Here is a 57671-nt window from a genome sequence, read left to right as displayed (position 1 = left end):
CGCACGCAGCGACGCGCCGAGCTCGTCGGCTCTGTACGTCGTGATGTTCACGGTCGGTTCGCCCACCCCTCGCCGCGGGCGCCTGGTCCACCGGTAACCGGATACGTGCGTCGATACGTGAGCGTGCCGCTCATGAGCCCCCCTCTTCCCCCAGAGGGCTCAAAGGTCGCGAAACAGTACGCAGCCTGTCAAGAGCCCTTCGACTACTTCGGACACGCAACCGGAGGCTGTCGCCTAAGAGTTGAGACGCACGTGGACGTGCATGTCGTGCCAGCCGTCCGTGTGCAGCGCCGAGCTGCGCCGGATGCCCTCCAGCGCGTAGCCGGACTTGAGCGCCACGCGGCACGAGGGCTCGTTGCGGGTGGAGTGCTGGAGGTCGAGGCGGTGGAAACCCTGGGCGAACGCCCAGTCCGTGAGCACGTCCAGGGCCCTGGGCGCCACTCCTGCCCCACGGGCCACGGGGAGCACCCAGTAGGCGACCTCGGCGACGCCGTCCAGAAAGTTCATCTCGCGCAGCGCCATCCGGCCGAGCGGGGCGTCGTCGGAGGCCCGCGCCACCATCCACTGGGCCGACTTCTCCTCACGCCAGCCCGTGTGGGTGCCCTCGATCCAGCCGCGCGCCTCGTCCAGGGAGTCCATGCCGCGGATGTGCCAGTAGCGCAGGACCGGGTCCTGGAAGGCGTCGTGGACGGCCTGCGCGTCGTCGAACACCGGGGTGCGCAGGACGAGTTCACCGTCGGCCGAGCGGAGCGTCGGCTGCGGGGCCGACGCCAGGGCGCCCGGCTTGATGACGGGCTCGGTGTCGAAAGGCATGATCCGCATCATGGCCGGGTCCCGCCGCCCGCGCACCTGGATTCCGGTCGGCCGCGTCAGTCTCCCCGGGTTTCCCCTTGGGTGCGGACCGGCGCCGTCTCCGGCAGCCGCCACACGCACAGCGCGCTGGCGAGACCGGCGAGGGCCATGTACCCGGCCAGGTACCAGGGGCGGTCGCCGCCCGCGTCGACGAGCAGCGTCGCCACGAAGGGCGAGGTGCCCGCGAAGATCACGCCGTTGATCTCGCGGACGAAGACGAGACCGCTGTAGCGGACCTCGGTCGGCAGCGACTCGGCGTAGAACGTGCCGGTGACCGCGAAGATCGAGTTCAGCATCAGGGCGAAGGCGACGGTGATCGCCAGGTAGATGAGCCACGGCTCACGCGTGTCCACCAGCCAGAAGAAGGGGTAGGCGAAGAGCGTGATCGCCACCGCGCCGCCGATCATCACCGGCTTGCGGCCGACCCGGTCGGACAGCGCGCCCGCCAGCGGAATGGTCAGGATCGAGACCGCGGAGGCGATGGTGATGCCGAGGACCGAGGTGCCGGAGGACAGGCCCAGCTGGTTGGTGAGGTAGCTGGGCAGGTAGCCCTGGATCGCGTACGAGGCGATGGCGGTGGCGCAGCCGGAGCCGATGAGCAGGGCGATCGCCTTGGGGCGGGTCTTGATCGCGGCGAGCACGGGGAGCTTCTCGCGCTTGCCGCTGTCCCGGGCCTGCTCGAACTGCTCGGTCTCGGGCGCGGCGTTGCGGATCAGCAGGGCGATGACGACGACGAAGGCGCTGGCCAGGAACGGGATGCGCCAGCCCCAGCTCAGGAAGTCGTCCTCGGGCAGCGTGGAGACGGCGGCCACCGCGCCGGAGGCGATGACGACGCCGATGAACTCACCCGCGCCGGGCAGCGAACCGTAGAACCCGCGCTTGCCCTCCTCGGCCGCCTCCGTCGACATGACGTACGCGCCGCCGAGCTCGGCGCCGACACCGAAGCCCTGCATCATCCGGCAGAGCACCAGCAGCACCGGGGCCCAGATGCCGATCGAGTGGTACGTGGGCAGGAAGCCGATGGCCAGGGTGCCGACGCCCATCAGGAGCACGGTGAGGATCAGCACCGGGCGGCGGCCGATGCGGTCGCCGAGGTGGGCCAGGACGAGGCCGCCGATGGGGCGCACGGCGAAGCCGAGTCCGAAGGTCGCGAACGAGGCGAGGGTCGCCGCGAACGGCGAGACGTCCGGGAAGAAGACCTTGTTGAAGACGAGCGCGGCCGACGCGCCGAAGAGGAAGAAGTCGTACCACTCGAGGATCGATCCGACGACGCTGGCCGCCGCCGTGCGGCGCTGGCGGGTGCGCGCGCTCATCGTCGCCCCGGGGGCGGACTCCTTGTGGGTGGATGCGCTCGTCGTCGGGCTCATCTCACTCCCTTTCACGCTCATTCACGCTGATTCGACGGGGTTCACAGCCCTCGTGTTGCAACATATGCACGCCTGTTGCGCAAGGGCTGCTAATGTTCTTCACGGCCCCAGCGGGATGTCAATGGAGGGACGGCGAATGTCCGGTAAGGCTGTCTGCCTCGGCGAGACGATGGCGCAGGTCACGCCCGCCGACGGCGAGGGACTGGAGCGGAGCCGGGAGCTGCGGCTCGCGATCGCGGGCGCCGAGTCGACCGTCGCCCAGTACCTGGCCGATCTCGGGCACGAGGCGGCCTGGGTGAGCCGGGTCGGCGACGATCCGTTCGGCCGGCGGATCGTCGCGGCGGTCGCCTCGCGCGGCGTCCGCGTGGACGGGGTGCTCGCCGATCCGGCCGCCCCCACCGGCGTGTACTTCAAGGATCCGGGGCCCGACGGCACGCGCGTGCACTACTACCGGGCGGGCTCGGCCGCGTCCCGGATGACACCCGCCGACGCGGACCGCGTCGGCCTGACCGGCGTACGGCTGCTGCACCTCACCGGGATCACCCCGGCCCTGTCGGACGGCTGCGCCGAGCTCGTGGACGCCCTCATGAAGCGCGCGGCGGACAGCGGGACACTCGTGTCGTTCGACGTCAACCACCGCCCGGCGCTGTGGAGTTCACGCGAGGCGGCGGCCGAAGCGCTGCGCGCCCTCGCCCGCCGCGCCGACGTCGTACTCGTCGGCCGCGACGAGGCCGAGACGCTGTGGGGCACCGCCACCGCCGAGGACGTGCGGGACCACCTCGCGCCGCGCGGCACGCTCGTGGTCAAGGACGGCGACGTCGGCGCGACCGAATTCACCGCTGCCGGTGCCGAGTTCGTGGCCGCGCCCGCCGTCGACGTCGTCGAGGCCGTCGGCGCGGGGGACGCCTTCGCCGCCGGATATCTGAGCGGACTGCTGGGCGGCGCCGCGCCCGCCGAGCGGCTCGCGCTCGGCCACCGGCTCGCCGGCCGCACACTGCGCAGCATCGAGGACTACGTGCCCGCCACCGGCGAGGACCTGCCCGGCGCGGGCGAAGTCGACGGCGAAGGACACTGATCCCATGTCACAGACCGTCCGTCGCGCCATCGACATCCTCGAGTTCGTCGCCCGCCGCCCCCGCACCCAGACCGAGGTCGGCGAGCACCTGGGCGTGCACCGCTCGACCGCGCTGCGCATCCTGGAGTCCCTCACCGACGGCGGCCTCGCACGCCGCCTGCCCGACGGGCGGTACGCCGTCGGGCACCGGCTCGCCGGACTCGCCCACCTCGCCCTGGAACAGTTCGGGCTCAAGGACGTCGCGGGCGAACACCTGCGGCTGCTCGGCGAGCGCTGCGGGCACACCGTGCACCTCGCCGCCCTGGAGGGCGAGCGGATCGTCTACGTCGACAAGGTCGACCCCGTCGACGGCGTGCGGCTCTACTCGCAGATCGGCCGCCCGGTCACCCTGCACACCGCCGGTGTCGCCAAGGCGATCCTCGCCCACGTACCGCGCGAGCGGGCCGACGCGCTGCTCGCCGACTGCGACTTCGCGCCGCACACCGCCACGACGATCACCTCCCCCGACGCCTACCGCAAGGCCCTCGCCGAGACGCGGGCGCGCGGCTGGGCCGTCGACGACGGCGAGTACGAGGACTTCGTGAACTGCGTCGCCGTCCCCGTACGGGACAGCAGCGGCGAGGTCGTCGCCGCCGCGTCCGTGACCGCGCTCAAGGCCAAGGCGGACCTGGGAGCGCTCGAATCCGAGGTGCTGCCCGACCTCATGACCACTGCCGACACGATCTCCAAGGAGCTGGGATGGCGTCCGTGAACACCGACAGGCCCACCACGTTCGATGAGCTGTTCGCCGGGGTGCCGGTGATGGCGATCCTGCGCGGCATGCCCGCCGACAAGTCCGTCGAACTCGCCGTACGCGCCTGGGACCTGGGCATCGAGTGCGTCGAGGTGCCCGTGCAGACGGAAGAGGCGGCGCAGGTGCTCCGTGCCGTCGTCGCCGCCGGGGCCGAGCGAGGAAAGCCGGTCGGCGCGGGCACGGTCACCACGGCCGAGCGGCTCGGGTGGGCGGTGGACGCGGGAGCCGCGTTCACGGTGGCGCCCGGACTGAACGTGGAGGTGGCGCGGGCCAGTGTCGTGGCGGGCCTTCCGCACCTGCCCGGCGTGGCCACCGCCACGGACGTGCAGGCCGCGCGGGGCATCGGGCTGACCTGGCTGAAGGCGTTCCCGGCGAGCGTGCTCGGGGTGGAGTGGTTCCGGGCGATGCGGGGGCCGTTCCCGGAGGTGCCGTTCGTGGCCACGGGCGGGATGGACGCGGGGAACGCGTCCGCTTATCTGGCGGCCGGGGCGAGGGTCGTCGCTGTTGGTTCTGCCCTGGAGGATCCGGCACAACTTTCTTTGCTGGCCGAACTGTTGCGCCCACAGGGGTGAACGACTCGGGGCTCGGCCCCGGACCCCGCTGCTCAATCGCCGCAAGGGCTCAATAACAAGGAGTTACGCCATGAAGATCACCTCGCTGACCACCTACCTCGTCGCTCCCCGTTGGCTGTTTCTCAAGGTGGAGACCGATGAGGGGATCACCGGATGGGGAGAGCCCGTCGTCGAGGGGCGGGCGCATACCGTCGCCGCCGCCGTCGACGAACTGGGCGACTACCTCGTCGGCAAGGATCCGCTCCGGATCGAGGACCACTGGCAGGTCCTGACGAAGGGCGGGTTCTACCGGGGCGGGCCCGTGCTGTCGTCCGCCGTGTCCGGCATCGACCAGGCCCTGTGGGACATCAAGGGCAAGCACCACGGCGTTCCGGTGCACGATCTGCTGGGCGGCGCCGTGCGCGACCGGATGCGGATGTACTCGTGGATCGGCGGCGACGACCCGAGCGAGGCCGCCGAGCACGCGACGCAGCGCCTCGAACAGGGCTACCGCGCCGTGAAGATGAACGTCGGCGGCCGGATGCGGCACCTGGAGACCTCGCGCGAGATCGACGCGGTCGTCGAACGCGTTGCCTCCGTGCGGGACGTGATGGGCCCGGACGGCGGCGTCGCCGTCGACTTCCACGGCCGCACCTCGCCCGCTCTCGCCAAGCAGCTCGCCAAGGCCCTGGAACCGCTGCGCCCGATGTTCATCGAGGAGCCCCTCCTCCCCGAACTCACCTCTCAGTACGCCGATTTCACCGCGTCCACGTCCGTTCCCGTGGCCACCGGCGAACGCCTCTACTCCCGCTGGGACTTCGACCCGGTGCTGCGTTCCGGCATCGCGCTCGCCCAGCCCGACCTCAGCCACGCGGGCGGCATCTCGGAGACCCGGCGGATCGCGGCGCAGGCCGAGGTGCAGGGTGTGGGCCTCGCCCCGCACTGTCCGCTCGGGCCGATCGCGCTCGCGGCGTGCCTCCAGGTCGACTTCGCGTCCCCGAACGCGTTCATCCAGGAGACCAGCCTCGGCATCCACTACAACGTGGGCTCCGACCTGGGCGACTACCTCGTCGACACGTCCGTCTTCGCCTTCGACTCCACGGACGGCCACATGGCCCGGCTCACCGCACCCGGCCTCGGCATCGAGGTGGACGAACAGGCGGTGATCAAGGCCGCCGCCTCCGGCCACCGCTGGCACAACCCGATCTGGCGCCACGAGGACGGCTCATTCGCCGAGTGGTAGTAATTAAGCCCCTGCGGCGATTGAGCAGCGGGGTCCGGGGCAGAGCCCCGAGGCGTAGGAACGGCCTACCGCAACTCCTCCGGGCACGGCGTCCCCCGGGGAAGCTGATAAGGCGCCGCGAGGCGATACGTTCCGGACTTCGGCGCGAGCAACACGGTCCACGCGTCACCCGCCTCGTCCTTCTCCGTGTCCATGAGGCACCCGTGCACGTTCGCGAACCGCTTCGGCAGACTGTCGTTCGCCTCGCGCGCCCGCTTGGACGCCCCGGTCTCCTTGGGCGCGCCGAGGCTCTTGCCCTTGGCGTCGACGACCGACAGCCACGGCGAGTAAGGGACGCGGATCTGCACCCGGCCCGGCCGGGTCACCTCGATGGTCAGCTCGCCCTGCTCGGCGGCGTCGACGACGGCGTGCGGCTCGGCGAGCGGGGTCGGGTCCGTGACGGCGAACAGCTGCCAGTTGGCGTCGCCCCACACCTGCTTGAGGTACGGCAGTCCGCGCTGCACCAGCTGCCGCTCGCGCTCGGCGCCCTTGCCGTCCGGCTCGTCCTTGGGCAGCACCACGTAGTGCACGGCCCAGCGCCGCAGCCACTCGCGGTAGTTCGCCGAGTTGAGGGTGTCGTCGTAGAAGAGCGGGTTGCGCTCCATGTCGGCCTGCCGGTTCCAGCCGCGCGCCAGGTTCACGTACGGGGCGAGCGCCGAGGCCTCGCGGTGCGAGCGGGCGGGCACGACCTCGACGCGGCCGTGCTCGGCCTTGACCTCCTGCAACTCGTTCACGAGCGGGGCCAGTTCGCGTGCCCAGGAGGCGGCCGGGGTGGTGCGCACGACGTCGTCGACCGTCTTGAAGCCGATCCACACGTTGAAGGCGACGAACGTGACCACGAGGACGTACCACTTGCGTGAGCGCTTCACCGTGAACGGGAGCGCGGCGAGCAGCGCGACGCCCGCGAACAGCATGGGGAGCCGGGTGATGTTGGAGCCGATCTGCGAACTGATCAGCCACACCAGGAGCACCGACAGGGCGTAGACGGCGGACGTGATCCGGACCGTCACCCAGCCCTTGGGCACGAGGACGCACACGAGGACGCCGTACACCATCGGCAGCAGCGCCGATCCGAAGGACATCGGCTGCGTGCCGGAGAACGGGAACAGCCACGCCGACAGCGCGACGACGGCCGCCGGTGCGAGCCCGAGCGCGTACGCACCGGGCCGGCGCTTCTGCAGGAACAGCGCCACGGCGACGAGTCCGACGAAGAGCCCCGCCACCGGCGAACAGGCGGTCGCGATACCCGCGAGGGGCGCCGCCACGGCCGCCTTCGCCCAGCGCTTGTAGCGCCAGCGGTACGGCCAGCAGAACACGGCGGCCGTCGCCGCGAGGCCGAACATCATGCCGAGGCCGAAGGTGACGCGGCCCGACGCGGCGTTGCAGAGCAGGGCGAAGACGCCGGCGAGCGCGGGCCACAGCGGCCGCGCCACCACCCGCGTACGGATCAGGATCATGGTGAGCAGCGCCGCCGACAGCGTGCCCGCGCCCATCATCGTGGTGCGCACGCCGAACACCGACATCAGATACGGCGAGACCACGCTGTACGACACCGGGTGCATGCCGCCGTACCAGGCGAGGTTGTACGCGGAGTCGGGGTGCCGGCCGACGAACTCGGCCCAGGCGTCCTGCGCGGCGAGGTCACCGCCACTGTTCGCGAACGTGAAGAACCAGATGAGGTGGAGGAGCGCGGCGACGGCCGTGACGAGGGTGACGGGGTGCAGGGCGAGACGCTTCAGACGCGCACCGCCGCCCAGTACGTTCGCCACCACGTCGGCCTCGGTGGGGCCTGCGGACTGCTCGGGGAGCGGTATCCGGGGGCGGTCCCCGCCCGACCCGGGCTTCGCGTCGTCGGCGCGCGTCGGCCTCGTTGTGGCCACTGCTGACACTCCCGTATACCCGTGTGCCGTTGTGAATGAACGGGTGGGCGTCCCCCGCCTGCCCGGTCTCGCGACGCTAGCACGGCGGCCGCGGACGGGCGCCGTGGGAGGCCGACGGGCTTCGGCCTCCCACGAGCGGCCCTGAGGGGTGATCAGCCGACGCGGGTCAGCTTCGCGCCGAATCCGGGCTCGGTGAGGTCCTTCTGCAGGGCCACCGGCACCTCGACGGCGCCGCCCTCACCGTCGCCGACCGCGAGCACGCCGACGTCGTCACCGGCCTTGCCGGTGTGCGGGACGGGCTTGCCGTCCTGCTCGGCGAGTTGCAGGCGGACGGTCTTGCCGGCCCAGCCGACGGCCTTCACGTCGCGCGTGACCGTGACCGGGGTGTGCCCGCCGAGCTCGTCGTCCACGTACCCGACGACGTCGCCCTTCTTGAGGATCGTCGACGAGGTGACCGCGTCCTGGGCGGCGAGCATCGCGGTCTTGCTGACCGCGTTGACCGTGTCGATGATCGGCGCCTTGTGCTGGCCGAGGACCGCGCCGACGACGGTGACGGTCGAGCCGCCCGCGTCCTTGGTGGCGGCGAACAGCAGGTTGCCGCCCGCCTTGGTCGTCGTACCGGTCTTGATGCCGACGGCGCCGTCGTACGGCACGAGGCGGTTGTAGTTGGTCCACTTCTTGCCGGACGGGTCGGTCCAGGTGGGCAGCTTGGTGATGTCGGTCAGCGCCGGGATCTGCACCAGCTCGTTGCCGAGCTTCACCTGGTCCTCGGCGGTGGAGACGGTGCTCTCCTTGAGGCCGGAGGGGTCGGTGTACTTGGTGTTCTTCATGCCGAGCTTCTTGGCGGTGGCGTTCATCTTCTTGACGAACGCCTCCTCGGAACCGGCGTCCCAACGGGCCAGGAGCCGCGCGATGTTGTTCGCGGACGGGATCATGACCGCCGAGAGCGCGTCCTTCTCGGAGAGCTTGTCGCCCTCCTTGACCGTGTTCAGCGTCGACTCGTTCTGCCCGTCGGCGTCGTAGCCGCCCTCCTTCTCGGCGGTGGCGTCGACGTCGATGGACGGGCCGTCCGCGCCCTTCTTCAACGGGTGGTCCTTGAGCACGATGTACGCGGTCATGGACTTGGCGACCGAACCGATCGGCACGGGCGTCTGCTTGCCGAAGTGGTCCATCGTGCCGATGCCCTGGACGTCCATCCAGCCCTGGCCCTCGCCGGGCCACGGCAGGGACGCCTTATCACCGTCGAAGGTGTACGTGGCGTCGGTGGTGAGCGAGAGGGTGGGCGTGGGCAACGGCCGGACGGCCTGCACGACCGCGAACACGATGACCAGCAGAATGACGATCGGCGTCCACACCTTGACCCGGCGCACCACGGTGCGGACGCGGGTCTCCGCGGGCGGCGGGGTGTTGGTCAGCTCGGCGAGCAGGTCGAGCGGCGGCTTCGGCGGCAGCGGCTGCTGCGTCGTCCGCTCCGCGGGTTCGACGGCGGGCTCGGCCTTGGCCTCCGGCGGCAACTCCTTGCCCGCGGCGCTCTCGTCGAGCGACTTGAGCGGCACGAACTTGCTGCTCTTGGCGGTACCGGCCGCCTTGAGCGTGGTGGTCGGCTGATCAACAGGCTGCGGAACGGCCTTGAACACAGCGGTGGGCTGATCGACAGCGGCCCCCGCCTTACCACCGGACGCGCCATCGGCCCTGTCGCCGGACTTGCCACCAGACGCGCCACCGGACTTCGCGTCCGACTTGGCGGCGGACGTGCCGTCGGCCTCGTCGCCGGACTTCACGTCCGAGCCGGCGCCGCCCGCAGCGCCGGACTTCGCGTCCGGCTTGGCGGCAGGGGTGCCGTCGGCCTTGTCGCCGGACTTCGCGCCCGAGCCGGCGCCGCCCGCGGCGCCGGACTTGGAGCTGGACCTCACGTCCGACGTGGCACCGGACGTGCCGTCGGCCTCGTCGCCGGAATTCGCGTCCGACTTGGCGCCAGGCGTGCCGTCGGCCTTGTCGCCAGGCTTGGCGTCCGACTTGGCGCCAGGAGTGGCGGCGGGCTTGCCGCCCGACTTGTCGTCGGACTCGGCGTCCGCCTTACCGCCCGGCTTGGCGCCCGACTTGGAGCCGGACTTCGCGTCGCCCTTGGCGTCAGGCGTGGCGCCGGACTTGGTGTCGGCCGTACCGCTGGGCTTGGCGTCGGACTCCGTGCCGGATCCGGCGTCCGACTTGGCGTCGGACTTGCCACCGGGCGTGGAGCCAGGCTTCGCACCGGACTTCGCGTCGCCCGTGGCACCGGACTCGGCGCCCGACTTGGCGTCACCGCCGTCGCTGGGCACGGCGCCGCTCGTGGCACCGGGCCCGGCGCTGAACTCAGCGCCCGGCTTGGCGTCGTTCTGCACGCCCGACTCGGCACTGGGTTCGGCGCCGGAGTTGGCGTCGTCCTTCGCCCCGAACTCGGCACCCGACCCGGCGCCGAGCTGACCGCCGGACTCGGCGCCCGACTCGGCACCGGCCTGACCGCCGGTCGACTCGGCATCGCCCTTGGCGCTGGACCCACCAGCGGGTTCAGCACCGGCCTTGGCACTGGACCCGGTGCCGGCCTTGGCACCGGACTCGGCACCGGCCTGGCCGCCGGGCTCGGCGCCCGGCTCGGCGCCCGGCTTGGCGTCGGGCTTCGCGTCAGCACCGGTGCCGACCGTGGCACCGGGTTCGGCGTCGTTCTTCGCGCCGGGCTCGGCAACCGAATCGGGGTCGGCCTGACCGCCGGGCTCGGCGTCGCTCTCGGCGCCGGACTTGCCGCTGGGCTCGGCGTCGGACTCGGCGTCCGACCCGGCGTTCGACCCGGCGTCGGACTTGGAGCTGGACTTCGCGTCGGCACCGGCGCCGACCATGGCGCTGGTCTCGGCGTCGTTCTTCGCGCCGGACTCGGCGCCCGACTTGGTGTCGCCTATGGCGCCGGACTTGGAGTCGGCACCAGCGCCCGACTTGGCGTCGTCCTTCGCGTCGGGCTTGCCGCTGGGCGCGGTGCCCGGAGCGGTCTTGCCGTTCGGCTTGGCGGTGGGCCCGTCCGGGGACTCACCGTCCGCGTCGGCACCGTTTGAATTTGCAGTTGCAGACGAATCGGCGGAGGTTTCCGGGGCGTCGCCCGCCACCCAGGCCGCCACGGCCGCCCGCAGGCGCTCGTCACCGGCGTCCTCGGGCGCCGAAGACGCCGAAGACGCCGACGCCGTATCCGGATCCTCGCCGGAGGCGCCCGCCTCGCGCGACACCGCGAGCCGCGGATCCTCCGGAGCCGGACCTCCCGACGCCTTGTGCTCTCCCGACTTGTCGGGGGTCCCCGCCACCGATGCCTCCTCGACCGAATGAACCACTCAACCACTTGTCGCCGGACAGACCAGCCCTGTCCGAACCATGTACCAGTGTCCTGTGTGGGGGCTTAACCCACGTGGTAGACGAGAACGACATACCTACAGGTTCCCGTCCAAACCCCCCACGCACTCTCGACAGACCAATGTGAGAGGGGTCACCCTGTCATTCATCCACGCGGGGAGGCATGGATGGGCAGGAGCCGCAGAACACTTCCGGAGGAGCTTCTGCTGCTCGCTCTGGACCCGGCCACGGGTACCACAGCGCAGCCGCAGTCGCTCGACCTAGGTCTGGCCGGAGCACAGCTAGTAGAGCTGGCGCTGGCCGGACGGATAGCCCCAGACGGGGATCGTATCGCCGTGGTGGCACCACGGCCGACCGGAGATCCGACACTGGACTGCGCGTTGGAGTTGCTGCGAAGGCGTGGCGCTCCCGTACGGGCGGTCCACTGGATTGGCGGGCCACGTCTAGGGCTGCGCCAGACCTACCTCTCGCACCTGGAGCGGTGCGGCATGGTCCATGCCGTCGCCGGCCAGATGTGCGGGGTGCTGCCGACGACTCGCTACCAGGCGACGGACACGGCGATCAGCCGGGAGATCAGGTCCCGGCTGGATTCAGCGATCCGTACCGGCGTTCCGCCGGACCCACGGACCGCGGCGCTCGCCGCGCTGGCCCATGCGGTCGGACTCGGCAAGCACCTGTATCCGGGCAACGAGGGCAGGTCCTCGCGCTCCCGGCTGCGGGACCTGATCAGGCACGACCCGATGGGCGGCCTCGTGGCGCACGCCGTGATGGACGTCCAGAACGGTGTGGCGGCCCAGCCACGCCGCTCACCGGCCCCCTCGGCGGGCCGGGCCGCACCGGAGCCCGCACGCGGCGTTCCGATGCAGCCACGCCGCGGTTCCATGGCTCGCGCCGTGGCCCATTAGCCGGGACCGGCACCACCAGCACCACCCGTAGCACCACAGCGCCGCACCGTAGTCCCCAAGAACCGGTTCGGGAGCCGCTGTACCGCGCGGGGTGACGCGCCGGGCGTGAGGACGACGCCCCGGCCCGTCGCCCCGCGCGGTCGCGTTTGCGCTGCACAGGAGGCACGTGCGCCCTGCATGTGCGTCCCGTGGACATCCGTCGTTTCCCAGCGCTGGGGCGCCTCGGAGTGGCAATCTGCTGAGCAGTAGATACGCAACGTATGCAGAACGCAGAGCAGAACAAAGAAATGCACGTAGCCGGAGGTGCACGTCCGTGGCGTCCAACGTCAATCCCACCGTCAGGCGACGCCGGTTGGGCCAGGAGCTGCGCCGGCTCCGCGAACTCAAGGGCATGACCGCAGAAGAGGTCGCCGAGCGCCTGCTGGTGTCGCAGTCGAAAATCAGCCGCCTGGAGAACGGGCGGCGCAGCATCAGCCAGCGCGACGTACGCGACCTGTGCGGGGTGTACGAGGTCGAGGACCACCGCGTCATCGACTCGCTGATGCAAATGGCCAAGGATTCGCGCCAGCAGGGCTGGTGGCACTCCTTCGGCGACATCCCGTACAGCGTCTACATCGGTCTGGAGACCGACGCGGCGTCCCTGCGCGTGTACGAGTCGCAGTGCATCCCCGGTCTGCTGCAGACCCGCGGTTACGCGGAGGCGCTGATCCAGGGCGCGATGCCCGAGGCCTCGCTCACGGACGTCGAGAAGCGGGTGCAGGTGCGCATCCGCCGCCAGGAGCGGATCAACGACGAGGCCAATTCGCTGCGCCTGTGGGTGGTCCTGGACGAGGCGGCGCTGCGTCGTACCGTCGGCGGGTCCGTCGTGATGCGCGAGCAGCTGGAGCATCTCGCGGAGGTGTCCGGGCTCCCCCACATCACCGTGCAGGTGCTGCCCTTCGAGATGGGTGCGCACCCGGGGATCACGGGACAGTACGCGATCCTCGAGTTCCCCGACGCGGCGGACTCCAGCGTCGTGTACATCGAGGGGGTCACCAGTGACCTGTACCTGGAGAAGACGCAGGACGTACAGAAGTACAGCGTCATGTACGAGCACCTGCGCGCGCAGGCGCTGAACGTGGAGCAGTCGCGGCAGTTCATCCTGGAAGCCGCCAAGCGGCACACGCGCTGACAGCCGCACCGAGAGCCAACTGACATCACGGACCGCTGAGTTCAGGCCTCCGTTCCGGGCCCCGCCCGTGGGAAAGTGCCGCACGGTACACCTTTCCCACGGGCTCATGGAAGACCCCCTTGGAATATGCCATCCGGTTGAGTGAATGGCCCCACCGCCGCCCCGAGTCGGCGAGTAGCGTCGATCACGCCAACAACAGACAGGGTGTTGGCGCAAAGCCACGGCAAGTCCGCGGCCCAGCAAGGGAAATACTGGCCAGACCGGAGCAGATCATGGCAATCATCAAGGGCGCTCAGTCCACCTGGATCAAGTCCTCGTACTCCGCAGGGAACGGCGCGTGTGTGGAGATCAAGTCTCCTGCCGCGCACGCCGTGGCCGTCCGCGACTCCAAGGACCCGCAGGGTCCGAACCTGGCGTTCGCACCGGCTTCGTGGAGTGCCTTCGTCACGGAGATGAGCCGGGTCGACCACTGACCCCCCAGCACGCTCAGTGAGACAACCGAACAAGCAATACCGCACCACTGACAGAGCCCTCTCGACTGGTCCGCCGTCCTGGCCGAGGGGGCTCGGCGCTGCCCGGATCAGCGGAGCTGGTCGACGTACGTATTGGTGCCCGGCACCGTCGGGACGAAGGGGGCCACCAGTTCCACCCGGCCGAGGCCCGAGGCCGCCACCGCCTCCCCCAGGCCCGTGAAGTGGTCCTGCCAGGCCTCGCGCGGGTCGGCCTGGAGGAACCAGAGCAGGGTGAGCCGGGTGTCGACGCCCTCGACCTGCTTCACGTACGTCATCCTGTCCCCCGGCAGCGGCGTCGGCCGGAAGACCGTGACCATCGCGGCGGGCGAGCCCGCGAGCCGCTGCGGCAGGTGCTCGGTGCGCAGCCAGTCAAGCAGTTCGGCGCGCCGCTCCGGCCCCTCGGCGTCGATCACCTCGACGACCAGGCCCTGGTACGGGTGGTCGAGCGCGTGGAAGTCGCGCGGCCCCTCGTCCCCGTCCCGGTACACCGTCGCCTCGTGGTCCTGGAACGACGTGAAGACGTGGGTGCGGTCCTGGTGGACGCGGTCGTCCCGGTTGAGCCGCTTGTTGATGCCGACGGTCCACTTCATGTGGTCGGCGTAGCGGCCCTCGGTGATCCAGTACGTGGAGATGTAGCAGCCCGCCGTGACGGGCTCGGCGACCGCCGACTTCTCGGGGTAGCGCAGGAGCTGGAGGTCGCGGGTGGCGACCCAGCGGCGCCCCGCGTACATCCACGGCATGGCCATGGCGCCGGCGTAGTAGTGGTCGTCCTCGTACCAGCGGTTGTACGCGTGCTCATGGCCCGGGTGGGGTTCGACCATGGTGATCAGGGCGTGCCCCGGATGCACCCCGTAGGGCCCGACGGCGGCCAGTTCCGCGTAGGTCTCGCTGTGCGTGTCCTCGTGCGTGTCCTCCATGCCGCTCACCTTCCGGCCTCCCTCGCAAGCCTTCCATCTCCCGTTCGACGCACATACTCTGACGCCCCGTCAGACAAAGCGCCAGAGCCGGGAGGCGAACCGATGGTGAATGCGGAACTGCTTGCGGGGAAGACCGTGATCGTCTCCGGCGTGGGCGCGGGGCTCGGCCGGCAAGTGGTGGAGGCCGTGCTGCGCGACGGCGGGAACGCGGTGCTCGGGGCCCGCACCGAATCCCATCTCGCCTCCTGCGCGCAGGAATTGGACCCTGAGGGCAAGCGGACCGCGTACCGCTCGACCGACATCGGCGACGAGGCGCAGTGCGAGGCGCTCGCGGACCTGGCGTGCGAGCGGTTCGGGGGCGTGGACGCGATCGTCCACGTCGCGGCCTGGGACAGCTACTTCGGCGGCCTGGAGGACGCCGACTTCGAGACCTGGAGCAAGGTCGTCGACGTGAACCTGCTCGGCACGCTGCGGATGACCCGCGCCTGCCTGCCCGCCCTCAAGGAGCGCGGCGGCTCCGTCGTCTTCATCGGCACGCAGTCCGCCATCGCCGCGCCCTCGCAGGTGCGGCAGGCGGCGTACGCGGCGTCGAAGGGCGCCCTGACGAGCGCGATGTACTCGCTGGCACGGGAGGTCGGCCCGCACCGGATCCGGGTGAACACGGTGCTGCCGGGCTGGATGTGGGGCCCGCCCGTGCAGGCCTTCGTCCAGATCACCGCGCAGACCGAGGGCGTGCCCGAGGCCGAGGTGCTCGGGCGGCTCACCGAGCGGATGGCGCTGCCGGACCTGGCGACGGACGGGGACGTGGCGGACGCGGCGGTGTTCCTCACGTCCGACCGGGCGCGCGCGATCACCGGCCAGCAGCTCCTGGTGAACGCCGGGGAACTCATGCGGTAGCCGGACCGCTCGGGGCGCCTGCCGACGGCCCAGGTCACCCGCGGTCCGTCCGCTCCGCCCCGAGCACGACCACGTTCTGAATTCTGTCCGGGGTTCATATCCATGACTGCAGAACCCTTGCCCCGGCCCCGTGCGCGGAGGTTCAATCCCCCACGTCCCCAACACCCTTGCCGGGGGCAACCGTTGTGCAGCGGAACCCCTGGAGGGGGCACATGAACAGTCTCGACTGGGTCGTGCTCATCGCCTACTTCGGCGTGATGGTCGCGATCGGCGTCTGGTCCCACAAGCGCGTCGACAACGTTTCCGACTTCTTCACCGCGGGCGGCAAGATGCCGTGGTGGCTGTCCGGCATCTCGCACCACATGTCCGGCTACAGCGCGGTGATGTTCACCGGCTACGCCGGAATCGCGTACACCTACGGCGTGACGTCCTTCGTCACCTGGTCCTTCCCGATCGCGCTCGGTATCGCCATCGGCGCCCGGCTGTTCGCCCCGCGCATCAACCGGCTCCGCTCGCGCCTGCACGTGGCCTCGCCGCTCGAATACCTCAAGAACCGCTACAACCTGGGCACCCAGCAGGCGCTCGCCTGGTCCGGGATGCTGCTGAAGATCGTCGACGTGGGCGCGAAGTGGGCGGCCATCGCCACGCTGCTCTCCGTGTTCACAGGTGTGTCCCTGAATCAGGGAATCCTCATCACCGGCGCCATCACCGCGGTCTACTGCACCATCGGCGGCCTGTGGGCGGACGCGCTCACCGAACTCGGCCAGTTCATCATCCAGCTCCTCGCCGGCATCTCGATGTTCGTCGCGGTCGTCCTGAAGCTCAGCGACAAGAACATCGGCTTCTTCGACGCCTGGAGCAGGCCCGAGCTGCAGGGCCACGACAAGCCGCTGGTCGGCCCGTACGGCACGGTCTTCCTGCTCGCGTTCCTCTTCATCAAGCTCTTCGAGTACAACGGCGGCATGCTCAACCAGGCCCAGCGCTACATGGCCACGAGCAGCGGGCACGAGGCCAAGCGGTCCGCCTATCTGTCCGCCGCGCTCTGGCTGGTCTGGCCGGTCGTCCTCTTCTTCCCGATGTGGATGTCGCCGCTGCTGGTCCAGGCAGAGAAGCCGGACGGCTCGGACTCGTACGGCCTGATGACCGAACAGCTGCTGCCGCACGGCCTGTTGGGCCTCGTCATCGTCGGCTTCTTCTCGCACACGATGGCCATGTGCTCCTCCGACGCCAACGCGATCGCGGCCGTCTTCACGCGGGACGTGGCGCCCGCGCTCTCCAAGCGGGCGCGGGAGTGGGGCTCACGCACCGGACTCGTCGCGGCCCGGCTCACCACCGTGATCTTCCTGGCGCTCTCCATGGCGGTCGCGACGCAGGTCAACTCGCCCACGTTCAAGGACATCATCACCGTCGTCATCAAGTGGGTGGCCGGTCTGATGGGCCCGATCGCGATCCCGATGATGCTGGGTCTGCTGCGCCAGTTCCGCAGGTCCGGGCCGACCGCCGCGCTCACCAGCTGGGGCATGGGCCTGCTCGCGTTCTGGCTGGTCAACTACCCGATCAGCTGGAACATCGAGGGCGGCGTGCCGCTCCAGTACCAGGTGTCGATCCCGCTCGCCGTGTCGCTGGTCCTCTACATCGTCATCGGCTACATCAAGCCCGAGGACACCCCGGAGCGCGACGCGATCATCGAGCGCATCAACTCCGACGGCGACGGGACCGCGGCTGCCGCGGTGCCGACGCCGGCCGGGGCGGGGGACGACGTGCTCGGGTCACGGGTGAAGGACTGACGGGTGAAGGGCTCACGGGTGAAGGGCTCGCGGGTGAAGGGCTCAAGGGTGAAGGGCTAGGGCCTGTCGGCCCGGTTCGCCGAAGGGAGGGCTAGGGCCTGTCGTTTGGATCAGGCCGGATCAGGGAGCGGGGTCTGGTGCGTGCGATCGCAAGGCGGAGGAGGGCGTCGACGCGGAGCGTCGGCAACCGACGACAACGCCGCGAGCGTGCGTGCCAGACCCCGCGAGCCCGGCCTGATCCAAACGACAGGCCCTAGGCCCGCGGATAGCGGGCCAGCCAGCCCGCGGAGGAGGACGCGGGGCCGTGCAGTGCCGCGCCCTGCGTCATCTCCATGGCGAAGTCGTCCGCGAGCTCCAGGATCGTGGGCCGCCCCTCGATCTCGGCGACCCACGCGGGCGGCAGCGCCGTCTCCCCGTGCAGCGCCCCGAGCAGGCCCCCGCAGACCGCGCCGACCTGGGCGGAAGGACCGTCCTGGTGCACGGCGAGTCCGAGCCCGTGCCGGATGTCCTCGCTCACGAGCCCGCAGTACACGGCGGCCGCCAGCACGCCCGGCGCGTCACCGTCCCCGACCAGCTCCCCGACCCGCGCGGCGGTCGGCATGCCCTGCCGTACGGCGCCGAGCGCGTGCTTGAGCGCGTCCGCCACGGGCGGGTGGCCGGGGCGCGCCGCGAGCTGGGCGAGCGCCCGCTGCACGGCGGCGTCGAGGGAGTCGCCGCGCGCGAGGGAGTGCACGAGGACCGCGTACGCGCCCGCGGAAAGGTAGGCCTCGGGGGCGCCGTGCGTGTGGACGGCGCACTCGACGGAGAGCTGGAACACGAGCTGCGGCTCCCAGCCCACGAGCAGCCCGAACGGCGCGGAGCGGGTCACGGCCTCGGCCCCGGTGGCGTCCGGGTTCTTGGGCCGGTCAAGGGTTCCCATGACGTCGTTGCCGAGCCCGAGCAGACACGCCTGACTGGCGCCGCGCCGCGAGTACAGCCACTCCTCGCGGGCCAGCCAGCCGTCCTCCTTGCGCCGCTCGTCGGGCCCCCAGTCGCGCTGGGTCGTCGCCCACCGCAGGTAGGCGCGGTGCACATCGGTCGGCGGATGCCAGGCACCGGTGTCGCGCCGCACCTGGGCGCGGATCAGCCCGTCGACGGTGAACAGGGCCAGCTGCGTGGCGGCGGTGATGGCCCCCGTCCGCCCGTACACGGGCACGAGCTGCTTGAGCCCCCCGTCGCCGTGCTCGGCGTGGATCCCGTCGAGGGAGAGACCGTCGAGCGGGGCGCCGAGGGTGTCACCGAGTGCGGCACCGAGCAGGGTCCCGCGCACACGGCTGCGGAAGTCCTGCTGTTCTGCGCGACCCCATACGGCCGCGCCGGTGGGCGCTGCGCCCATGGGGGACTCCTCCTGTCGCGACCCTCGACCCTTCGGCTTGCAGCACTGTAATCGACAGGCGGCGGCCAGGAATGTTCACGAAGTGATGGGACTGTGGACGACCCCGCGCACATCCGCTCGCACGGGCTTCACCAGCGGTTTTTGGCGGGGCGGGGGCGGCGGGATGCCGGGGCGACAGCAGACCGCCCCGGCACAGACCGACCCGGTGTCCCCGGCCGCCCGGTACCCCCTACGGCTCCAGCACCGGCAGCAGCTCCGGCAGGTGGCCGTCCGACGCCTGCGCCGACCGCACCCGCTCCTCCGGGACGGCCCCGTACAGCGTCGTCCGCGGCTTCGCCGGGCGGCCCGCCGCGTCGGCCACCGCGATCAGGTCCTTCACCGACTTGTACGAGCCGTAGGACGAGCCCGCCATCCGGGAGATCGTCTCCTCCATGAGCGTGCCGCCCAGGTCGTTGGCGCCCGAGCGCAGCATCTCGGCCGCGCCCTCCGTGCCCAGCTTCACCCAGCTCGTCTGGATGTTGGGGATGTGCGGGTGGAGGAGGATCCGCGCCATGGCCGTGACCGCGCGGTTGTCGCGGGTCGTCGGGCCGGGGCGGGCGATGCCCGCCAGGTACACCGGCGCGTTCGTGTGGATGAAGGGCAGCGTCACGAACTCCGTGAAGCCGCCGGTCTCCTGCTGGATCCCGGCCAGGGTGCGGAGGTGGCCGAGCCAGTGGCGCGGCTGGTCCACGTGCCCGTACATCATCGTCGAGGAGGAGCGGATGCCCAGTTCGTGGGCGGTCTTGACGACCTCGATCCAGTCGGCCGCCGGAAGCTTGCCCTTCGTGAGGATCCAGCGGACCTCGTCGTCGAGGATCTCCGCCGCCGTGCCGGGGATCGAGTCGAGGCCCGCCTCCTTCGCGGCCGTCAGCCACTCGCGGATCGAAAGACCCGTCCTGGACGCGCCGTTCACGACCTCCATCGGCGAGAACGCGTGGACGTGCATGCCCGGCACCCGCTCCTTCACCGCCTTCGCGATGTCGAAGTAGGCCGTGCCGGGCAGGTCCGGGTGGATGCCGCCCTGCATGCAGACCTCGACCGCGCCGACGTCCCAGGCCTGCTGGGCCCGGTCGGCGACCTGGTCCAGGGACAGGGTGTACGCGTCGGCGTCCGTGCGGCGCTGGGCGAAGGCGCAGAAGCGGCAGCCGGTGTAGCAGACGTTCGTGAAGTTGATGTTCCTGGTGACGATGTACGTGACGTCGTCACCGACCACCGACTTGCGGATGTCGTCGGCGATGCCGCAGAGCGCGTCGAGCGCCGGGCCGTCCGCGTGCAGCAGGGCGAGGGCCTCGTCGTCGGTGAGCTTCGTCGGGTCGTCGGCGGCCTGCTTCAAAGCCGCCCGTACGTCGCCGTCGATACGGGACGGCTCCATGCCCGGCGCCGCCTGCTCGCGCAGCGCCTCCCAGTCGCCGTACACCACGTCGAAGTCGTCGCGCCGGTCGGACGTGCGGCCCTCGGTGTCGATGGTGCGGTGCAGGTCGGTACGGCCCGACGCCGCCACGTACCCCTCGTCGGGCTCCTGCCAGGGGCGGCCCACGACGGGCGCGTCGGCCACGGCGAGGCCGTCGGCGTCGGCCAGCGCGCTCACGTGCGGCAGCAGCCGCGGGTCGAGCCACGGCTCGCCGCGCGTCACGAACTCCGGGTAGACACAGAGCCGTTCCTTCAGCTCGAAGCCGACCTCCGCCGACTGCCGCGCCAGCTCCTCCAGCTTCGGCCACGGCTTCTCGGGGTTCACATGGTCGATCGTCACCGGGGAGACGCCGCCCCAGTCGTCGATCCCGGCGTCGATGAGCCGCGCGTACTCGCCGTCGACGAGGTTCGGCGGGGCCTGGATGTTCCCCGCGGGGCCCATGATGTGCCGGGCCACGGCGACCGTCGCGACGAGATCGTCGAGCTCGGCGTCCGGCATGCCGCGCATCGCCGTGTCCGGCTTGGCACGGAAGTTCTGGATGATCAGCTCTTGGATCGCGTGGTACGAGCGGGCGGTGCGGCGCAGCGCGAACAGCGACTCGGCGCGCTCCTCGTACGTCTCCCCGATCCCGATGAGGAGACCGGAGGTGAACGGCACGGACGAGCGGCCCGCGTCCTCCAACACGCGCAGCCGCACGGCCGGTTCCTTGTCGGGCGAGCCGTAGTGCGGCATGCCCGGCTCGGACCACAGCCGCTCGGCGGTCGTCTCCAGCATCATGCCCATCGACGGGGCGACCGGCTTGAGCCGCTGGAAGTCCGTCCAGGACAACACGCCGGGGTTGAGGTGCGGGAGCAGTCCCGTCTCCTCCAGGATCCGGATGGATATGGCGCGGACGTACGCGATGGTGTCGTCGTAGCCGTGCGAGTCCAGCCATTCGCGGGCCTCGGGCCAGCGGTCCTCCGGCTTGTCGCCGAGGGTGATCAGGGCTTCCTTGCAGCCGAGTTCGGCACCCTTGCGCGCGACGTCGAGGACCTCGTCGGGCGACATGAACATTCCGTGGCCCTCGCGGCGCAATTTGCCGGGGACCGTCACGAACGTGCAGTAGTGGCATTTGTCTCGGCACAGCCGGGTGAGCGGGATGAACACGCTCTTGCTGTACGTGATGACACCCGGCCGGCCGGCCGCCTCCAGGCCCGCGTCGCGCACGCGGGCGGCGGACGCGGTCAGATCGGCCAGGTCGTCGCCGCGCGCCTGGAGCAGCACGGCGGCCTCCGTGACGTCCAACGCCACACCGTCTCTCGCCCGTTTCAGAGCGCGGCGCATCGCGTTGGCGGTGGGACGGTCGGCCTCGGGGGGCTGCGGTACGGCGTCCTGATCACTCATGAACCGAGCATACGAGCGCCATCCGGACACTTCGAGGGCGCCCGTCGGTGCCCTTCCCTTGCAACGGAGTTCACGGCTCAATACAAGGGTTGCGCACGTCACGTCGGACACTCTGGGGAGCCGCGAAATGTGCACGGACGACATCACGGACGACATACAGGGCGACACGCACGAGGACGCGCGGGGCGAGGAAGGACACGGCATCGGCAGACGCGCCGTGCTCGTGACCGGCGCCGCGGGCGCGCTTACGCTCACGACCATGAGCTTCGCCAGCGCCGCCGACGGCTCGCAGTCCGCCAAGACGCTCAAGGGCACGCTGCCGCCGGGCTCCCCCGACTACGTCTATCTCCCGGTCGACGTCCCGGCGGGCGTACGGGAGATCCGGGTCTCCTACACGTACGAGAAGGCCACGGGCCTCCCGGCCGGCACCCAGAACAACGCGCTGGACATCGGCGTCTTCGACGAGCGCGGCACGGCGCTCGGCGGCGAGGGCTTCCGCGGCTGGTCGGGCGGCGCCCGCACCGAGTTCTTCGTCCGCGCCGACGACGCGACGCCCGGCTACATCCCGGGCCCGGTCCGCCCCGGCCGCTGGAACATCGCGCTCGGCCCGTACACGGTGGCGCCTGAGGGCCTGCCGTACGAGGTGACGGTGACGCTCACGCACGGGAAGGCGGACCCGCCGCCCCGCCCGACGTATCCACCGGAGCGGGCCCGCGGCCGGGGCCGCGCCTGGTACCGGGGCGACTGCCATCTGCACTCCTGGTACTCGGACGGCCGCCGCACGCCCGCGGAGATCGGCGCGCTCGCCCGCGCGGCGGGCCTCGACTTCATCAACACGTCCGACCACAACACGCACTCCGCGCACGCCCATTGGTCGGACGTGGCGGGCGACGACCTCCTCGTGCTGATCGGCGAGGAGATCACCACCCGCAACGGCCACGTGGTCGCCCTCGGCACCGACCCCGGCACGTTCGTCGACTGGCGCTACCGGGCCCGCGACAACCGCTGGGCGAAGTACGCGCAGCAGATCCGCCGCGCGGGCGGCCTCGTCGTCCCCGCCCACCCGCACGCGACGTGCATCGGCTGCGGCTGGAAGTTCGGCTTCGGCGAGGCGGACGCGGTGGAGGTGTGGAACGGCCCGTACACGCCGGACGACGAGGTGTCCCTGGCGGACTGGGACAACACACTGGTCGCGTACGCCCGTTCAAAGGGCCGTACGGGGTGGATCCCGGCGATGGGCAACAGTGACGCGCACCGCGACCCGGACCGCGTCGGCGGACCGCAGACCGTGGTCCTCGCGGACGACCTGAGCCGCGAGGCCATCCAGGCGGGCATCAAGGCGGGCCACTCGTACGTGGCGGAGTCCTCGTCGGTCGAGCTCACCTTCACGGCGACCGGCGGCAAGGGCGAGGTCGCGGGCATCGGCGAGCGGCTGCCGGTCGCCCCCGACACCCCGGTCACGGTGGCCCTGAAGGCGAAGGCGCCCTCCGGCTGCACGCTCCACATCGTCACGGACCAGGGCACCCTGTTCACGTCCGCCGCGGGCGCGGACTCGGCGACCTGGCGGACGACGGCGGCCTACGCGGCGTACGTACGGGCGGAGGTCCGGCACGCACCCACGACAACCGGCCTGCCGGGCCCCCTGGCCGCCTTCACGAACCCGATCTTCCTGGGCGCGTGAGGCCGCGCCACCGACTGAGCCTTTCAAGCCCCGCCGCCGATCGAGCTCCTCAAGCCCCGCCGCCGATCGAGCTTCTCAAGCCCCGCCGGCGATTGAGGCGCGGGGTCCGGGGCAGAGCCCCGCGGCCGCAACACCGGCACCGATGCCTACGCCTGGGGCACTGCCCCAGACCCCGCTGCTCAATCGCCGCAGGGGCTTAAAAGGCTCAAGCCCCGCAGGGATGGGCTACTCCTCGACGACCAGCACCGGCGTCTGCCGGTTCAGTACCTCGCCGCGGAAGAACGCCGGGCTGCGCCGCCCCATCACCAGCATGATGACGAAGCCGACGAGCAGCAGGCCGACGCCGATCACGAAGACCGAGCCGACCCCGAGGACCGAGGAACCGCTGCCGTACGCCGGGTTCCACATGTCGACGAGGGTCTTCACGAAGACCGCCGACAGCAGGACGCCGCCGAGGAGGGGGAAGAGGCCCTTGAAGGTGAAGTCGCGGACCGAATCGCGCAGTTCCGCCTTGAAGTACCAGGCGCAGGCGAAGGCCGTCAGCGCGTAGTAGAAGCAGATCATGAGGCCGAGCGCGTAGATCGTGTCGACGAGGACGTGCTCGGAGACCAGCGTCATGACCGTGTAGAAGACGCCCGTGGCGACACCCGCCGTGACCGTCGCGCGGCCCGGCGTGCGGAACTTCGGGTGCACCCGCGCGTACGAGGCCGGCAGCGCCTCGTACGTCGACATGGCGAGGACCGTGCGGGCGACCGGGATGAACGTCGTCTGGAGGCTCGCGGCGGCCGAGGCGAGGACGGCGACAAAGAGGAGGATGCCGAGCGTCGGGCCCATCACCGGGCCCGCGAGCGCGGCGAAGACGTTGTCGGAGGTCTCCGGGTTGGCGAGGCCGAGGCCCTTGCCGCCGGAGCCGACGATCATCTGCGCGGCCACGCCCGTGGCCAGGTAGGAGCCGACGAGGACGACCATCGCGATGAGGGCGGCGCGGCCCGGCGTCTTGTCGCTGCCGATGGTCTCCTCGTTGGCGGTCAGGCAGGTGTCCCAGCCCCAGTACATGAAGATCGACAGGGACAGGCCGGCCGTGAACGCCCCGAAGGACTGCACGGAGAACGGGTTCAGCCACGACCAGGAGAAGTCCACCGAGGTCGCGGCGAAGTCGGCGGAGCCCGCCTTGGCGACGGCCATCACGACGAAGACGGCGAGCACCACGAGCTGGAGTCCGACCAGCGTGTACTGCACGCCCTTCGTCGCGGTCATGCCGCGGTAGCTGATCGCCGTGGCGGCCGCGATGAGCGCGAGGCACGTGACAATATGGACGGCCTTGTTGTCGTCGAGCGCCGCCACCGATGTGCTGTTGGTGATCTCGCCCGCGAGCAGCCAGAAGTACGAGGTCGCGACCCCGGCCAGGTTCGAGAGCACGATGATCGTGGCGATCACCAGGCCCCAGCCGCACATCCAGCCGACGCGCGGTCCGAACGCCTTCACGGTCCAGGTGAAGGACGTGCCGCAGTCCGGCATGACCTTGTTGAGCTCCCGGTAGGCGAAGGCCACGAGGAGCATCGGCAGGAAGCCCGCGAGGAACACGGCGGGCATCTGGAGGCCCACCTCGCCGGCCGTGGAGCCGAGCGTGGAGGTCAGGCAGTAGACGGGAGCGACCGTGGAGACGCCGATGACGGCGCTGCCGAGCAGGCCCACTGAGTTCCCGCCGAGGCCCTTGCCTCCGCCGCCCTCTGCGGTCGAGTCTGCGGCCCGCTCCGTCGAGGGCCCTGCGTCCAACTGAGTCATGAACAGGACGTTAAATCCTGCGGTTTCCACATCCGGCGGGATTTGTCACGACCGCGACGGTTATTAATCCATGGGCAATTCGGGCGAGCGCCCAGCGTATCCCAGGGAGATGGCTCAGCCTACTAACGGATCGCAAGAGGAATCGCCCGGCGTCCGGTATTCGGTAATCGCAGCCGGGTCCGTTATGCCCGATTCAAAATTTTCCCGTGCCTACTGCGTCACGTGCGTCCCACCGGACGGCCCCCGCCGCGGAAGCGCCCGACGGCCGTGGGCACCGCGTAGATCAGGGCGAGCGTCCCGAGCGCGAGGAACGGCATCAGCACGATGGTCGAGATGCAGAGGGCGAGCACGACCGCGGCCGCCAGGCCGATCCAGAACAGCAGGTACTCGCGGTCGCTGCCGCCCCGCCGGGACAGCCGGACCGCGATGGAGATCAGCACGACGACGGCGGCACCGTCGATCAGCGCCGTCACGTTGGGGACCTTCACCAGCGCGGCGAACCCCGCGGGCACCAGCCACAGGAGCCCGAGCAGCGGACGCCCCGGCAGTCCGGGACCCCCGTCGTGCCGCTCGGCGGTCCCGCGCGGCGGCGGCCCCGACGCGGGCCGCGCCCCGTACGGTGCGGGCTGCTGCTGCCCGTACGAGGAGGACCAGGCGTCGACCGTCGGCTGCTGGGCGCCGCCGCCGTGGAACCCGGCGTGGCCCCCGTAGGGCGCCCCACCGGGCGGGGTCGAGGGCGGGGTCGAGGGCGGGGTCGAGTACGGCGTCGCCGGCAGGGGCGAGAACGGCGCCGAGGGCGGCGGGGACGCGGGACCGGCGCCCGGCCCCCGCGTGACCGCGTCGTGGAAGTCCCCGCCGCTCGGCCCGAACACGCCGCCCGCGTCGGGCTGCGTGGACCCGGGGCCGTGCATCACCGTGTCGGCCCGCGCCTCCAGGTTGAGCAGCTGCCCGGACTTGCGGGCGATCAGCGAGATGACCTGCCCGGGCAGCCACGCGTCACCCGTCGCGTCGTGCGTGCGCGCCCGGGCCACGAGCTGCCCCACGTCCGGCCGCTGCTCCGGCTCCGGGTCGAGGCACTGCCGGATGAGGGCCCGCAGCTCCTCGTCCACGCCCGGCAGCTGCGGGTCGAGGCTGCCCCGGTGCGGCTGGACGCCGGTGGCGGCGAAGGCGAGCGTCAGCCCGTAGCTGTAGACGTCGGTGGCGGCGGTCACCCGCTCGCCGTACGCCTGCTCCGGCGACATGTACGCCGGAGTGCCGATCCGCGCCCCGGTCGAGGTGAGCCCCGCTGAGGACAGGCCCGCGTCGAGCGCGGCGTGCACGATCCCGAAGTCGATGAGGCGCGGCCCGTCGGCGGACAGCAGCACGTTGGACGGCTTGAGGTCGCGGTGCACGAGCTTCGCGCGGTGCACGTGCTCCAGGGTCTGCGCGAGATCGGCGGCGAGCCGCCACAGCGACTCGGCAGGCAGCGGCCCGAACCGGTCGACCGAGTCCTGGAGGGAGGGCCCCGACACGTACTCCGACGCGTACCAGGGGTGCTGCTCGTCCAGGCCGGTGTCGACGACCGGCACCGTGCCCGGCGCCCCGACCCTGCGGACGACGTCCGCCTCGCGCCGGAAGCGCTCCCGGAAGCCCGGCTGCGCCGCCATGTCGGCGTGGATGAACTTCAGCGCGACGTTCCGGCCGCCCGTGTTGCGGGCCAGATAGACCCGCCCCATGCCGCCCTCACCGATCCGCCCGAGCACCCGGTACGTGCCGACCGTGCGCGGATCCCGCGCCTCCAGCGCCTCCATGGAACCCCCGGTTCCGCCGTAGTGACCATCTACAACTACGCATTTTCACATGTCCAGTTGTAGACACGCAGAAAGGCGGTGCGTGGGTTCCATGGGGCTGGTGATGCAGTCCGGATCCGTCCCGGCCCATCCCGGCCCATCCCGGCCTATCCGGGCCAGACGATCGACTGCCACTCGCTGTACGCGTGCAGGGCGTACGAGCCGACGTCCCGGCCCACCCCGCTCTTCTTGAAGCCGCCGAACGGCGCCTCCATGTTCCGGCCGATGGTGTTCACACCGACCCCGCCGGCCCGCAGCCGCCGCGCGACGCGGAAGGCCCGCGCGACATCGCCCGACCACACGTAGTCGATGAGCCCGTAGTCGGAGTCGTTGGCGAGCGCGACGGCCTCGTCCTCCTCCCCGTCGAACGGCACCACGGCGACGACGGGCCCGAAGATCTCCTCCCGCACCACCCGCATGTCGTTGGTGCAGTCGGCGAGCAGAGTGGGCGCGACGTAGAAGCCGTTCTCAAGCTCCGGCCGCTCGCCACCGGCGACGACCGTCGCGCCCTCCTTGCGCCCCAACTCGACGTACGACTCGACCCGATCCCGATGCGCCGCCGAGATGACGGGCCCGACCACGGTCCCCTTCGCGCGCGGGTCGCCGACCTTCATGTAGCCGATGTACGCGGTGAGCTTGGCGACGAACTCGTCGTACACGGACCGGTGCACGATCGCCCGCGTCGGGGCCGTGCAGATCTGCCCGCTGTAGAAGGCGTACGTGGTGCCGACGCCGGCCACCGCGGAGTCCAGGTCGGCGTCGTCGAGGACGACCGCGGCGCCCTTGCCGCCCAGCTCCATCAGCTGCCGCTTCATGGACCGGCCGCAGACCTCGCCGATGCGCTGCCCGACGGCGGTGGAGCCGGTGAAGGACACCATGTCGACGTCCGGGGAGTCGACGGCGGCCTCGCCGACGCCGACCTCGGTACCGCCGACGACGTTCACGACACCCGCCGGAACACCCGCCTCCTCAAGGGCCGCCGCCATCCGGAACACGGAGAGCGGATCCTGCGGCGCGGGCTTCACGACCACGGTGTTGCCCATGGCGAGCGCGGGAGCGACCTTGCCCGCCGGATTGGCCCACGGGTTGTTGTACGAGGTGATGCAGGTGACGACGCCGACGGGCTGGCGCACGGCGAGCGCGCCCGTCACGCCCGCCTTGCCCATCAGGCCCGCTTCGTTGATCTGCGGCGTCATCGCCTCCTCGACCGGCTCCAGGGCCCCCTTCGCGTACCGCCGGAACCGCGAGACGCCCACGCCGACCTGCATGCCGCGCGCGGTCCCGACCGTCGCCCCGCTCTCCGCCTGCGCGAGCTCGGCGTTGGCCACGAAGTCCCGCTGCATCAGGTCGGCGGCCCGGTCGAGGATCGCGGCCCGCTCCTCCGGCTTGGCGCGCGACCAGGAGTCGAAGGCGTCGCGGGCCGCGCGCGCGGCGTCGTGCACCTGCTGCCGCGAGGCCTCGGGGGCGTGCCCGACGACGGTCTCGCTCGCCGGGTCGACCACGTCGTAGTGCCCGCCCTCGGGCTCGACCCACTCGCCGCCGATGAACAGGCGCTCGGATGCGCTCACTTCGTGCTCACCGTCCGGGTGTCGTCCCCCGACCGCAGCACCTTGCCGGGCACCGCGCCGCTCACGACGTCGCCGCGCATGGCCTCGACGCCGTTGACCCAGACGGCGTTGATGCCGATGGCCTTGGAGTCGAGCCGCGGGCTGTCGCCGGGCAGGTCGTGGACGAGCGTGGCCTTGCCCGCGTCGATGGTCTCGGGGTCGAACAGCACCAGGTCGGCGTGCCAGCCCTCCTGGATCCGCCCGCGCTCCCGCAGTCCGAACAGCTGCGCCGGGTCGTCGGTGAGCATCTTGACGGCCTGCTCGAGGCCGAGCAGCTTCCGCCCGCGCAGGCAGTCCCCGATGAACCGGGTCGTGTACGGCGCACCGCACATCCGGTCCAGGTGGGCGCCCGCGTCGGAGCCGCCGAGCATGACGTCCTCGTGGTTCCAGGTCTCCTGGCGCAGCGCCCACGAGTCGGGGTCGTTGTCGGTGGGCATCGGCCACAGCACCGTACGCAGCTCGTCGTTGGCGCAGATCTCGACCAGGCACTCGAAGGGCTCCTGCCCCCGCTCGGCGGCGATGTCCCGCACGACGCGCCCGCTCAGACCCTCGTTGGCCTCGGAGTACGTGTCCCCGATGACGTAGCGCCCGAAGTTCGCGAGCCGCCGGAAGACCCCGGCCTCCTTGCTGTCGGCGCGGCGCAGCATCTCGGCGCGGGTGTCCGGGTCGCGCAGCTTGGCGATCCGCTCCTCGACCGGCAGCCCGAGGATCTCGCCCCAGCCGGGGATGAGGTTGAGCGCGCAGAACGTGCCGAGGGACATGTTCATCGGGGTGAGGATCGGCATGGTCAGCGCGACGATCCGGCCGCCCGACTTCCGGGCCCGCTCGCTGGCCTCCAGCTGCCGCGGCACCCGCTCGGGCACGGCGGCGTCGATGGTGAGCACGTTCCAGTTGAGGGGGCGACCGGCGGCCGCGGTCATGTCGACGAACAGCTCGATCTCGTCGTCGCTGAACTGGTCGAGACACCCGGCGACGATGGCCTCGATCTGCGTGCCCTCGTGCTCGCCGACCGCCTTGCTGAGTGCGATCAGCTCGGCGGGCTTCGCGTGCCGGGAGGCGACGGGCTTGCCGTCGCCGTCGGAGTGCGAGGACGACTGGGTGGTGGAGAGCCCCCAGGCCCCGGCGTCCATGGCGTCCTTCAACAGGGCGACCATCTGCTCCAGTTGCTCGCTGGTGGGCTGTCCGCCAACAGCGTCGGAGCCCATCACGTACCGCCGCAGCGCACAGTGCCCCACCATGAACCCGGCGTTGACGGCTATCCGCCCGTCGAGAGCGCCCAGGTAGTCCCCGAAGGAATTCCACGTCCACGGAGCCCCCTCCTCAAGGGCGACCAGGGACATCCCCTCGACCTTGGACATCATCCGCCGCGTGTAGTCGGCGTCACCGGGCCGCTCCGGGTGCAGGGGCGCGAGCGTGAACCCGCAGTTGCCTCCGGCGACCGTGGTCACGCCGTGATTCAACGAGGGCGTGGCGTACGGGTCCCAGAACAGCTGGGCGTCGTAGTGCGTGTGCGGATCGACGAACCCGGGAGCGAGCACGAGCCCCGAGGCGTCCTCGCTGCCGCGAGCCTCCTCGGCGACCTGTCCGGGCTCGGCGATGACGGCGATCCGTCCGTCCCGGATACCGACATCGGCGGAGAACGCGGGCGCGCCGGTCCCGTCGACGACGGTGGCGCCCTTGATGAGGTGGTCGAGCATACGAGTTCGTCTCCCTTCTTACAGTTGAGCCCCTGCGGCGATTGAGCAGCGGGGTCCGGGGCAGAGCCCCGCGACGTCAACAACGGCAAGGCGAAGGACCCCGGCCTCCGTCCGGGAGGGGAAGCCGGGGCCGGTCCGAGAGGACTACGCCGCCGACCGGAACCTGGTCGTCCGATGCACCGGATCCGTGTCGATCTTCGGAATGACGTTCTCCCCGATCAGCTTGATCGAGTTCAGCGTGTCCTCGTGCGACACCCCGATGGGCAGCCCGAACGACAGCTGGTCCGCCCCCGCCTGCTCCCACCGCTTGCACTGCTGCAGGACCTCGTCCGGGTCACCGCAGATCATCAGTTCCTCGGCGATGAGCAGCTCGATGATCTCGGCCGAGTACTCCGGCAGGATCTCCGGCCACTCGGGGATGCCCTCGGGCCGCGGGAACGTGTCGTGGTACCGGAACAGCAGCGACTGAAGGTAGTTGAGCCCGCCGTTCACGGCGATCTCCACGGCCTTGTCGTGCGTCTCCGCACAGATGGCGGTCGACGTCACCATGACGTTGTCGTTGACGAAGTCACCGATGGGGTCCGGGTCCTGGATGGCGGTCTTGTACTGCTCCAGGACCCACTCCATGTCGGAGACCTTCTGCACGCTGAAGCCCAGCACGCCGAGCCCCTTCTTGGCCGCCATGGCGTACGAGGGCGGGGACCCGGCCGCGTACCACATGGCGGGGTGGGACTTGCCGTGCGGCTTGGGCAGCACCTTGCGGGGCGGCAGCTCCCAGTGCTTGCCCTTGAACCCGACGTACTCGTCCTGGAGCCACATCTTCGGGAACTCGCGGATGGTCTCTTCCCAGATCTCCTTGGTGTAGTTCATGTCGGTGACACCCGGCATGAATCCAAGGATCTCGTGGCTTCCCGCACCGCGCCCGCTGCCGAACTCGAACCGCCCCTCGCTGAGGTGGTCGAGCATGGCGACCTTCTCCGCGACCTTCACCGGGTGGTTGACCGGCGCGAGCGGGTTGAAGATGCCGGAGCCGAGGTGGATCCGGTCCGTCGCGTGGGCGAGGTACCCGAGGAAGACGTCGTTCGCGGAAAGGTGCGAGTACTCCTCCAGGAAGTGGTGCTCGGACGCCCAGGCGTACTTGAAGCCGGACTTGTCCGCCTGGATGACGTACTCGGTCTCGTTCATGAGCGCGCGGTGCTCGGCCGTCGGGTCGGTCAGCGCCTGCTTGCCCAAGTATCCCTGTACAAAGAGCCCGAATTCCAAGGAGGTTCACCGTCCTCGTCAGTTTCTGACGCATCGTCAGATTGGATGGGTCGACTGTTCCACTGCGGTGGTTGAGCGTCAATACCTGACGCAGCGTCAGATGCGGTCGGAGAACTCGGCTCCGGTCAGAGGACGCTGACGCCCGCCAGCCACCCGCCGTCCACGACGAACGGCTGACCGGTGATGTACGCCGAGTCCTCCTCGGCGGTGAGGAAGAGCGCGAGCCGCGCGACCTCCTCCGGCTTTCCGACCCGGCCGAGCGGCACGAGCTTGCGGTACAGCTCGTCGAGGGCCTGCGCGGCCTCCTCGCTGTCCGCCTCGGGGTCGAGCTGGGACGGATTGCTCATGGCGGTGTCGATGGCGCCGGGGCAGACGGCGTTGACGCGGATCTTCTGCGCGGCCAGCTCCAGCGCGGCGACGCGCGTGAGCCCCACGATGGCGTGCTTGGTGGCGGTGTACGCGCCGACGTACGCCATGCCCGTCACGCCCGTGTACGAGGAGGTGTTCACGATCGATCCGCCGCCCGCGGCGCCGATCTCGGGCGCGACGGTCTTGATGCCGAGGAAGGCGCCGACCTGATTGACCTGGATGATCTGCTGGAACTCGTCGAGCGGCGTGGAGACCAGCTCGTTGAACCGCAGGATCCCCGCGTTGTTGACCAGCCCGTCGATCTTCCCGAAGGCGGCCTTCGCGGAGCCGACGGCGGAGACCCAGTCCTCCTCCTTGCTCACGTCCAGGTGGACGTAGACGGCGTTGCCGTTGCCGAGGTCCTTGGCGACGGCCTCGCCCTGGTCGTCGAGGACGTCGGCGACGACGATCTTCGCGCCTTCCGAGGCGAAGAGCCGCGCCTCCTGCTCCCCCTGTCCGCGCGCCGCACCGGTGATCAGGACCACGCGTCCGTCGAGCTTGCCCATGCGTCGAACTCCTTTTCCTAGGCTTGATTGAGGTGGCTCAGGTGCGGAGCGACTTCGGCGGCGAAGGCCGCCATCTGGTCGGTGAGTTCTGTGCGCGTCCGGCTGCGGAACCGGATCTGGATCTGGTGCACGCCCATCGCGGCGTAGGCCCGCAGCGACTCGGCGATCGCCTCGCCCGCGCCGGACAGGGTGCGCCGCCCGACGTCCCACGTCGGCTCGCCCACGTACAGCGGCTCGGTGATGGCGCCCACGGTGAGCGGGGCCTCGATCCCGGCCTCGGCGCGCAGTCGGCGCAGCTTGTCGATCTGCTGCGGGAGCCGGTCCCGCGGGTCGCCCTGCGGGAGCCAGCCGTCGCCCTTGAGCGCGGCGCGGCGCACGGCGGGCGCGGAGGAGCCGCCGACCCAGACCGGTACGCGCCGCTGGGCGGGCCGGGGCCGCTGCCCGAGCCCTTCGAAGGAGAACAACTCCCCCTTGTGCACGGGGAACTCCTCCGGCCCGAGGGCCGCCTTCAGGGCGTCGACGCTCTCGTCGAGCACGGCGCCGCGCCGCGCGAAGTCGACACCGAGCGCCTCGAACTCCTCCTGTACGTGACCGGCCCCCACGCCGAGGACGAGCCGCCCGCCGCTGAGGTGGTCGAGCGTCGCGTACTGCTTGGCGGAGACGAGGGGGTGCCGCAGGCCCACGATCGCGACGTGGCTGAGCAGCCGCACGCGTTCGGTGACGCCCGCCAGGAAGGCGAGGGTGGCGACCGGGTCGTACCAGGTCGTCGACATGGCGTCGGCGAGCCGGCGCGGGATGGCGACGTGGTCGCAGCTCGCGATGTAGTCGAAGCCGCTCCGGTCGGCGGTGCGGGCGATCTCGGCGAGATCATCCGCGCCCGCGACCGCCTCCCAGGGTTCGGCGTAGACGGTGCTCTGGGACTGGACCGGGAGTTGCATGCCATAGGCGAGCGACGCCATGAAAACCCCTGACGCTCAGTTGTCTGACGGACCGTCACATATTGCGGTTGCCGAACATCCTCACGCCTGACGCCCCGTCAGACAAGGGTTTCGCCCCGGCCACCCACACCTACGCCACGGGGCTCCACGGCGGGCGGGCCCATCAAGCCCCACCCCGGGACGAGAGCCGACGGACCCCGAGGCACAGACCCGCCCCCCCCAAGCCCCTGCGGCGATTGAGCAGCGGGGTGCGGGACACAGCCCCGACCCTTCAAGCCCAGCCCGGGACCGGACCCCGACCCCTTGAGCCCCACCGGCGACTGAGCAGCCGGGTCCGGGACAGAGCCCCGATCTTTCAAGCCCAGCCCAGGACAGAGCCCCGATCCCTTGAGCCCCGCCGGCGATTGAGGCGCGGGGTCCGGGGCAGAGCCCCGATCTTTCAAGCCCAGCCCGGGACCGGACCCCGACCCCTTGAGCCCCGCCGGCGATTGAGGCGCGGGGTCCGGGGCGGGGCCCCGTGGCCGCGACGCCGATGCCGGGTGACCCCGGTCAGGGCCTCCAGCACCCGTCCGGTGCAAGACCGAGCAGGTCAATCGCGTTGCCCCGGACCAGGCGGTCCACCACGTCCGGCGCCAGGTGCCCCATCTGCGCCTCGCCGACCTCCTTGGACTTGGGCCACGTCGAGTCGGAGTGCGGGTAGTCCGTCTCGTAGAGGACGTTGGCGACACCGATGGAGTCGAGGTTCTTCAGGCCGAACGCGTCGTCGAAGAAGCAGCCGAAGACATGGTCGGCGAAGTACTCGGACGGCGGCTTGCGCACCTTGTCGGCGACACCGCCCCAGCCCCGGTTCTCCTCCCACACCACATCGGCGCGCTCCAGGATGTACGGGATCCAGCCGATCTGCCCCTCCGCGTACATGATCCTCAAGTTCGGGAACCGCTCGAACTTGCCGCTCATCAGCCAGTCCACCATCGAGAAACAGCAGTTGGCGAAGGTGATCGTCGACCCGACGGCGGGCGGCGCGTCCGGCGACGTGGACGGCATCTTGCTGCTGGACCCGATGTGCATGGCGATGACGGTCCCGGTCTCGGCGCACGCCGCGAGGAACGGGTCCCAGTCGTCGGTGTGGATGGACGGCAGCCCGAGATGCGGCGGAATCTCGGAGAACGCGACGGCCCGCACCCCGCGCGCGGCATTGCGCCGCACCTCGGCCGCGGCCAGCTCGGCGTCCCACAGCGGCACGAGGGTCAGCGGTATGAGCCGCCCCTGCGCCTCGGGCCCGCACCACTCCTCCACCATCCAGTCGTTGTACGCCTGGACGCCGAGCAGCCCCAGCTCACGGTCCTTGGCCTCGGTGAAGGTCTGCCCGCAAAAGCGCGGGAAGGTGGGGAAGCAGAGGGCGGACTGGACGTGGTTGACGTCCATGTCGGCGAGCCGCTCCGGCACGCTGAACGACCCCGGCCGCATCTGCTCGTACGTGATGACTTCGAGCTTGATCTCGTCCCGGTCGTAGCCGACCGCGGTGTCGAGCCGGGTCAGCGGCCGGTGCAGGTCCTCGTAGACCCACCAGTCGCCGATCGGCCCGTCGTCGCCGGGCTCGCCCATGACCGGCGCGAACTTCCCGCCCAGGAAGGTCATTTCCTTCAGCGGGGCGCGGACGATCCGGGGCCCGGTGTCGCGGAACTTCTTCGGCAGCCGCTCGGACCAGACGTTCGGCGGTTCGACGGTGTGGTCGTCGACGGAGATGATGCGCGGGAAGTCGTCCTGGTTCAGAGGAGTTTGAGCGTTTCGAGTGCTTTCGGTCTCCGTGGTCTCCATGTGCTCACGGTAGCGCCGATCTGACGACCCGTCAGCTAGTGGGGACGCCGTGGTTCCCGATGGCTCACGCGTGAGGTGTCTGTGATGGGTGCCCTCCATGGCTGACGTTTCCGTCAGGAACAAGGCAAACTGACGAGAGTTGTCTTTGATGTGCGCGCAACTACGGCGCGCCGGTTGGACGGCGCGACAGAATGACGTAAGCGGACGTGGCGGCAGGGAGCGGCGAAGATGGTCGGTGGACCCCGGGTACCGGAGCAGCGGCGTGCCGCGCTGCCCGATGACGCCGCGGACGCGTCCGCGGTCCCCGGCGCCGACCTGCGCTTCAGCGTGCTCGGCCCGGTGCGCGCCTGGCGCGGCGCCGATCCCCTGTCCACCGGCTCCCCGCAGCAGCGCGCGCTTCTCGCCACCCTCCTGCTGCGCCAGGGCCGCACGGCGACCGCGGCCGAACTCATCGACGCCGTATGGGGCGACGAGCCGCCGTCCCAGGCGCTGGCCGCGATCCGCACGTACGCCTCGCGGCTGCGCAAGATCCTCGGCCCCGGCGTCCTGGAGACCGAGGCGGGCGGCTACGCGCTGCGCGTCTCGCGGCCGGACGCACTGGACCTGGCGACCGCGGAGGAGCTGGCCGCCCGGGGCGAGCAGGCCCGGCACTCCGGCGACCTGCACCGGGCGCGCGCGCTGACGAACGAGGCGCTCGACCTGTGGGACGGCGAACCGCTGGCCCATGTCCCCGGCCCGCACGCGGAGACGGAGCGCGCCCGCCTTGAGGAGTGGCGCCTCCAACTCCTCGAAACCCGGCTTGACATGGACCTGGAACAGGGCTGCCACGCGGAGACGGTCTCCGCGCTCACCGCCCTGACCGCCGACCACCCGCTGCGCGAGCGGCTGCGCGAGCTGCTGATGCTGGCGCTCTACCGTTCGGGCCGGCAGGCGGAGGCCCTCGCCGTCTACGCGGACACCCGCCGCCTCCTCGCCGACGAGCTCGGCGTCGACCCGCGCCCCGGCCTCTCGGAGCTCCAGCAGCGCATCCTCCAGGCGGACCCGAGCCTGTCGGAGCCCTCCGCCCAGCCGCAGGAGACCGCGTCGGGCCCGCTGCGCCCGGCCCAACTCCCGGCCACCGTGCCCGACTTCACCGGCCGCGCCTCCTTCGTCACGGAGCTCGGCGACACCCTCGCCGCCGCGTCCTCGGAGTCCGGCGCCGGTTCGGTCATGGCCGTGTCGGCGGTGGCGGGCATCGGCGGCGTGGGCAAGACGACGCTCGCCGTGCACGTCGCGCACGCCGCCCGCGCCGCCTTCCCCGACGGCCAGCTCTACGTCGACCTCCAGGGCACCAGCCCGTCCCCGGCCGAGCCCGAGACGGTCCTCGGCTCCTTCCTGCGCGCCCTCGGCACCCCCGAGTCGGCGGTCCCCGACTCCCTGGAGGAGCGCTCGGCCCTCTTCCGCTCAACGCTCGACGGCCGCCGCACGCTGGTCCTCCTCGACAACGCGCGGGACGCGGCGCAGGTCAGGCCGCTGCTGCCGGGCACGGCGGGCTGCGCCGCGCTGATCACTGGCCGGGTCCGGATGGTCGACCTGGTGGGCGCGCACCTCGTCGACCTGGACGTCATGTCCCCCGACGAGGCGCTGCTGCTCTTCACCCGGATCGTGGGCGAGGAGCGGGTGACGTCGGAGCGCAAGGCGGCCCTCGACGTGGTCGCGGCCTGCGGTTTCCTGCCCCTCGCCATCCGTATCGCGGCGTCCCGGCTCGCGGCCCGCCGCACCTGGACCGTCTCGGTGCTTGCCGCGAAGCTCGCCGACGAGCGCCGCCGCCTGGACGAGCTGCAGGCCGGCGACCTCGCGGTCAAGGCCACCTTCGAGCTGGGCTACGGCCAGCTGGAGCGGGCCCAGTCCCGCGCCTTCCGCCTCCTCGGCCTCGCCGACGGCCCCGACATCTCGCTCGCCGCGGCCTCGGCGGCCCTGGACCTCGACCTGGAGTCGACCGAGGACGTCCTGGAGTCCCTCGTCGACACCTCCCTTCTGGAATCCGCCGCTCCGGGCCGCTACCGCTACCACGATCTGGTCCGGCTCTACGCGCGTGCGTGCGCCGAGCGGGACGAGACGACGCAGGAGCGGGAGGCGGCGATGTCGCGGCTCCTCGACTTCTATCTGGCGACGGCGACGGACGTGTACGCGATCGAGCGTCCCGGCGACCGCCTGGTCGACCACGTCGCGCCGACCACCCATCCGGGACTGTCCTTCGAGAACCAGGCGGCGGCCCTGGACTGGCTGTTCGCCGAGGCCGAATGCCTCCTGTCCTGCCTCCAGCAGTCGCTGCGCGCACCCCTGCTGCGCAGGGCGGCGAGCCTCATCCTCGTCGCCAAGGACCTCTCCGAATCGGGCGCGAGCTCACTGCGGTACGAGCACGCCGCGGTCGCCCTGCGCGACACCGCCCACGAACTGGGCGACGCCGTCGCCGAGGCCCGGGCCCGCACGACGCTCTCCCAGGTGTGGGCGTTCGCCGGCCGGTTCGACGACGCGGAGCGCGAGGCCGCCGCCGCCATGGACCTCGACGTCGCCTCCTCCGACCCCTGGTCGCAGGGGCACGCGCCGCACGAGCGCGGCATCATCGCCTTCTACCGCAACGACCTCGACCAGGCGGAGAAGTACCTCCGGATCGCCCTGGACAACTTCCGCGCGGACACGAACACTCCGGGCGAGGCCAGCGCCCTGTGCAACCTCTCGCGCATCCACCTCGCGCAGAGCAGGACCAGCAGCGCCATCGAGCTCGCCGAGCAGGGCATCCGGATCTACGACCGCCTCGGCACGGCCCTGCGCCTGGCCAACGGCAGGTACGCCCTCGGCCTCGCACTGACCGTGGCGCGCCGCTACGGCGAGGCGCTGGACCAGCTCACGGCGGCGCTCGGCATCTTCCACGAGAACCGCCAGCCCCTGTGGGAGGGCGTCACCCACCTCCGGCTCGCCGAGGTCCACCTCGCGGCCAAGCGCGCCCCGCTCGCCGCCTCCCACGCGGAACAGGCCATCGCACTGCGCGGTATCGGCGGCGAGTGGCGCAGAGGCGGCATACTGACCGTCCTCGGCCGGGCGCTGGCACTGCTCGGCCAGCCGGACCGGGCCCGCGCCTGCTGGAGCGAGGCCCTCTCCATCTACGAGCGGCTCGGCTCCCCCGAGGCCGCCGAGGTCCGGGCGCTGATGAAGCCCGTCGCGGCATAGCCCCTTGCGCGGCGGGCCGTCCGGCCGAAGGACGTTTTGCTGAGGGACGTTCATCATTCGTTTATCGCGGCGCGTCACTCTCTTCTGTGCCGAGCCGTCGCGTCGGGGGGCAGACGGATTGGCGGTCGGGCCGGCCGTTACGGTAACGGCCCCGCGGTGCCCGCCCGGCAACCCACGGGGGTGTTGCCGGGCGGGCGCCACCCGTAAGCACGCCACCAACGGAGGGATCATCGCCATGAGCGACAAGATCAAGCCTCAGGACAGCCACATCTCCAGCGAGGACGCGGAGGAGATCAAGCCGCTCGACAGCCACATCTCCAGCGAGGACGCGGAGGAGGTCAAGCCGCTCGACAGCCACATCTCCGGCGGCACCGTCACCCCGCAGGACTCGCACATCTCCAGCGAGAAGGCGTAACGCCCCAAGGACCACCACTGGGACGGGGACCGGCCGCGGCGGACCGGAGGGGGAACCGCCGCGGCCGAGGTGCGTCCCGCGCCGGACACCGCGTCATCCGCGACCCGGCCCCAGCACCCGCGTCTCCGCCACCGGCAGCCCCTTCTCCCACCAGTGGTCGTAGCGCCGGTACGCGTGCGGATCGCGCTCCGCCAGCAGCCGGACCACACCCTCCGCCTCTGCCTCCAGGGCGGTCCACGTCGCCTTCGGCAGCGGGCGGAACGCGCCGACCTCCACACCGCCCGACGGGGCCGTCCGCCAGACCCCGGCCACGTGCCCGTCCACGAGGACCGTCGCAAGCACGTCACCGTTCACCCTGGTCACATGCTTGCGGTACTCGGCCGGGAGCACCCGCCCACGGTCCGCGTACGCGAGCAGGACGCTGTCCCACATCGCCATCAGGCGCGGCGGAGCCGGGGTGTCGGCGTCGGGCAGCACGCCGCCCGGCACGTCGTAGAAGACCGTGCCGCCCGGACCGGTCAGCCGCTCCAGGTCCTCGTCGAGCACCGCCCGCACCCGCCCCTTCTGTACGAGGGCGAACTGCGCCATGTCCGCGAGCGACGCCGGGCCGAACCCCGCCAAGTAGCGCCGGATCAGGGCCCGCAGCCCCTCGGCCACCTCCTCCGGATCCCGCAGCCGTGGGCGGCTGGCCGGCTCCGCCGCAACGAACAGCTGCCGCCTGTCGGAGGCGTACGCCCACGGCGATCCGTCGACGGGCGCGTGCCAAAGGGGCGCGTACTGGCGCAGCATCCGGGAGGCCGTCATCAGCCTCGCGTCCCGGCCCTCTCCGACCCGGCGGGCGAACCACTCGGTCAACTCAGCTGCGTTGCGCGGCTGTTGAGCGAAATCGAGCAGCTCCGACAGCAGCCCGTCCGCGTCCTGCGGCTCAAGACCCGACGCCCTGAACCGCGGATCCCCCAGCCGCGCACCCCGCACCGTCGGCTCCACCGCCGCCCGGAAGTCCCGGTAGTCGTCGGCGTGCACCGCGTGCAGCGTGATCCGCATCAGCGTCGACTTCACCGCCCGGAAGCCGCCGAACACCGCGTCCAGGTCGGCCGGTTCGAAGCCCGCCACCCGGTTCCACAGCGCCACATACGGCGAAGCGGGCTGCTGCGCCTGGAGCGCGACAACCCGCCGTAGTGCCTCCTCGGCCCCGAGAGCCTCCCGGTTCAGCAGCAACTGCCGTGCCAGAGTCGACCTGTTGAGGCCCCGCGCGGAGATGGTGTTCGTGGTCATGCCGGAATTCTTCCGGCACGGGCCACCCCGCGCAGCCCGAAAACGTCAGCCCAGCTTGCGGGCGACCTCCGTGGCCCAGTACGTGAGGATCATGTTCGCGCCGGCCCGCCTGATGCCGAGCAGCGACTCCATGATCGCCTTGTCCCGGTCGATCCAGCCGCGCTGCGCCGCCGCCTCGATCATCGAGTACTCGCCACTGATCTGGTACGCCGCCACCGGCACGTCGACCTCCTCGGCCACCCGGGCCAGGATGTCGAGGTACGGGCCCGCGGGCTTCACCATCACCATGTCGGCGCCCTCTTCGAGGTCGAGCGCCAGTTCCCGCAGGGACTCCCGGACGTTCGCCGGGTCCTGCTGGTACGTCTTGCGGTCGCCCTGGAGCGAGGAGCCGACGGCCTCGCGGAACGGGCCGTAGAAGGCGGAGGAGTACTTCACCGAGTAGGCGAGCACACCGACGTCCTCGCGGCCGATCTGGTCCAGCGCGTCGCGGATGACGCCGATCTGGCCGTCCATCATGCCGCTCGGGCCGACGACATGGGCGCCCGCGTCCGCCTGGACCTGCGCCATCTCCGCGTACCGCTCCAGCGTCGCGTCGTTGTCGATGCGGCCCTGCTCGTCGAGGACGCCGCAGTGGCCGTGGTCCGTGAACTCGTCCAGGCACAGGTCGGACATGACGATCAGGTCGTCGCCGACCTCGGAGCGCACGTCGCGCAGCGCGAGCTGAAGGATGCCGTCGGGGTCGGTGCCGACCGTGCCCCGCGCGTCCTTCTTCTCCTCCAGCGGCACGCCGAACAGCATGATCCCGGAGACGCCCGCCTCGGCTGCCTCGGCCGCCGCCTTCTTCAGGGAGTCACGGGTGTGCTGGTACACGCCCGGCATGGCACCGATCTCCACCGGGGCGTCGATCCCCTCGCGCACGAACGCGGGCAGGATCAGGTCGGCCGGATGCAACCGCGTCTCGGCGACCATGCGGCGCATGGTGGGGGTCGTCCGCAGCCGCCGGGGCCGCGCACCGGGAAAAGAGCCGTACCGAGTCACCGAAAATCTCCTCGAACTACGTTCAACACCGCTGGGGGGGTCATCCCCGCCCCGCCTTGGGCAATCTGCCGCCTTGGGCGGCAGGGTGGGCAAGGCGGCCCCCGGCGCCGCGCAACGGCACCAGGGGCCCACCCCGTCAGACCTACGGAGCCGCGCGCCGCCGCCGCGACCCGGGCCGCCGCTCGCTCGGCCGCGTCACCGGATCCCCCGCCTCGATGGCGGCCAGCCGACGCTTCGCACCGAAGTCCGCGAGCGCCGCCGCCAGCTTCAGCACCGACGGCTCAGGAGCCATCACATCGACCCGCAGCCCGTGCTCCTCGGCCGTCTTCGCGGTCGCCGGACCGATGCACGCGATCACCGTCACGTTGTGCGGCTTGCCCGCAATACCGACCAGGTTCCGCACCGTGCTCGACGACGTGAAGAGCACCGCGTCGAACCCGCCGCCCTTGATCGCCTCACGCGTCTCCGCCGGCGGCGGCGAGGCGCGCACGGTCCGGTACGCCGTGACGTCGTCGACCTCCCAGCCCAGCTCGATGAGCCCGGCCACGAGGGTCTCCGTCGCGATGTCGGCACGCGGCAGGAAGACACGGTCGATCGGGTCGAAGACCGGGTCGTACGGCGGCCAGTCCTCCAGGAGACCGGCGGCCGACTGCTCGCCGCTCGGCACCAGGTCCGGTTTCACGCCGAAGGCGATCAGGGCCTGCGCCGTCTGGTCGCCCACCGCCGCGACCTTGATCCCGGCGAAGGCGCGGGCGTCGAGCCCGTACTCCTCGAACTTCTCGCGGACGGCCTTGACCGCGTTCACCGAGGTGAAGGCGATCCACTCGTAGCGGCCCGTCACCAGGCCCTTGACCGCGCGCTCCATCTGCTGCGGCGTGCGCGGCGGCTCGACCGCGATGGTCGGCACCTCGTGCGGCACAGCGCCGTAGGAACGAAGCTGGTCGGAGAGCGAGGCCGCCTGCTCCTTCGTCCTGGGGACGAGCACACGCCAGCCGAACAGCGGCTTCGACTCGAACCAGGACAGCTGGTCGCGCTGGGCGGCGGCACTGCGCTCACCGACCACGGCTATCACCGGGCGGTTGCCCTCGGGCGACGGCAGCACCTTGGCCTGCTTCAGGGTCTGCGCGATCGTGCCGAGCGTCGCCGTCCAGGTCTTCTGGCGCGTCGTCGTACCGGCGACCGTCACCGACAGCGGGGTGTCGGGCTTGCGGCCCGCCGCCACCAGCTCACCGGCCGCGGAGCCCACCGAGTCGAGCGTCGTCGACACGACGACCGTGCCGTCGGACGCGCCGACCTCGGTCCAGCAGCGCTCGGAGGCGGTGGACGCGTCGACGAAGCGGACGTCGGCGCCCTGCTCGTCACGGAGCGGCACACCGGCGTACGCAGGCACGCCCACGGCCGCCGCGATGCCCGGCACCACCTCGAAGGTGACGCCCTCGGTCGCGCAGGCAAGCATCTCCTCGGCCGCGTACGTGTCGAGACCGGGGTCCCCGGTGACCGCACGCACGACCCGCTTGCCGCCCCGCGCGGCCTCCATGACAAGATTGGCCCAGTCCCTCAGAGCCGGGACCGCAACGGCAGTTGACGAGCCGTCAGTGGTCGCCGCACGCTCCGGGGTGCCCGTGGCGTCGAGGACGGTCACGCCGGCCTTGGCATGCGTCCGCACGACGTCGAGCACTTCAGGCTCGGCGATCAGCACATCCGCTCGGGACAGGGCCTCCACGGCCCTGAGGGTCAGCAGTCCTGGATCACCGGGGCCCGCACCCAGGAAGGTGACGTGCCCAGGTGCACAGGCGGTCGATACAGCGGTGGTGGGGCTCAAAGTGCTCGCTCCCCCATCAGACCGGCCGCGCCCTTGGCCAGCATCTCGGCGGCGAGTTCCCGCCCGAGAGCCAGCGCCTCGTCGGTGGACGAGGGCACGGGACCGGTGGTGGACAGCTGCACCAGCTCGGAGCCGTCGGTCGAGCCGACGACGCCGCGCAGGCGCATTTCCTTGACAATCTGCCCGTCGACCAGCAGGTCGGCCAGTGCACCCACAGGTGCGCTGCAGCCGGCCTCCAGGGCGGCGAGCAGGGACCGCTCGGCGGTCACGGCGGCCCGCGTGAACGGGTCGTCCATCTCGGCGAGCGCGGCGACGAGTTCGCTGTTCCCAGCGGCACACTCGACAGCCAGTGCCCCCTGGCCGGGGGCGGGCAGAATCATGTCGGTCGAGAGGAACTCGGTGACTTCCTCGCTGCGACCGGTACGGCTGAGCCCGGCGGCCGCGAGGACCACGGCGTCCAGCTCGCCCTTCTCGACGAACCCGATCCGGGTGTCGATGTTCCCACGGATCGGCACGGTCTCGATCCGTATGCCGTGGCTGCGCGCGTACGCGTTCAGCTGCGCCATGCGGCGCGGCGAACCGGTACCGACGCGAGCGTCCGCGGGCAGATCGGTGAACTTCAGTCCGTCGCGCGCGATCAGCACGTCCCGCGGGTCCTCGCGCACCGGTACGGCGGCCAGGGCCAGCTCCTCGGGCTGCGCGGTCGGCAGGTCCTTGAGGGAGTGCACCGCGAAGTCGACCTCGCCGCTGGCGAGCGCGTCACGCAGTGCGGTGACGAAGACGCCGGTGCCACCGATCTGCGCGAGGTGCTCGCGCGAGGTGTCCCCGTACGTGGTGATCTCCACCAGCTCGACCTCGCGGCCGGTGAACTGGCGTACCGCTTCGGCCACGTGCCCCGACTGGGCCATGGCCAGCTTGCTGCGCCTGGTGCCCAGCCTCAGGGCTTTCTCGGCGGTCATGCCGGGCCTCGATTCTTGCCTTCTGCTTCGTGGGGGGTGGCCCGGGAGACGGCGGCGACCGTCTCCTGGTCCAGGTCGAAAAGGGTCCGCAGGGCGTCCGCGTACCCGGCGCCGCCTGGCTCGGCGGCCAGCTGCTTGACCCTGACGGTCGGCGCGTGCAGCAGCTTGTCCACCACGCGCCGCACGGTCTGGGTGATCTCCGCGCGCTGCTTCTCGTCGAGGCCGGGGAGCCGGCCGTCGAGCCGGGCGATCTCGCTGGCCACCACGTCCGCGGCCATCGTGCGCAGCGCGACGACGGTCGGCGTGATGTGCGCGGCCCGCTGCGCGGCGCCGAACGCGGCGACCTCGTCGGCCACGATGGACCGCACCTGGTCGACGTCGGCGGCCATGGGCGCGTCGGCGGAGGCCTCGGCGAGGGACTCGATGTCGACGAGGCGGACCCCGTCGATCCGGTGCGCCGCCGCGTCGACATCGCGCGGCATCGCCAGGTCGAGCAGCGCGAGCGCCACCTGTCGTACGGGCTCGGGGGCGCGCTCGCGGCGCATCTCCGGCACCCGTCCGGCGACGGCGAGCGCGGCGATGGCCTCGGCCTCCGAGGGCTGCACGGGGCGGACCTGCTCGCCCGGCGCGTTGTCCACCCAGGCGCCGTGCTGCTCGAGAGCGGCGGCGTCGAACCCGGCGACCGCGGCCTCGCCCTCGACGGAGAAGCCACCGCGCACCGCCTCGACCGAGCCGCTGTCCGCCGCGGGCCTGCCCGCAGCGGGGGCCGGTGCGGGCGACACCTCGGCGCCGGCGGTCGGCGTGCGGCCCGCGACGGCGGACCGTACCGCCTCGGCGGTGAGCACGAGACCGGTCGCGCCGGTGCAGGAGATGGCGACGTCGGCACGTGTCAGTTCGTCCGCGACGGCGTCCATCGCGACGGCCCGCGCGGCGGTACCCGCTTCACCCAAGATCTCTACGAGGCGGTCGGCGCGCTCAGCCGTCCGGTTGGCGACGACGACCTCGGCGACACCGGCGCGGCCGAGCGTGGCCGCGGCGAGCGAGGACATCGAGCCGGCACCGATCACCAGCGCGCGCTTGCCCTGCGCCCAGGCGTCCACCGGCTCCCCGGCGGCGAGCTGCTCCAGGCCGAACGTGACGAGCGACTGCCCGGCCCGGTCGATCCCGGTCTCCGAGTGGGCGCGCTTGCCCACCCGCAGCGCCTGCTGGAAGAGGTCGTTGAGGAGCTTGCCCGCGGAGTGCAGCTCCTGGGCGCGCGCGAGGGTGTCCTTGATCTGGCCGAGGATCTGGCCCTCGCCGACCACCATCGAGTCGAGCCCGCACGCCACCGAGAACAGGTGGTGCACCGCCCGGTCCTCGTAGTGCACATACAGATAAGGAGTGAGCTCTTCGAGGGCCACACCGCTGTGCTGGGCGAGCAGCGTCGACAGCTCGGCGACACCGGCGTGGAACTTGTCCACGTCCGCGTACAGCTCGATGCGGTTGCAGGTGGCGAGCACCGCGGCCTCGGCGGCCGGTTCGGCGGCGAGCGTGTCCTGGAGCAGCTTGGCCTGGGTGTCCGCGCTCAGCGCGGCGCGCTCCAGGACGCTGACGGGGGCGCTGCGGTGGCTCAGACCTACGACGAGGAGGCTCATGCCGGCATCACGGCGGGCACGTCCCCGTCGGGTCCCTTGCGGTCGTCGTTGTTGTCGCTCTCCGCGGCGTCGGCGGCCGCGGGCTTGGTGACCTTGGCGGCCGGGCCCTCGACGCCCACGGCACCCTCGGCGGCGGTGCCGTCGACGGGGGCCTCGCCGGCCTTGCGCTGCTCGTGGAACGCGAGGATCTGCAGCTCGATGGAGAGGTCGACCTTGCGCACGTCGACGCCGTCCGGCACGGACAGGACGGTCGGCGCGAAGTTCAGGATGGAGGTGACACCGGCGGCGACGAGCCGGTCGCAGACCTGCTGCGCGGCACCGGCCGGGGTCGCGATGACACCGATCGAGACACCGTTCTCGTCGATGATCTTCTCGAGGTCGTCGGCGTGCTGCACGGCCATGCCCGCGACGGACTTGCCGGTCATCGCCGGGTCGGCGTCGATCAGCGCCGCGACGCGGAAGCCGCGCGAGGCGAAACCACCGTAATTGGCAAGCGCCGCACCGAGGTTGCCGATACCGACCATCACGATCGGCCAGTCCTGCGTGAGGCCCAGCTCGCGTGAGATCTGGTAGACGAGGTACTCGACGTCGTAGCCCACGCCACGGGTCCCGTACGAACCGAGGTACGAGAAGTCCTTGCGCAGCTTCGCGGAGTTGACCCCCGCCGCGGCCGCGAGCTCCTCGGAGGAGACCGTGGGCACCGAGCGCTCCGACAGAGCGGTGAGGGCTCGGAGGTACAGCGGGAGACGGGCGACGGTGGCCTCGGGAATTCCTCGGCTGCGGGTCGCCGGTCGGTGATTTCGGCCAGTTGCCACGGTGCTCCTGCGGGTAGAGCGGGGCTGTGGGCGGCACCCTGCTACTCGACCGCCCCGTCGAATGCAGGCTATGTCTTTGTGAACGCGTGCACAAAGATGGTGTCCGATTTGCCCGGCCAACGTGACCGGGCTCACGCGCGCCCCGCGCGCGTCCGTGGAACCGGAGCGCAGGTAGCGTCGTTGCTTACCTGTGGGGGCCAAAACGGCACACTCTCCTCAACGTTGCGTCGATCCACGCCCCCCGAGACCAGAACCGCCCTCGATCCTAAGCGACTTTTGGGACCAGTTGGACTCGTCGGTCAGTGACCTGTGCGACCGCTCCGGGGCGGCCGTACGCACTCCGTCACCGAGTGAGCGCACGCCGCAGCCGCTCCTCCTGGACGCGCCAGAAATCGTGCTGCGCACCGTCGACGAGAACGACCGGGATCTGCTCCCAGTATTTGCGGTACAGCTCCTCGTCCTCCGTGATGTCCTTCTTCTCCCAGGAGGCGCCGACCTCGGCGCACACCTTCTCGATCACCGTCTGTGCGTCGTCGCACAGATGACAGCCGGGCTTCCCGATCAGCGTGACGACCCGGTCACGCGGATCCTTCTTCTCGCGGGTACGAAAAATGGGACTCATACCGGCCATTCTCGCCCCACACACGGCCCTCCCGTCGCCGAGAATTCACACGCGGACAGGCTCTCGAAACCCTCGCGACTCCGGAACCCCCGAACAGACTGGCTATGCTCACGACATGGCCGCTCTCGGATGGCTCACACCCCGTAGGCGCTCCGCCACCGCGCGGAGCGTGCTGGCAGGCGAGGCTTCGGCCGAGGCCGCCCGCAAGTCCTCCCAGGAGCTGGAGGACCAGGCTCCCCTGGTGGACGAGGACGTCGAGGAGCCGGAGTTCCCGGTCGCGGGCGACGACAAGGCCGCGGCCTTCTTCGACCTGGACAACACCGTGATGCAGGGCGCGGCGATCTTCCACTTCGGCCGCGGCCTCTACAAGCGGAAGTTCTTCGAGCGCCGCGAGCTGACCCGATTCGCCTGGCAGCAGGCGTGGTTCAGGCTCGCGGGCGTCGAGGACCCCGAGCACATGCAGGACGCGCAGAACAGCGCGCTGTCCATCGTCAAGGGCCACCGCGTCTCCGAGCTGATGTCCATCGGCGAGGAGATCTACGACGAGTACATGGCGGAGCGGATCTGGCCCGGCACCCGCGCCCTCGCCCAGGCCCACCTGGACGCGGGGCAGCGGGTCTGGCTGGTCACGGCCGCGCCCGTGGAGATCGCCACGGTGATCGCCCGCCGCCTCGGCCTGACCGGCGCGCTCGGCACGGTCGCCGAGTCCATCGGCGGGGTCTACACCGGCAGGCTCGTCGGCGAACCGCTGCACGGGCCCGCGAAGGCGGAGGCCGTCCGGGCGCTGGCGTCCGCTGAGGGCCTGGAGCTCGGCCGCTGCGCCGCGTACAGCGATTCGCACAACGACATCCCGATGCTGTCGCTCGTCGGGCACCCGTACGCGATCAACCCGGACTCGAAGCTGCGCAAGTACGCGCGCGAGCGGGACTGGCGACTGCGGGACTACCGCACGGGCCGCAAGGCCGCGAAGGTCGGCCTGCCCGCGGCGGCCGGCGTCGGCGCGGTCGCGGGCGGTACGGCGGCGGCGATCGCCCTGCACCGCCGTCGTCGCTGACGGTCACCGCACGGGCGAGGACGGCATTCCGACCGTCTTACCCGGCCATGCCTCCCGCCAGTCCCGTTGGTACCACTCGACCACAACACGTCACCGCCAGATCCGGAATCTGACCTGATTCGATCAACAAGTGGTCACTCTCCGGTACTTGAATCGCCGTCGAGCGACTACAGAAGTGACGTAATCGGTGATTTGAGCAACTGGGTGTAGTGCTCCCTGCACGAAGCGTTATTCTCCTCAGACGCAAACCGGTACCCACGCGTCAGCACGACGGGTGAACGGTCCCGCACTGCACGTGATGGAAGCTCTGCCTCTGGGAGTCCCGTGTACCCACACGTCGGGGTTGACGCCTCGGGCCTGGCTACGCTGCACGCGACGGTCGCGGACCGCCTGCGCGGTTTTGTCCCCACCGCGTACGCCGTCCCCGCGCTCGCCGCCGCCGCAGCGGCCGTGCCCGCCCCTGCCTCGCCATGTTTCGCCATGGCCGATTCGACCGCGACCACCGTCGGGAGACGAGTGCGCTCCGGGGCCGCCGGTGCCTCGGGCACCGCTGCCCGCTCAGCCACACCCACGGCCCGCCGCCCCGCGGCCGACAGCGACAGCGCCCGCATGATGGACCTGGTCGAGCGCGCCCAGGCGGGCGAGGCCGACGCGTTCGGGCGGCTCTACGACCAGTACAGCGACACCGTGTACCGCTACATCTACTACCGCGTGGGCGGGAAGGCGACGGCGGAGGACCTCACCAGTGAGACCTTCCTCCGGGCGCTGCGCCGCATCAGCACGTTCACGTGGCAGGGCCGAGACTTCGGCGCCTGGCTCGTCACGATCGCGCGCAATCTGGTCGCCGACCACTTCAAGTCGAGCCGTTTCCGCCTCGAGGTGACCACGGGCGAAATGCTCGATGCCAACGAGGTGGAGCGTTCCCCCGAGGACTCGGTCCTGGAGTCCCTCTCGAACGCGGCACTGCTCGACGCCGTACGGCGGCTCAACCCGCAGCAGCAGGAGTGCGTCACGCTGCGCTTCCTGCAGGGCCTGTCCGTCGCCGAGACCGCTCGCGCGATGGGCAAGAACGAGGGTGCGATCAAGACCCTCCAGTACCGGGCGGTGCGCACCCTCGCGCGCCTTCTGCCGGACGACGCCCGCTGATCCCGCGCGCCATTTCTTCATCCCTGGCGCCGTTACTGCCCGCAATCCCCAACTCACCTACGGTGAAGGCGAGATGGGATCGCGTCCGGATCAGCTTTTGCGCGTAACCCAAGTGCCGCGCCGCTCGTTGTGCGGGATGCAGGCTCCCTGTGGTCACTCCCGACCAGGACACACTCACTCGTTCGTGTGTATCCGGGTCAGGGGTGCAACCCCGGGACCCCCCGGGGAGTCGACCGTCATGATTGAGAGGAGGTGCCGCCAGTGATCGCGAACGTATCGGCACACCGGCGGGCGAACGCCTTCGCCCAGGCCCTGGAGGACCAGTCCGACCAGGACCCGGCGGCGCAGCAACCGGAAGAAGGCCCGGCCGCCCCGCGCAGCGACGCGGCGACGACCGAGGAGAGCGGGTTGCTCTCTTTGGCGGCGGCCCTCGGTGAGCTGCCGAAACCCGAGCTCGACCCCGAGGTCAAGGTGACCCAGCGGGCACAGCTCGTCGCCGCCATGGAAGCCATGGTCCAGGAGGGCGGGGCGACCTCCTCCGTACCCAAGCAGCGTCAGGGCAAGGGTGCACACCGGGCGAGTCCGCTGCGGAAGCTGCGGCCCCGCTCCCGCCTCACCAAGGGCATCGCCGCGGGCGGGCTCACGGTCGGGGTGGCAGCGGGAGCCTTCAGCGGCGTGGCCGCGGCCTCGTCCAGCGCGCTGCCGGGCGACCACCTCTACGGCCTCAAGCGCGGCATGGAGGACCTCAAGCTCGGCATGGCCAACAGCGACTCCGACAAGGGGCAGGCCTACCTCGACCAGGCGTCCACGCGCCTGAGCGAGGCGCGCCGGCTCATGGAGCGCGGCCGCGCGGGCCAGCTCGACCACGAGTCGGTGGGCGAGGTCAGGCGGGCGCTCTCCGGGGTGCAGTACGACGCCTCCGAGGGCCACCGGCTGCTCAGCGACGCGTACAAGCGCGACGGCGCGCTCGGCCCGATCCAGGCCCTGTCCGCCTTCTCCGACGCGCACCGGGAGAGCTGGACCGCCCTGAGCGACCGTCTCCCGGTGCAGCTCGGGGACGTCCGGGACCAGGTCAGCTCGGTCTTCGACGCCATAGACGAAGAAGTCGGCCCGCTGCGCGCCCTGCTGCCGAAGACCCCGGACCACAAGGGCGGCGAGACGAGCCCCGGCAGCAGCCAGGAAGGCTCGGCGCCCGGCACCCCGAGCACCGGCCGCTCCGCCCCGTCCGGCTCCTCCGGCAGCGACGACAAGACGTCGACGAAGCCGAAGCCGTCCACGTCGGACAGCGGCAAGGACGAGGACGGCCTGCTCGGCGAGACCACGGGCGGCCTCCTCGACCCGCAGAAGGACAAGACGACGCCGACCCCGCCGGACGACAGCACGGACTCCGGCACCGGCACGGACTCCCCCAAGCCGGACGTCACGGTGCCCCCACTCCTGCCTGGCCTGCTGCCCGGCCTGGGCGTGGACGGCGAGGACGCGAAGTAGCAGTTCCTACGAGGAGGGGGCGGGGACCAACCGGTCCCCGCCCCCTCCTCGCGGTTCCACACGTAGTCCCGTGTCAGAAGAACACGGACCGCCGCTGCACCAGCAACTTGTAGAGGGTGTGCTGGATCTGTTCGCGGACCTGGTCCGTCAGGTTGAACATCAGCATCGGGTCCTCCGCCGCCTCCGGCGGGTAGCCGTCCGTCGGGATCGGTTCGCCGAACTGGATCGTCCACTTCGTCGGCAGCGGCACCGCCCCCAGCGGCCCGAGCCACGGGAACGTGGGCGTGATCGGGAAGTACGGGAAGCCGAGGAGGCGGGCGAGGGTCTTGGCGTTGCCGACCATCGGGTAGATCTCCTCCGCCCCGACGATCGAGCACGGCACGATCGGCGTGCCGGCGCGCAGCGCGGTCGACACGAAACCGCCGCGCCCGAAGCGCTGCAGCTTGTACCGCTCGCTGAACGGCTTGCCGATGCCCTTGAAGCCCTCCGGCATGACGCCGACCAGCTCACCGCCCTCCAGGAGCCGCTGAGCGTCCTCCGCGCAGGCCAGCGTGTGCCCGGCCTTGCGCGCCAGCTCGTTGACCACCGGCAGCATGAACACCAAATCGGCCGCGAGCAGCCGCAGATGGCGGCCCGCCGGATGGTTGTCGTGCACGGCGACCTGCATCATCAGGCCGTCCAGCGGCAGCGTCCCGGAGTGGTTGGAGACGATCAGCGCCCCGCCCTCCGACGGGATGTTCTCGACGCCCTTCACCTCGACCCGGAAGTACTTCTCCGCGACCGGGCGGAGCAGCGACATCAGGACCTGGTCGGTGAGCTCCTCGTCGTAGCCGAACTCGTCGACTTCGTAGTCCCCGGTGATCCGCCGCCGCAGGAACGCGAGCCCACCCGCGATCTTCCGGTCCCAGCCGCCGCCCCGCGACGGCCCGGCCGGCTCCTCCGGCTCGGATTCGGATTCGGTCGCGGGTTCGGCCGGCGGCAGCTGCAACGGCCGCACCTCCCGCACGGCCACGGGTTCGCCCTTGCGGCGCGCGCCCCGGCCGCGGCGCGCGGCGCCCTTCCCCGTCGCCCCTCGCGACCTGTCGTCGTCGAACGGAATGACCTTGGCGTCCGCCATCGTTGATGCGCTCCTCAGTTGGCGCTCTGCGTCGGGGGGTGGCCGGGTCCCGGGCGGGTCCCGCCCAGGACGGGCAGCGCGGCGATCCGGTCCACGGCCCCCGCGAGGGCCTGCGGCGGCAGCAGGCCGGGGCCCCGGCCCCGTACGAACTCCGCGAAGGCCTCCGCGGTCGTGTACTTGGGCACGAAGCCCAGTGTGTCGCGCAGCTGGGCCGTCGACACCACCCGCCCGTGCGTGAGCAGCCGGATCTGCTCGGGCGAGAAGTCCGTCGCCCCCAGCGTACGCAGCGCCCCGCCGACCCAGGTGACGGCGGGAAGCAGCACGGGGACGGTCGGCCGGCCGAGCCGCCGCGAGCACTGCGAAAGCAGCAGCACACCGTCGCCCGCGACATTGAACGTGCCACTGTTCAACGTCCCGCGGGCCGGCTCGTGCGAGGCGATCCGCAGCACCTCGATCACGTCGTCCTCGTGCACGAACTGCAGCCGCGGGTCGTAGCCGAACACGGTCGGCAGGACCGGGAGCGAGAAGTACTCGGCGAGCGGCGAATCGGCCGTGGGCCCAAGAATGTTGGCGAAGCGCAGCACGCACACCGCGACATCGGGGCGGCGCCGGGCGAACCCGCGCACATACCCCTCGACCTCCACCGTGTCCTTGGCGAAGCCACCGCTCGGCAGCGACTTCGGCGGCGTCGTCTCGGTGAAGACGGCCGGATCGCGGGGCGCCGACCCGTACACATTGGTGCTGGACTTCACCACGAGCCGCTTCACCAGCGGCGCCTTCTGGCACGCGCCGAGAAGCTGCATGGTGCCGATGACGTTGGTCTCCTTGACCGCGCCGCGGCCACCGCTGGCCAGCGGCGTCCCGGACACGTCCATGTGCACGACGGTGTCCACGGCGTACTCGGCGAGCACCCGCGCGATCGTCGGCTGCCGGATGTCGGCCTGGAGGAAATCGGCGCCGCCCAGATGGTGCGCGGGCGGCACGGCGTCCACCCCGATGACTCTGTCCACCTCGGGGTCCCGCTGGATCCTGCGTACGAACCGGCCGCCCAGCTGTCGGGCCACCCCCGTCACGAGCACGACCTTGCCCAAGATCAGCGCCTACCTTCCGTCCCAGCCCCGCCGCGCTCCGCAATCACTGCTTGTGGGCCACGTTAGCGGTTCGATGTTGCGCTGTGATGACTGCTCGATGCAGGAAGTGACGACAGCCACACACGCAGGTAACAGGAGGTTCCGAAGTGAACATTTGCCTGTTCAACGCAGCCCTGTGCAACGCAGTCCCGTTCAACGCAGTGTGGCCCTCCCACCGGATGGTGGAAGGGCCACAAGGCGCGCTGTACAGCAGCTGCCGCTTACTTCTTGTTGCGACGCTGCACGCGAGTGCGCTTCAGCAGCTTGCGGTGCTTCTTCTTCGCCATCCGCTTACGCCGCTTCTTAATAACAGAGCCCACGACTACCCTCGCTCACTTCTCGGACAACCCCCGCATTGCGGGGACAATCACTCGGTGCGGGGCTGCATTGGGGCCCACACGACCTACGAGGGGCTAGCCTACCCCGCCCCGAGCGCCGAGCAGAAATCGAGGTCCGCAGGATCCTGTGGATCAGCCGGCGTCCACCCCCACGTAAGAGTCACGGAGGTACTCGTGAACCGCGTTCTCCGGGACTCGGAAGGACCTCCCCACCCGGATCGCGGGCAGATGACCACTGTGCACCAAGCGGTACACGGTCATCTTCGACACACGCATCACCGCGGCGACCTCCGCCACGGTCAGGAACGCCACCTCGGATAGAGGCCTCTGGTCAGCAGCCATGACACACCTGAACCTTCCGCACTCGACGGCCACCGGCTTCCCCTTCCGGTGACTCAACGTCGTTGCGTGCTCACTCCCCAATGTAGAGGCGGGTGATGCGAGTGGGGAAGAGGAGCAGCGATCGGTCGCCTACTGTGACAGACACGCTCGATTGAGTACATAGCGAGTAAGCGGTCGGTAGTAATCAGACCGCACAGCGTCATCAAGCGGAACGACGACGGACACCTGCCCCTCCGCCTCACCGACGAACAGGGCAGGATCGTCCGTATCGGCCAGACCGATGGCGTCGAACCCCAACTGACCTGCACCGCAGACCCATCCGTGGTCCCCCACGACCAGCTCTGGAAGCGGCTCGCCGGCCTCCGAAAGAGCGCCCAGCACCAGGCGAACCGGGAGCGGGGAATGCGTGTGCGCGCCGGTCTCACTTCGCACCGGGTACGCGCCCGGTTCACGCACCAGCGCGACTCCCCGGTCGTAGTCGAGGTTGTACGTACGTAGACCGAACCGGGTCGTTATGTCGACACTGCGGCCCTGCGCGGGGGTGAGGACGGGACAGCCCACCGCCGACAGGGCGTCCGCCAACTCGGCGTAGAAACCGAGCAGTCGATGCGGATGGCCCGTCCCGAACAGCACCGGGGAGCGGTTCTCGGCGGCCCTCCCGAGCCGCTCGGCAAACGCGTCGAGGGCAGCCAGTGTCCGCTCCGGGTCGATGACATCGTGCCCCGTCCGGTGCTGCGGATCCCCGGACACCCCACATTTGTCGGCCATCAGTGCGAGCAGATCCCGGTGCCCCCACACCCACTCGGGATCGAGCCCGAGCATCACCCGCGGATCCCGCGCCTCGAACAGGCGGTAGCTCCGCAGACTCTCCTCACGGGAGGTCGCCACGGGCCCGGCAAGCCGAGCCGCCAACAGATGCGCACGCAGGGCGCCGACGCTCAACACCCTTGTGATGTTGCTTCATTGCCCCGCGCCCCACCTGACTTTCGGGCAAACACCCCACAGTCGGAGTAACCCAAAGGCGCGGGGCCGCACCGCGACCGGCAATCCGGTACCGCGCCCCGCTACGGCAACAGCCCCCGCAGCGGGTACGACGCCTTCCGGGTGGCCAGGATCGCCTGGTCGAGGCGGTCCGCCGGGTCGTACCCGGCCTCCCACTCCTGATACGACACGGGCCACCGCCCGTCCGTCATCCGCTGCGGAGCCAACTGCCGCGTACGGGCGAACACTTCCTGGCGCCACCCGTCGGGAATCACCGACTCGGGCGCGATCTCCCGCCCCGCCGCGATCCCCACCAGGTGCGTCCACGACCGCGGGACGACATCCACCACGGCGTACCCGCCGCCACCGAGCGCGATCCACCGCCCGTCGGCGTACTCGTGCGCCCACGCGTGACAGGCGACCTGCACGGCCCGCTGCGCATCCAGGGATACGGCCAGGTGCGCCAGCGGGTCCTCGAAGTGCGTATCGGCCCCGTGCTGCGTCACCAGCACCTGCGGCCGGAACTCCGCCAGCAGCTCCGGTACCACCGCGTGCAGCGCCCGCAGCCACCCGGCGTCCCCGGTCCCCGCCGGCAGCGCCACATTCACGGCGGTCCCCTCCGCGGCCCCGTCCGCCCCGGTCTCCTCGGGCCACCCGGTCTGCGGGAACAACGTACGAGGGTGCTCGTGCAGCGAAATCGTCAGGACCCGCGGGTCCTCCCAGAACGCGGCCTGGACCCCGTCCCCGTGGTGCACGTCCACATCCACGTACACGACCCGCTCGACGCCGAGTTCGAGGAGGCGCGCGATCGCCAGTGCCGCGTCGTTGTACACGCAGAACCCTGACGCCGCCCCCGGCATCGCATGGTGCAGGCCGCCCGCGAAGTTCACGGCGTGCAGCGCGTCGCCCCGCCACACGCTCTCCGCGGCCCCGACCGACTGCCCGGCGATCAGCGCGGACACCTCGTGCATCCCCGCGAAGGCCGGATCGTCCATGGTCCCGAGCCCGTACGCCTGGTCCGCGGCATCCGGGTCGGCGGACGCGGCCTTGACCGCCTCCACGTAGTCCTCGCGGTGCACGAGCCGCAGCGTCGACTCCCCGGCCGCCTTGGCGGCGACCACATCCACGTCCCGGTCGAGCCCGAACGCGTCCACCAGCCTCCGGGTCAGATCAAGCCTGACCGGATCCATCGGGTGTCCGGGCCCGAAGTCATACCCCGCTACCGCCGGGTCCCACATCAATTGCGCGCGGCCGCTCATGCCCGCCACCGTATCGGTCCTCCCGTTCCCGGAACGATGGGGCATACACGAGCGTCACCAGCACGAGAGCCATCGGCACCAGCATCGCCCCGCGGTAACTCCACGCGTCCCCCAGCGCCCCCACAAGCGGTGAACCCACCAGAAAGCCGACGTAGTTGAAGATATTGAGCCGCGCCACGGCCGCGTCGGACGCGTTCGGGAACAACCGCCCCGCCGCGGCGAACGTCTGCGGCACGATCACGCACAGCCCGAGCCCCAGCAGCGTAAAGCCCAGCATCCCCACCCACGCCCCCGGCGCCACGGCCACCACACCGAACCCACCGGCGGCCAGCACGGTCCCGAGCCGCACCACGGCCACGGCCCCGAACCGCCGCACCCCCACATCCCCGACGGCCCGCCCCACCAGCGTCATCACCATGTAGACGTTGTACGGAACGGTGGACAGCTGCTCCGAACTCCCGAGCACGTCCTGGAGGTACTTTGCGCTCCAGTTCGAGACGGTCGAGTCCCCGATGTACGCGAAGGACATCACCAGGCACAGCGGCAGCAGCACCTTGAAGACGACCCCGCCACCCGCCTGCTCCTCGCGCGCCGTCGCCTCCGCATCGGCCGCCCGCCCGTCCACGTACCACCGGCTCGCCACGAGACACAGAGGCACCAGTACGCACACCACGGGCAGATACGACACGAACAGCGTCAGATCCCAGTGCGCCCCACTCCAGGCGAGCGAGGCCCCCACGATCCCGCCGAGGCTGTACGCCGCGTGGAAGCCGAGCATGATGCTGCGCCCGTACGCCCGCTGGAGGCTGACGCCGAGCATGTTCATCGAGGCGTCGAGCGCCCCCACCGAAAGCCCGAACGCGGCGAGCGCGACAGCCACTTCGGCCATCGACTCCCCGGCCCCGACCCCGAGCAGCGCCAGGAGCACGACCGGCTGCGACCACCGCAGCACCCGGCTTGGCCGCACTCGCTTCACCAACTGCTCGGTACCTACGCTCCCGACCCCGGCCAGCACCGGCACTGCGGCCAGGAACACGGGCAGCAACGCGTCGGATATCCCGTACTGGTCCTGAATCGCGGGAATCCGGGTCACGAGGAGCGCGAACGCCGCGCCTTGGGCGAAGAAACTGAATCCCAGGGCCGCCCGGCCCCGCTTCAGCCGCCCGCCTGTTATGCCATCGGTCATGGCGGCACAGCGTAGGGCTCCGCCTTACCCGTGGGTAGATGGATCACGAAACCATGGGCCGACCGTGACCTCAGCCGAGCAGCTTCGGCAACTCCCGCATGTCGTCGAAGAGTTCATTCGCCCCGGCGAGCCGCTCGGCCGGCGTCATCGCGGTGAACCCGAATACGTCCATCCCCGCGGAGACGGCGGCCCGCACACCGAGTGGACTGTCCTCGACGACCACGCACTTCTCCGGCGGAACGCCCATCCGGTCGGCGGCGTACAGAAACAGATCGGGCGCCGGCTTTCCCCGCCCCACATCCTGCGAACTGAAGATCCGCTCGTCCCCGAACCATGTGTCGAGCCCGGTCTTGCGGTGCCCGACACGAATCCGCTCATGACTCCCGGAGGACGCGACGCAGTACGGCACCCCGTCGGCCGTCAGCCTCTCCAGGACCTCGACCACCCCGTCGACCGGCTCCAGCTCCCGCTCGAACGCGGCGAACACCCGCGCATGAAATACCTCGTCGAAGTCCTCGGGAAGCCGCTGCCCGGTCCGCTCGAGGATCAGATCGTGCACGCGGTGCATGGCGGCACCCATGTAGTCCCGGAGTGATTCCTCGTATGAGGTGGGATGCCCGAGCTCGGTGAGGTAGCCGGCCAGGAGCGTATTGGAGATCGGCTCACTGTCGACGAGTACACCGTCGTTGTCGAAGATGACGAGGTCATAGCGCATGCCCATGCCTACGACCCTAAACGA

The 57671-nt window shown here is 70.9% G+C and carries 46 protein-coding genes (1 of these 46 running past the window's edge); 15 read left to right on the top strand and 31 right to left on the bottom strand.

Annotation, left to right across the window (positions count from 1 at the left end; translation table 11 throughout):
- The 3 genes from ACY34M_RS39865 to ACY34M_RS39855 all read right to left on the bottom strand — a co-directional run.
- Window positions 1-51, bottom strand: partial view of a GNAT family N-acetyltransferase gene (locus ACY34M_RS39865; protein WP_462723374.1) — the beginning only. Its footprint begins 1032 nt before the window's first position; only the first 51 of its 1083 coding nucleotides appear in the window; the start codon lies at window positions 49-51; its stop codon lies off the left edge, out of view.
- Window positions 52-234: 183 nt separating this feature from the next.
- Window positions 235-813, bottom strand: coding sequence for a GNAT family N-acetyltransferase (locus tag ACY34M_RS39860; protein WP_462723373.1), 579 nt, complete (start codon window positions 811-813; stop codon window positions 235-237).
- Window positions 814-869: 56 nt separating this feature from the next.
- Window positions 870-2219, bottom strand: coding sequence for an MFS transporter (locus ACY34M_RS39855; RefSeq protein WP_462723372.1), 1350 nt, complete (start codon window positions 2217-2219; stop codon window positions 870-872).
- Window positions 2220-2355: 136 nt separating this feature from the next.
- Here ACY34M_RS39855 and ACY34M_RS39850 point away from each other — a divergent pair, with 136 nt between their 5' ends.
- The 4 genes from ACY34M_RS39850 (at window position 2356) to dgoD (ending at window position 5881) form a co-directional block, all read left to right on the top strand.
- On the top strand, window positions 2356-3294 hold the full coding sequence (locus ACY34M_RS39850) for a sugar kinase (protein WP_462723371.1): 939 nt from the start codon (window positions 2356-2358) through the stop codon (window positions 3292-3294).
- A gap of 4 nt (window positions 3295-3298) precedes the next feature.
- Window positions 3299-4045, top strand: a complete 747-nt coding sequence (locus ACY34M_RS39845) for an IclR family transcriptional regulator (RefSeq protein ID WP_462723370.1) — start codon at window positions 3299-3301, stop codon at window positions 4043-4045.
- Complete coding sequence (locus ACY34M_RS39840) at window positions 4033-4659, top strand: bifunctional 4-hydroxy-2-oxoglutarate aldolase/2-dehydro-3-deoxy-phosphogluconate aldolase (protein ID WP_462723369.1); 627 nt, start codon at window positions 4033-4035, stop codon at window positions 4657-4659. Before ACY34M_RS39845 ends, ACY34M_RS39840 begins: the two co-directional genes overlap by 13 nt.
- A gap of 70 nt (window positions 4660-4729) precedes the next feature.
- Window positions 4730-5881: a galactonate dehydratase gene (gene dgoD, locus ACY34M_RS39835; protein WP_462723368.1), complete on the top strand. Its 1152-nt coding sequence runs from the start codon at window positions 4730-4732 to the stop codon at window positions 5879-5881.
- 65 nt (window positions 5882-5946) lie between these two features.
- Here dgoD and ACY34M_RS39830 read toward each other — a convergent pair whose 3' ends face one another.
- Window positions 5947-7800, bottom strand: coding sequence for an MFS transporter (locus ACY34M_RS39830; protein WP_462723367.1), 1854 nt, complete (start codon window positions 7798-7800; stop codon window positions 5947-5949).
- A gap of 152 nt (window positions 7801-7952) precedes the next feature.
- Window positions 7953-11126 carry a D-alanyl-D-alanine carboxypeptidase gene (locus tag ACY34M_RS39825; protein ID WP_462723366.1) on the bottom strand — a complete coding sequence of 1058 codons (3174 nt, stop codon included), beginning with the start codon at window positions 11124-11126 and terminating at the stop codon, window positions 7953-7955.
- Between the two features lie 213 nt (window positions 11127-11339).
- On the opposite strand from ACY34M_RS39825, the gene ACY34M_RS39820 reads away from it, so the two are divergent.
- The 3 genes from ACY34M_RS39820 to ACY34M_RS39810 all read left to right on the top strand — a co-directional run bounded on the left by ACY34M_RS39820 (window position 11340) and on the right by ACY34M_RS39810 (window position 13721).
- On the top strand, window positions 11340-12077 hold the full coding sequence (locus tag ACY34M_RS39820; protein WP_462723365.1) for a GOLPH3/VPS74 family protein: 738 nt from the start codon (window positions 11340-11342) through the stop codon (window positions 12075-12077).
- A 313-nt stretch (window positions 12078-12390) separates the two neighbouring features.
- Window positions 12391-13248 (top strand): helix-turn-helix domain-containing protein, encoded by an 858-nt coding sequence (locus tag ACY34M_RS39815; protein WP_462723364.1) that lies wholly within the window; start codon window positions 12391-12393, stop codon window positions 13246-13248.
- A 272-nt stretch (window positions 13249-13520) separates the two neighbouring features.
- The gene (locus ACY34M_RS39810; protein WP_462723363.1) at window positions 13521-13721 is read left to right on the top strand and encodes a DUF397 domain-containing protein; all 201 of its coding nucleotides are present in this window, start codon (window positions 13521-13523) and stop codon (window positions 13719-13721) included.
- Window positions 13722-13828: 107 nt separating this feature from the next.
- Here ACY34M_RS39810 and ACY34M_RS39805 read toward each other — a convergent pair whose 3' ends face one another.
- Complete coding sequence (locus ACY34M_RS39805) at window positions 13829-14677, bottom strand: hypothetical protein (protein WP_462723362.1); 849 nt, start codon at window positions 14675-14677, stop codon at window positions 13829-13831.
- A 102-nt stretch (window positions 14678-14779) separates the two neighbouring features.
- On the opposite strand from ACY34M_RS39805, the gene ACY34M_RS39800 reads away from it, so the two are divergent.
- Window positions 14780-15574 carry an SDR family oxidoreductase gene (locus ACY34M_RS39800; RefSeq protein WP_462723361.1) on the top strand — a complete coding sequence of 265 codons (795 nt, stop codon included), beginning with the start codon at window positions 14780-14782 and terminating at the stop codon, window positions 15572-15574.
- Between the two features lie 212 nt (window positions 15575-15786).
- Window positions 15787-17361, top strand: a complete 1575-nt coding sequence (locus ACY34M_RS39795) for a sodium:solute symporter family protein (RefSeq protein WP_462723360.1) — start codon at window positions 15787-15789, stop codon at window positions 17359-17361.
- A 253-nt stretch (window positions 17362-17614) separates the two neighbouring features.
- Here the strand turns inward: ACY34M_RS39795 and ACY34M_RS39790 are convergent, their stop codons facing one another.
- Window positions 17615-18736 (bottom strand): ADP-ribosylglycohydrolase family protein, encoded by a 1122-nt coding sequence (locus ACY34M_RS39790; RefSeq protein WP_462723359.1) that lies wholly within the window; start codon window positions 18734-18736, stop codon window positions 17615-17617.
- Window positions 18737-18965: 229 nt separating this feature from the next.
- Window positions 18966-21569 (bottom strand): bifunctional FO biosynthesis protein CofGH, encoded by a 2604-nt coding sequence (locus tag ACY34M_RS39785; protein ID WP_462723358.1) that lies wholly within the window; start codon window positions 21567-21569, stop codon window positions 18966-18968.
- A 127-nt stretch (window positions 21570-21696) separates the two neighbouring features.
- On the opposite strand from ACY34M_RS39785, the gene ACY34M_RS39780 reads away from it, so the two are divergent.
- Window positions 21697-23250: a CehA/McbA family metallohydrolase gene (locus tag ACY34M_RS39780; protein ID WP_462723357.1), complete on the top strand. Its 1554-nt coding sequence runs from the start codon at window positions 21697-21699 to the stop codon at window positions 23248-23250.
- Between the two features lie 225 nt (window positions 23251-23475).
- On the opposite strand, the gene ACY34M_RS39775 is transcribed toward ACY34M_RS39780, so the two are convergent.
- From ACY34M_RS39775 to ACY34M_RS39740, 8 genes are all read right to left on the bottom strand, one after another.
- On the bottom strand, window positions 23476-25035 hold the full coding sequence (locus ACY34M_RS39775; protein WP_462723356.1) for an APC family permease: 1560 nt from the start codon (window positions 25033-25035) through the stop codon (window positions 23476-23478).
- A gap of 218 nt (window positions 25036-25253) precedes the next feature.
- Entirely contained in the window at window positions 25254-26825 is a 1572-nt protein-coding gene (locus ACY34M_RS39770) for a serine/threonine-protein kinase (RefSeq protein WP_462723355.1), read from the bottom strand.
- 146 nt (window positions 26826-26971) lie between these two features.
- Window positions 26972-28432, bottom strand: coding sequence for an aldehyde dehydrogenase family protein (locus ACY34M_RS39765; protein WP_462723354.1), 1461 nt, complete (start codon window positions 28430-28432; stop codon window positions 26972-26974).
- Window positions 28429-30168, bottom strand: coding sequence for an N-acyl-D-amino-acid deacylase family protein (locus ACY34M_RS39760; protein ID WP_462723353.1), 1740 nt, complete (start codon window positions 30166-30168; stop codon window positions 28429-28431). The genes ACY34M_RS39765 and ACY34M_RS39760 overlap by 4 nt, the downstream gene beginning before the upstream one ends.
- A gap of 144 nt (window positions 30169-30312) precedes the next feature.
- Window positions 30313-31431, bottom strand: coding sequence for an LLM class flavin-dependent oxidoreductase (locus tag ACY34M_RS39755; RefSeq protein ID WP_462723352.1), 1119 nt, complete (start codon window positions 31429-31431; stop codon window positions 30313-30315).
- Between the two features lie 125 nt (window positions 31432-31556).
- Window positions 31557-32345, bottom strand: a complete 789-nt coding sequence (locus tag ACY34M_RS39750) for an SDR family NAD(P)-dependent oxidoreductase (protein WP_462723351.1) — start codon at window positions 32343-32345, stop codon at window positions 31557-31559.
- Window positions 32346-32362: 17 nt separating this feature from the next.
- The gene (locus ACY34M_RS39745) at window positions 32363-33304 is read right to left on the bottom strand and encodes an LLM class F420-dependent oxidoreductase (RefSeq protein WP_462723350.1); all 942 of its coding nucleotides are present in this window, start codon (window positions 33302-33304) and stop codon (window positions 32363-32365) included.
- Between the two features lie 528 nt (window positions 33305-33832).
- Window positions 33833-35101, bottom strand: a complete 1269-nt coding sequence (locus ACY34M_RS39740) for an amidohydrolase family protein (RefSeq protein WP_462723349.1) — start codon at window positions 35099-35101, stop codon at window positions 33833-33835.
- A 228-nt stretch (window positions 35102-35329) separates the two neighbouring features.
- On the opposite strand from ACY34M_RS39740, the gene ACY34M_RS39735 reads away from it, so the two are divergent.
- Both ACY34M_RS39735 and ACY34M_RS39730 read left to right on the top strand, forming a co-directional pair.
- Entirely contained in the window at window positions 35330-38311 is a 2982-nt protein-coding gene (locus ACY34M_RS39735; protein WP_462723348.1) for an AfsR/SARP family transcriptional regulator, read from the top strand.
- A 235-nt stretch (window positions 38312-38546) separates the two neighbouring features.
- The gene (locus tag ACY34M_RS39730; RefSeq protein ID WP_462723347.1) at window positions 38547-38726 is read left to right on the top strand and encodes a hypothetical protein; all 180 of its coding nucleotides are present in this window, start codon (window positions 38547-38549) and stop codon (window positions 38724-38726) included.
- Between the two features lie 93 nt (window positions 38727-38819).
- Here ACY34M_RS39730 and ACY34M_RS39725 read toward each other — a convergent pair whose 3' ends face one another.
- From ACY34M_RS39725 to ACY34M_RS39695, 7 genes are all read right to left on the bottom strand, one after another.
- A complete protein-coding gene (locus ACY34M_RS39725; protein WP_462723346.1) occupies window positions 38820-40001 on the bottom strand; it encodes a winged helix DNA-binding domain-containing protein in 1182 nt (393 codons plus the stop codon).
- A gap of 45 nt (window positions 40002-40046) precedes the next feature.
- Window positions 40047-41039, bottom strand: coding sequence for a porphobilinogen synthase (gene hemB, locus ACY34M_RS39720; protein WP_462723345.1), 993 nt, complete (start codon window positions 41037-41039; stop codon window positions 40047-40049).
- 142 nt (window positions 41040-41181) lie between these two features.
- Complete coding sequence (locus tag ACY34M_RS39715) at window positions 41182-42861, bottom strand: bifunctional uroporphyrinogen-III C-methyltransferase/uroporphyrinogen-III synthase (RefSeq protein WP_462723344.1); 1680 nt, start codon at window positions 42859-42861, stop codon at window positions 41182-41184.
- On the bottom strand, window positions 42858-43820 hold the full coding sequence (hemC, locus tag ACY34M_RS39710) for a hydroxymethylbilane synthase (protein ID WP_462723343.1): 963 nt from the start codon (window positions 43818-43820) through the stop codon (window positions 42858-42860). The genes ACY34M_RS39715 and hemC overlap by 4 nt, the downstream gene beginning before the upstream one ends.
- Entirely contained in the window at window positions 43817-45454 is a 1638-nt protein-coding gene (locus tag ACY34M_RS39705) for a glutamyl-tRNA reductase (protein WP_462723342.1), read from the bottom strand. The genes hemC and ACY34M_RS39705 overlap by 4 nt, the downstream gene beginning before the upstream one ends.
- Window positions 45451-46269 carry a redox-sensing transcriptional repressor Rex gene (locus ACY34M_RS39700; protein ID WP_462723341.1) on the bottom strand — a complete coding sequence of 273 codons (819 nt, stop codon included), beginning with the start codon at window positions 46267-46269 and terminating at the stop codon, window positions 45451-45453. The genes ACY34M_RS39705 and ACY34M_RS39700 overlap by 4 nt, the downstream gene beginning before the upstream one ends.
- Before the next feature lie 343 nt (window positions 46270-46612).
- Window positions 46613-46900: a glutaredoxin family protein gene (locus ACY34M_RS39695; protein WP_462723340.1), complete on the bottom strand. Its 288-nt coding sequence runs from the start codon at window positions 46898-46900 to the stop codon at window positions 46613-46615.
- 106 nt (window positions 46901-47006) lie between these two features.
- Here ACY34M_RS39695 and ACY34M_RS39690 point away from each other — a divergent pair, with 106 nt between their 5' ends.
- The 3 genes from ACY34M_RS39690 to ACY34M_RS39680 all read left to right on the top strand — a co-directional run bounded on the left by ACY34M_RS39690 (window position 47007) and on the right by ACY34M_RS39680 (window position 50579).
- Window positions 47007-47945 carry an HAD family hydrolase gene (locus tag ACY34M_RS39690; RefSeq protein ID WP_462723339.1) on the top strand — a complete coding sequence of 313 codons (939 nt, stop codon included), beginning with the start codon at window positions 47007-47009 and terminating at the stop codon, window positions 47943-47945.
- Between the two features lie 324 nt (window positions 47946-48269).
- Window positions 48270-49091 (top strand): ECF subfamily RNA polymerase sigma factor, BldN family, encoded by an 822-nt coding sequence (locus ACY34M_RS39685; RefSeq protein ID WP_462723338.1) that lies wholly within the window; start codon window positions 48270-48272, stop codon window positions 49089-49091.
- Window positions 49092-49352: 261 nt separating this feature from the next.
- A complete protein-coding gene (locus tag ACY34M_RS39680) occupies window positions 49353-50579 on the top strand; it encodes a DUF5667 domain-containing protein (RefSeq protein WP_462723337.1) in 1227 nt (408 codons plus the stop codon).
- Window positions 50580-50652: 73 nt separating this feature from the next.
- On the opposite strand, the gene ACY34M_RS39675 is transcribed toward ACY34M_RS39680, so the two are convergent.
- The 8 genes from ACY34M_RS39675 to ACY34M_RS39640 form a co-directional block, all read right to left on the bottom strand.
- Window positions 50653-51696 carry a lysophospholipid acyltransferase family protein gene (locus tag ACY34M_RS39675; protein ID WP_462723336.1) on the bottom strand — a complete coding sequence of 348 codons (1044 nt, stop codon included), beginning with the start codon at window positions 51694-51696 and terminating at the stop codon, window positions 50653-50655.
- A 14-nt stretch (window positions 51697-51710) separates the two neighbouring features.
- Window positions 51711-52787: an NAD-dependent epimerase/dehydratase family protein gene (locus ACY34M_RS39670; RefSeq protein WP_462723335.1), complete on the bottom strand. Its 1077-nt coding sequence runs from the start codon at window positions 52785-52787 to the stop codon at window positions 51711-51713.
- A gap of 260 nt (window positions 52788-53047) precedes the next feature.
- Complete coding sequence (locus ACY34M_RS39665; RefSeq protein ID WP_003948845.1) at window positions 53048-53146, bottom strand: 30S ribosomal protein bS22; 99 nt, start codon at window positions 53144-53146, stop codon at window positions 53048-53050.
- Between the two features lie 150 nt (window positions 53147-53296).
- Window positions 53297-53506 (bottom strand): helix-turn-helix domain-containing protein, encoded by a 210-nt coding sequence (locus tag ACY34M_RS39660; RefSeq protein ID WP_266711274.1) that lies wholly within the window; start codon window positions 53504-53506, stop codon window positions 53297-53299.
- Window positions 53507-53635: 129 nt separating this feature from the next.
- Window positions 53636-54451, bottom strand: a complete 816-nt coding sequence (locus ACY34M_RS39655) for a phosphatase (RefSeq protein WP_462723334.1) — start codon at window positions 54449-54451, stop codon at window positions 53636-53638.
- 119 nt (window positions 54452-54570) lie between these two features.
- Window positions 54571-55746 carry an acetoin utilization protein AcuC gene (locus ACY34M_RS39650; RefSeq protein WP_462723333.1) on the bottom strand — a complete coding sequence of 392 codons (1176 nt, stop codon included), beginning with the start codon at window positions 55744-55746 and terminating at the stop codon, window positions 54571-54573.
- Window positions 55697-56932 carry an MFS transporter gene (locus ACY34M_RS39645; protein WP_462723332.1) on the bottom strand — a complete coding sequence of 412 codons (1236 nt, stop codon included), beginning with the start codon at window positions 56930-56932 and terminating at the stop codon, window positions 55697-55699. The genes ACY34M_RS39650 and ACY34M_RS39645 overlap by 50 nt, the downstream gene beginning before the upstream one ends.
- A 70-nt stretch (window positions 56933-57002) precedes the next feature.
- Window positions 57003-57647 (bottom strand): HAD family hydrolase, encoded by a 645-nt coding sequence (locus ACY34M_RS39640; RefSeq protein ID WP_462723402.1) that lies wholly within the window; start codon window positions 57645-57647, stop codon window positions 57003-57005.
- Window positions 57648-57671 lie beyond the last annotated feature (24 nt).

The sequence above is a fragment of the Streptomyces sp. EDA2-14 genome (assembly GCF_054963755.1).
The sequence above is the reverse complement of the archived record's forward strand: the minus strand, read 5'-3'. Positions and strand labels throughout refer to the sequence as shown.

Bases quoted from the DNA above. Each gene is read 5' to 3' on its own strand.
- ACY34M_RS39730 (WP_462723347.1), top strand. From the start codon at position 38,547: ATGAGCGACAAGATCAAGCCTCAGGACAGCCACATCTCCAGCGAGGAC.
- ACY34M_RS39855 (WP_462723372.1), bottom strand. From the start codon at position 2,219: ATGAGCCCGACGACGAGCGCATCCACCCACAAGGAGTCCGCCCCCGGG.
- ACY34M_RS39805 (WP_462723362.1), bottom strand. From the start codon at position 14,677: ATGGAGGACACGCACGAGGACACGCACAGCGAGACCTACGCGGAACTG.
- ACY34M_RS39660 (WP_266711274.1), bottom strand. From the start codon at position 53,506: ATGGCTGCTGACCAGAGGCCTCTATCCGAGGTGGCGTTCCTGACCGTG.
- ACY34M_RS39705 (WP_462723342.1), bottom strand. From the start codon at position 45,454: ATGAGCCTCCTCGTCGTAGGTCTGAGCCACCGCAGCGCCCCCGTCAGC.
- ACY34M_RS39790 (WP_462723359.1), bottom strand. From the start codon at position 18,736: ATGGGCGCAGCGCCCACCGGCGCGGCCGTATGGGGTCGCGCAGAACAG.
- hemC (WP_462723343.1), bottom strand. From the start codon at position 43,820: ATGACCGCCGAGAAAGCCCTGAGGCTGGGCACCAGGCGCAGCAAGCTG.
- ACY34M_RS39745 (WP_462723350.1), bottom strand. From the start codon at position 33,304: ATGGCGTCGCTCGCCTATGGCATGCAACTCCCGGTCCAGTCCCAGAGC.
- ACY34M_RS39820 (WP_462723365.1), top strand. From the start codon at position 11,340: ATGGGCAGGAGCCGCAGAACACTTCCGGAGGAGCTTCTGCTGCTCGCT.
- ACY34M_RS39750 (WP_462723351.1), bottom strand. From the start codon at position 32,345: ATGGGCAAGCTCGACGGACGCGTGGTCCTGATCACCGGTGCGGCGCGC.
- ACY34M_RS39795 (WP_462723360.1), top strand. From the start codon at position 15,787: ATGAACAGTCTCGACTGGGTCGTGCTCATCGCCTACTTCGGCGTGATG.
- ACY34M_RS39695 (WP_462723340.1), bottom strand. From the start codon at position 46,900: ATGGCCGGTATGAGTCCCATTTTTCGTACCCGCGAGAAGAAGGATCCG.
- ACY34M_RS39675 (WP_462723336.1), bottom strand. From the start codon at position 51,696: ATGGCGGACGCCAAGGTCATTCCGTTCGACGACGACAGGTCGCGAGGG.
- ACY34M_RS39845 (WP_462723370.1), top strand. From the start codon at position 3,299: ATGTCACAGACCGTCCGTCGCGCCATCGACATCCTCGAGTTCGTCGCC.
- ACY34M_RS39780 (WP_462723357.1), top strand. From the start codon at position 21,697: ATGTGCACGGACGACATCACGGACGACATACAGGGCGACACGCACGAG.
- ACY34M_RS39860 (WP_462723373.1), bottom strand. From the start codon at position 813: ATGCCTTTCGACACCGAGCCCGTCATCAAGCCGGGCGCCCTGGCGTCG.
- ACY34M_RS39775 (WP_462723356.1), bottom strand. From the start codon at position 25,035: ATGACTCAGTTGGACGCAGGGCCCTCGACGGAGCGGGCCGCAGACTCG.
- ACY34M_RS39800 (WP_462723361.1), top strand. From the start codon at position 14,780: ATGGTGAATGCGGAACTGCTTGCGGGGAAGACCGTGATCGTCTCCGGC.
- ACY34M_RS39785 (WP_462723358.1), bottom strand. From the start codon at position 21,569: ATGAGTGATCAGGACGCCGTACCGCAGCCCCCCGAGGCCGACCGTCCC.
- ACY34M_RS39850 (WP_462723371.1), top strand. From the start codon at position 2,356: ATGTCCGGTAAGGCTGTCTGCCTCGGCGAGACGATGGCGCAGGTCACG.
- ACY34M_RS39650 (WP_462723333.1), bottom strand. From the start codon at position 55,746: ATGAGCGGCCGCGCGCAATTGATGTGGGACCCGGCGGTAGCGGGGTAT.
- dgoD (WP_462723368.1), top strand. From the start codon at position 4,730: ATGAAGATCACCTCGCTGACCACCTACCTCGTCGCTCCCCGTTGGCTG.
- ACY34M_RS39690 (WP_462723339.1), top strand. From the start codon at position 47,007: ATGGCCGCTCTCGGATGGCTCACACCCCGTAGGCGCTCCGCCACCGCG.
- ACY34M_RS39645 (WP_462723332.1), bottom strand. From the start codon at position 56,932: ATGACCGATGGCATAACAGGCGGGCGGCTGAAGCGGGGCCGGGCGGCC.
- ACY34M_RS39770 (WP_462723355.1), bottom strand. From the start codon at position 26,825: ATGGAGGCGCTGGAGGCGCGGGATCCGCGCACGGTCGGCACGTACCGG.
- ACY34M_RS39735 (WP_462723348.1), top strand. From the start codon at position 35,330: ATGGTCGGTGGACCCCGGGTACCGGAGCAGCGGCGTGCCGCGCTGCCC.
- ACY34M_RS39760 (WP_462723353.1), bottom strand. From the start codon at position 30,168: ATGCTCGACCACCTCATCAAGGGCGCCACCGTCGTCGACGGGACCGGC.
- ACY34M_RS39810 (WP_462723363.1), top strand. From the start codon at position 13,521: ATGGCAATCATCAAGGGCGCTCAGTCCACCTGGATCAAGTCCTCGTAC.
- ACY34M_RS39725 (WP_462723346.1), bottom strand. From the start codon at position 40,001: ATGACCACGAACACCATCTCCGCGCGGGGCCTCAACAGGTCGACTCTG.
- ACY34M_RS39840 (WP_462723369.1), top strand. From the start codon at position 4,033: ATGGCGTCCGTGAACACCGACAGGCCCACCACGTTCGATGAGCTGTTC.
- ACY34M_RS39640 (WP_462723402.1), bottom strand. From the start codon at position 57,647: ATGCGCTATGACCTCGTCATCTTCGACAACGACGGTGTACTCGTCGAC.
- ACY34M_RS39740 (WP_462723349.1), bottom strand. From the start codon at position 35,101: ATGGAGACCACGGAGACCGAAAGCACTCGAAACGCTCAAACTCCTCTG.